48 protein-coding genes (2 of these 48 running past the window's edge) are annotated in these 57,671 nt (G+C 72.1%); 21 read left to right on the top strand and 27 right to left on the bottom strand.

Annotated features, from left to right (window positions below; all coding sequences use genetic code 11):
- The 5 genes from ACXJKA_RS15245 to rfbD all read right to left on the bottom strand — a co-directional run.
- Positions 1–573, bottom strand: partial view of a hypothetical protein gene (locus tag ACXJKA_RS15245; protein ID WP_456826061.1) — the beginning only. 792 nt of this gene lie to the left of the window's left edge; only the first 573 of its 1,365 coding nucleotides appear in the window; its start codon is at positions 571–573; the stop codon falls past the left edge of the window.
- Entirely contained in the window at positions 537–1,562 is a 1,026-nt protein-coding gene (locus ACXJKA_RS15240) for an NAD-dependent epimerase/dehydratase family protein (protein ID WP_456826060.1), read from the bottom strand. The genes ACXJKA_RS15245 and ACXJKA_RS15240 overlap by 37 nt, the downstream gene beginning before the upstream one ends.
- A gap of 3 nt (positions 1,563–1,565) precedes the next feature.
- Positions 1,566–2,348: a glycosyltransferase family 2 protein gene (locus ACXJKA_RS15235; RefSeq protein WP_456826059.1), complete on the bottom strand. Its 783-nt coding sequence runs from the start codon at positions 2,346–2,348 to the stop codon at positions 1,566–1,568.
- Positions 2,345–3,565: a nucleotide sugar dehydrogenase gene (locus ACXJKA_RS15230; protein WP_456826058.1), complete on the bottom strand. Its 1,221-nt coding sequence runs from the start codon at positions 3,563–3,565 to the stop codon at positions 2,345–2,347. The genes ACXJKA_RS15235 and ACXJKA_RS15230 overlap by 4 nt, the downstream gene beginning before the upstream one ends.
- An 88-nt stretch (positions 3,566–3,653) precedes the next feature.
- Positions 3,654–4,499 carry a dTDP-4-dehydrorhamnose reductase gene (rfbD, locus tag ACXJKA_RS15225; protein ID WP_456826057.1) on the bottom strand — a complete coding sequence of 282 codons (846 nt, stop codon included), beginning with the start codon at positions 4,497–4,499 and terminating at the stop codon, positions 3,654–3,656.
- A 112-nt stretch (positions 4,500–4,611) separates the two neighbouring features.
- Here rfbD and ACXJKA_RS15220 point away from each other — a divergent pair, with 112 nt between their 5' ends.
- The gene (locus ACXJKA_RS15220; RefSeq protein ID WP_456826056.1) at positions 4,612–5,229 is read left to right on the top strand and encodes a dTDP-4-dehydrorhamnose 3,5-epimerase family protein; all 618 of its coding nucleotides are present in this window, start codon (positions 4,612–4,614) and stop codon (positions 5,227–5,229) included.
- Between the two features lie 6 nt (positions 5,230–5,235).
- On the opposite strand, the gene ACXJKA_RS15215 is transcribed toward ACXJKA_RS15220, so the two are convergent.
- A complete protein-coding gene (locus ACXJKA_RS15215) occupies positions 5,236–6,381 on the bottom strand; it encodes a glycosyltransferase family 4 protein (RefSeq protein ID WP_456826055.1) in 1,146 nt (381 codons plus the stop codon).
- A 57-nt stretch (positions 6,382–6,438) separates the two neighbouring features.
- Between ACXJKA_RS15215 and ACXJKA_RS15210 the strand changes: the two genes are divergently transcribed.
- Positions 6,439–7,557, top strand: a complete 1,119-nt coding sequence (locus ACXJKA_RS15210) for a glycosyltransferase family 4 protein (RefSeq protein WP_456826054.1) — start codon at positions 6,439–6,441, stop codon at positions 7,555–7,557.
- Here the strand turns inward: ACXJKA_RS15210 and ACXJKA_RS15205 are convergent.
- The 4 genes from ACXJKA_RS15205 to ACXJKA_RS15190 are packed head-to-tail and all read right to left on the bottom strand — an operon-like array spanning position 7,538 to position 13,114.
- Positions 7,538–10,030 (bottom strand): glycosyltransferase, encoded by a 2,493-nt coding sequence (locus ACXJKA_RS15205; RefSeq protein WP_456826053.1) that lies wholly within the window; start codon positions 10,028–10,030, stop codon positions 7,538–7,540. The two genes, ACXJKA_RS15210 and ACXJKA_RS15205, sit on opposite strands and share 20 nt — an antisense overlap.
- A gap of 2 nt (positions 10,031–10,032) precedes the next feature.
- Positions 10,033–11,112 carry a class I SAM-dependent methyltransferase gene (locus ACXJKA_RS15200; RefSeq protein WP_456826052.1) on the bottom strand — a complete coding sequence of 360 codons (1,080 nt, stop codon included), beginning with the start codon at positions 11,110–11,112 and terminating at the stop codon, positions 10,033–10,035.
- The gene (locus tag ACXJKA_RS15195; protein WP_456826051.1) at positions 11,109–12,311 is read right to left on the bottom strand and encodes an ABC transporter ATP-binding protein; all 1,203 of its coding nucleotides are present in this window, start codon (positions 12,309–12,311) and stop codon (positions 11,109–11,111) included. Before ACXJKA_RS15195 ends, ACXJKA_RS15200 begins: the two co-directional genes overlap by 4 nt.
- Positions 12,308–13,114: an ABC transporter permease gene (locus ACXJKA_RS15190; RefSeq protein ID WP_456826050.1), complete on the bottom strand. Its 807-nt coding sequence runs from the start codon at positions 13,112–13,114 to the stop codon at positions 12,308–12,310. Before ACXJKA_RS15190 ends, ACXJKA_RS15195 begins: the two co-directional genes overlap by 4 nt.
- A 201-nt stretch (positions 13,115–13,315) precedes the next feature.
- Here ACXJKA_RS15190 and ACXJKA_RS15185 point away from each other — a divergent pair, with 201 nt between their 5' ends.
- Positions 13,316–14,407, top strand: coding sequence for a glycosyltransferase family 4 protein (locus ACXJKA_RS15185; protein ID WP_456826049.1), 1,092 nt, complete (start codon positions 13,316–13,318; stop codon positions 14,405–14,407).
- On the top strand, positions 14,404–15,483 hold the full coding sequence (locus ACXJKA_RS15180; protein ID WP_456826048.1) for a glycosyltransferase family 2 protein: 1,080 nt from the start codon (positions 14,404–14,406) through the stop codon (positions 15,481–15,483). The genes ACXJKA_RS15185 and ACXJKA_RS15180 overlap by 4 nt, the downstream gene beginning before the upstream one ends.
- 13 nt (positions 15,484–15,496) lie before the next feature.
- Here the strand turns inward: ACXJKA_RS15180 and ACXJKA_RS15175 are convergent, their stop codons facing one another.
- Positions 15,497–15,952 carry a GtrA family protein gene (locus ACXJKA_RS15175; protein WP_456826047.1) on the bottom strand — a complete coding sequence of 152 codons (456 nt, stop codon included), beginning with the start codon at positions 15,950–15,952 and terminating at the stop codon, positions 15,497–15,499.
- A 259-nt stretch (positions 15,953–16,211) separates the two neighbouring features.
- Here ACXJKA_RS15175 and rfbB point away from each other — a divergent pair, with 259 nt between their 5' ends.
- From rfbB to ACXJKA_RS15160, 3 genes are all read left to right on the top strand, one after another.
- Positions 16,212–17,207, top strand: a complete 996-nt coding sequence (gene rfbB / locus ACXJKA_RS15170; protein ID WP_456826046.1) for a dTDP-glucose 4,6-dehydratase — start codon at positions 16,212–16,214, stop codon at positions 17,205–17,207.
- A 115-nt stretch (positions 17,208–17,322) separates the two neighbouring features.
- Positions 17,323–18,570 carry an LCP family protein gene (locus tag ACXJKA_RS15165; RefSeq protein ID WP_456826045.1) on the top strand — a complete coding sequence of 416 codons (1,248 nt, stop codon included), beginning with the start codon at positions 17,323–17,325 and terminating at the stop codon, positions 18,568–18,570.
- Positions 18,571–19,092: 522 nt separating this feature from the next.
- Positions 19,093–20,001: an LCP family protein gene (locus ACXJKA_RS15160; protein ID WP_456826044.1), complete on the top strand. Its 909-nt coding sequence runs from the start codon at positions 19,093–19,095 to the stop codon at positions 19,999–20,001.
- A 4-nt stretch (positions 20,002–20,005) separates the two neighbouring features.
- On the opposite strand, the gene ACXJKA_RS15155 is transcribed toward ACXJKA_RS15160, so the two are convergent.
- The 3 genes from ACXJKA_RS15155 to ACXJKA_RS15145 form a co-directional block, all read right to left on the bottom strand.
- Entirely contained in the window at positions 20,006–21,133 is a 1,128-nt protein-coding gene (locus ACXJKA_RS15155) for an acyltransferase family protein (protein ID WP_456826043.1), read from the bottom strand.
- Positions 21,134–21,204: 71 nt separating this feature from the next.
- Positions 21,205–21,744, bottom strand: coding sequence for a 5-(carboxyamino)imidazole ribonucleotide mutase (gene purE / locus ACXJKA_RS15150; RefSeq protein WP_456826042.1), 540 nt, complete (start codon positions 21,742–21,744; stop codon positions 21,205–21,207).
- 85 nt (positions 21,745–21,829) lie between these two features.
- A complete protein-coding gene (locus ACXJKA_RS15145; RefSeq protein ID WP_456826041.1) occupies positions 21,830–22,996 on the bottom strand; it encodes a 5-(carboxyamino)imidazole ribonucleotide synthase in 1,167 nt (388 codons plus the stop codon).
- 126 nt (positions 22,997–23,122) lie between these two features.
- On the opposite strand from ACXJKA_RS15145, the gene ACXJKA_RS15140 reads away from it, so the two are divergent.
- Positions 23,123–23,617 carry a GtrA family protein gene (locus ACXJKA_RS15140; RefSeq protein WP_456826040.1) on the top strand — a complete coding sequence of 165 codons (495 nt, stop codon included), beginning with the start codon at positions 23,123–23,125 and terminating at the stop codon, positions 23,615–23,617.
- A gap of 11 nt (positions 23,618–23,628) precedes the next feature.
- Here ACXJKA_RS15140 and manA read toward each other — a convergent pair whose 3' ends face one another.
- From manA to ACXJKA_RS15125, 3 genes are all read right to left on the bottom strand, one after another.
- Positions 23,629–24,822, bottom strand: a complete 1,194-nt coding sequence (gene manA / locus ACXJKA_RS15135) for a mannose-6-phosphate isomerase, class I (RefSeq protein ID WP_456826039.1) — start codon at positions 24,820–24,822, stop codon at positions 23,629–23,631.
- Between the two features lie 98 nt (positions 24,823–24,920).
- Entirely contained in the window at positions 24,921–26,243 is a 1,323-nt protein-coding gene (locus ACXJKA_RS15130) for an ATP-binding protein (RefSeq protein ID WP_456826038.1), read from the bottom strand.
- Between the two features lie 3 nt (positions 26,244–26,246).
- Positions 26,247–26,945, bottom strand: a complete 699-nt coding sequence (locus ACXJKA_RS15125; RefSeq protein ID WP_456826037.1) for a response regulator transcription factor — start codon at positions 26,943–26,945, stop codon at positions 26,247–26,249.
- 60 nt (positions 26,946–27,005) lie between these two features.
- On the opposite strand from ACXJKA_RS15125, the gene ACXJKA_RS15120 reads away from it, so the two are divergent.
- The 5 genes from ACXJKA_RS15120 to ACXJKA_RS15100 all read left to right on the top strand — a co-directional run bounded on the left by ACXJKA_RS15120 (position 27,006) and on the right by ACXJKA_RS15100 (position 36,322).
- Positions 27,006–28,388: a sensor histidine kinase gene (locus ACXJKA_RS15120; RefSeq protein WP_456826036.1), complete on the top strand. Its 1,383-nt coding sequence runs from the start codon at positions 27,006–27,008 to the stop codon at positions 28,386–28,388.
- A complete protein-coding gene (locus ACXJKA_RS15115; RefSeq protein WP_456826035.1) occupies positions 28,385–29,101 on the top strand; it encodes a response regulator in 717 nt (238 codons plus the stop codon). Before ACXJKA_RS15120 ends, ACXJKA_RS15115 begins: the two co-directional genes overlap by 4 nt.
- Before the next feature lie 105 nt (positions 29,102–29,206).
- Positions 29,207–30,001 (top strand): ABC transporter ATP-binding protein, encoded by a 795-nt coding sequence (locus ACXJKA_RS15110; RefSeq protein WP_456826034.1) that lies wholly within the window; start codon positions 29,207–29,209, stop codon positions 29,999–30,001.
- Positions 30,001–32,565: an ABC transporter permease gene (locus ACXJKA_RS15105; RefSeq protein WP_456826033.1), complete on the top strand. Its 2,565-nt coding sequence runs from the start codon at positions 30,001–30,003 to the stop codon at positions 32,563–32,565. The genes ACXJKA_RS15110 and ACXJKA_RS15105 overlap by 1 nt, the downstream gene beginning before the upstream one ends.
- 112 nt (positions 32,566–32,677) lie before the next feature.
- Positions 32,678–36,322 (top strand): FtsK/SpoIIIE domain-containing protein, encoded by a 3,645-nt coding sequence (locus ACXJKA_RS15100; RefSeq protein ID WP_456826032.1) that lies wholly within the window; start codon positions 32,678–32,680, stop codon positions 36,320–36,322.
- Here the strand turns inward: ACXJKA_RS15100 and ACXJKA_RS15095 are convergent.
- The gene (locus ACXJKA_RS15095; protein WP_456826031.1) at positions 36,291–36,686 is read right to left on the bottom strand and encodes a hypothetical protein; all 396 of its coding nucleotides are present in this window, start codon (positions 36,684–36,686) and stop codon (positions 36,291–36,293) included. The two genes, ACXJKA_RS15100 and ACXJKA_RS15095, sit on opposite strands and share 32 nt — an antisense overlap.
- A gap of 418 nt (positions 36,687–37,104) precedes the next feature.
- Here ACXJKA_RS15095 and ACXJKA_RS15090 point away from each other — a divergent pair, with 418 nt between their 5' ends.
- Complete coding sequence (locus ACXJKA_RS15090) at positions 37,105–37,353, top strand: WhiB family transcriptional regulator (RefSeq protein ID WP_118768014.1); 249 nt, start codon at positions 37,105–37,107, stop codon at positions 37,351–37,353.
- 72 nt (positions 37,354–37,425) lie between these two features.
- On the opposite strand, the gene ACXJKA_RS15085 is transcribed toward ACXJKA_RS15090, so the two are convergent.
- On the bottom strand, positions 37,426–38,907 hold the full coding sequence (locus ACXJKA_RS15085; protein ID WP_456826030.1) for a sensor histidine kinase: 1,482 nt from the start codon (positions 38,905–38,907) through the stop codon (positions 37,426–37,428).
- 115 nt (positions 38,908–39,022) lie between these two features.
- Here ACXJKA_RS15085 and ACXJKA_RS15080 point away from each other — a divergent pair, with 115 nt between their 5' ends.
- From ACXJKA_RS15080 to ACXJKA_RS15060, 5 genes are all read left to right on the top strand, one after another.
- Positions 39,023–39,541: a DUF2505 domain-containing protein gene (locus tag ACXJKA_RS15080; RefSeq protein ID WP_456826029.1), complete on the top strand. Its 519-nt coding sequence runs from the start codon at positions 39,023–39,025 to the stop codon at positions 39,539–39,541.
- 287 nt (positions 39,542–39,828) lie between these two features.
- Complete coding sequence (locus tag ACXJKA_RS15075; RefSeq protein ID WP_456826028.1) at positions 39,829–41,067, top strand: ABC transporter substrate-binding protein; 1,239 nt, start codon at positions 39,829–39,831, stop codon at positions 41,065–41,067.
- Complete coding sequence (locus tag ACXJKA_RS15070) at positions 41,067–42,071, top strand: carbohydrate ABC transporter permease (protein ID WP_456826027.1); 1,005 nt, start codon at positions 41,067–41,069, stop codon at positions 42,069–42,071. Before ACXJKA_RS15075 ends, ACXJKA_RS15070 begins: the two co-directional genes overlap by 1 nt.
- Entirely contained in the window at positions 42,068–42,982 is a 915-nt protein-coding gene (locus tag ACXJKA_RS15065; protein ID WP_456826026.1) for a carbohydrate ABC transporter permease, read from the top strand. Before ACXJKA_RS15070 ends, ACXJKA_RS15065 begins: the two co-directional genes overlap by 4 nt.
- A gap of 153 nt (positions 42,983–43,135) precedes the next feature.
- Complete coding sequence (locus ACXJKA_RS15060; RefSeq protein ID WP_456826025.1) at positions 43,136–44,176, top strand: LacI family DNA-binding transcriptional regulator; 1,041 nt, start codon at positions 43,136–43,138, stop codon at positions 44,174–44,176.
- 121 nt (positions 44,177–44,297) lie between these two features.
- Here the strand turns inward: ACXJKA_RS15060 and ACXJKA_RS15055 are convergent, their stop codons facing one another.
- On the bottom strand, positions 44,298–47,585 hold the full coding sequence (locus ACXJKA_RS15055) for a proline dehydrogenase family protein (protein ID WP_456826024.1): 3,288 nt from the start codon (positions 47,583–47,585) through the stop codon (positions 44,298–44,300).
- A 253-nt stretch (positions 47,586–47,838) separates the two neighbouring features.
- Between ACXJKA_RS15055 and ACXJKA_RS15050 the strand changes: the two genes are divergently transcribed.
- Both ACXJKA_RS15050 and ACXJKA_RS15045 read left to right on the top strand, forming a co-directional pair.
- Positions 47,839–49,110: a Glu/Leu/Phe/Val family dehydrogenase gene (locus ACXJKA_RS15050; RefSeq protein ID WP_456826023.1), complete on the top strand. Its 1,272-nt coding sequence runs from the start codon at positions 47,839–47,841 to the stop codon at positions 49,108–49,110.
- A gap of 58 nt (positions 49,111–49,168) precedes the next feature.
- Complete coding sequence (locus ACXJKA_RS15045; protein ID WP_456826022.1) at positions 49,169–50,221, top strand: MsnO8 family LLM class oxidoreductase; 1,053 nt, start codon at positions 49,169–49,171, stop codon at positions 50,219–50,221.
- Positions 50,222–50,227: 6 nt separating this feature from the next.
- Here ACXJKA_RS15045 and ACXJKA_RS15040 read toward each other — a convergent pair whose 3' ends face one another.
- The 7 genes from ACXJKA_RS15040 to ACXJKA_RS15010 all read right to left on the bottom strand — a co-directional run.
- Positions 50,228–50,584, bottom strand: a complete 357-nt coding sequence (locus ACXJKA_RS15040; RefSeq protein WP_456826021.1) for an META domain-containing protein — start codon at positions 50,582–50,584, stop codon at positions 50,228–50,230.
- A 23-nt stretch (positions 50,585–50,607) separates the two neighbouring features.
- Positions 50,608–51,300 carry a hydrogen peroxide-dependent heme synthase gene (gene hemQ, locus ACXJKA_RS15035; protein ID WP_456826020.1) on the bottom strand — a complete coding sequence of 231 codons (693 nt, stop codon included), beginning with the start codon at positions 51,298–51,300 and terminating at the stop codon, positions 50,608–50,610.
- A gap of 25 nt (positions 51,301–51,325) precedes the next feature.
- On the bottom strand, positions 51,326–52,543 hold the full coding sequence (locus ACXJKA_RS15030; protein ID WP_456826019.1) for a ferrochelatase: 1,218 nt from the start codon (positions 52,541–52,543) through the stop codon (positions 51,326–51,328).
- Between the two features lie 149 nt (positions 52,544–52,692).
- Positions 52,693–53,661, bottom strand: a complete 969-nt coding sequence (locus ACXJKA_RS15025; RefSeq protein WP_456826018.1) for a carbohydrate ABC transporter permease — start codon at positions 53,659–53,661, stop codon at positions 52,693–52,695.
- Entirely contained in the window at positions 53,658–54,587 is a 930-nt protein-coding gene (locus ACXJKA_RS15020; RefSeq protein WP_456826017.1) for a carbohydrate ABC transporter permease, read from the bottom strand. Before ACXJKA_RS15020 ends, ACXJKA_RS15025 begins: the two co-directional genes overlap by 4 nt.
- A 98-nt stretch (positions 54,588–54,685) precedes the next feature.
- Complete coding sequence (locus tag ACXJKA_RS15015; RefSeq protein WP_456826016.1) at positions 54,686–56,080, bottom strand: ABC transporter substrate-binding protein; 1,395 nt, start codon at positions 56,078–56,080, stop codon at positions 54,686–54,688.
- Positions 56,081–56,179: 99 nt separating this feature from the next.
- Positions 56,180–57,671, bottom strand: partial view of a glycoside hydrolase family 13 protein gene (locus ACXJKA_RS15010; protein ID WP_456826015.1) — the 3' portion only. 152 nt of this gene lie beyond the right edge of the window; only the last 1,492 of its 1,644 coding nucleotides appear in the window; its start codon lies beyond the right edge, outside the window; it ends in the stop codon at positions 56,180–56,182.

Below are 57,671 nucleotides of genomic sequence, written 5' to 3'. Positions count from 1 at the left end.
CCGACGCGGACTCCAGGCCGCGCAGACGACACCGGCAACGATAAGGAACCAGTGCAGGTTTGCCAGGTTGTTGAGAACTTCCATACCCGCCACGGGCATCAGCACGACGACAGCCGCCATCACCCATCGGTAGGCGCGACTCGGGATGTGATCCGCCAGTGCGTACCACAGCAGCACCGCGATGGAGGCTCGCGCCAACGCGCTGACGACCGCTGTGGCGGGTGCCCAGACTCCGAAAGGGAAGACCGCGATGACGGCAGCCAGGGTGCGCGGCACGACGTGGGCATAGCCCGCGTACGGCGTGAGGACGGTCGCCCACAATGATCCGCTCGCCGCACCGTGCAGAAAGACCTTTCCATCTTCTGCCCAGATGCGGTTCATGGACCGGATGCCATCTCCGATGACCAGCAGGAGACCGGTCGAGACGACGAGGAACGCCGTCGCGAGTAGGGCGTCCCGTCGCCGTGCTCGACGGCTCTCCCCGGTCAGCTCGGAACGGTCTCCTACCGGGGCGATCGAACGCTCAACAACCTCGCTCAGATCGTCCCGTCCTTCATCGCCTGCGCGATCCACGGGATGACCTCGTCGAGCATGTCCTCGAGTTTGGTCGTCGCCTCGAAGCCGAGCACGCGCTTGGCCTTCTCGGTGGCGGGGACGCGGCGCTGGACGTCGTACTCGAAGGCCGGGTCGTGGGTGAGCGTCAGCGGGACGTCGTCGCCCTTGATCTTGTGCCAGATGATCTCGGCGAGCTCGGTCACCGTGTGGCCGTCCGGCGTCGACAGGTTGAAGTCGTCGTTCAGCGCGTCCGGGTGAGCCATCGCGTCGACGATGCCGCGGGCGAGGTCGCCGCCGTACGTGTAGTGCCGGATCTGGTTGCCCTCACCCAGGATGTGCACGGGGTCCTGGCCCTTGAGGATCTTCTGGACGAGGTCGGGCACGACGTGGCTCATGGCGAGCTTCACGTTGCCGGAGTCGATCTCGACGTCACCGAGCGCGCGGGACTCGCCGATGCCGACGCAGTTGAACGGCCGCAGGATCGTGTACGGCAGCTTGTACTGGTCCCAGGCCGCGCGCGCGAAGTACTCGACGGCGAGCTTCTGGAAGCCGTAGGACGACAGCGGCGGCGGGACGATGCGCTCGTCACCCTCCTTGGAGGGCCACGACGTCGTCGACTCGAACACCATCGAGGACGACATGTAGGTCACCTTCTTGAGGCGACCCTCCTTGTGCGCGGCGATGGCGGCGTCGGTCGACGAGGCGATGATGCGCTCGTTTTCGGCCAGCAGGTCGTACGCGTAGGTGTGGAAGTAGGAGATCCCTCCGATCAGGGCGGCGCCGGCGATGAAGTGGTCGCAGTCGGAGAGCAGCTGGGTCATCAGCTTCGTCTCGCGCACGTCCCCGACGGTCAGGTGGTAGTTCGGGTTGTCGTCGTACGACTTGGTGACCTTGCCGTACTTCGAGTAGTTGTCGATGCCGACGACCTCGTAGCCGCGGCTGAGGAGCTCCTCCACGACATACCCACCGATGAAGCCAGCGGAACCGCTGACCAGAACCTTCTCCATGCTTTATCCGTCCTTCACGTCGTCGTTCGTTGACTCGACCAGACGGGCCGCTTGGGCCCGGACCTGCTCGGGGGTGGCACTGTGCCCGAAGGCGAAGCGGTACCAGCGCAGGTAGTGCGGGATCCACTGCGCCAGCTTGAAGTTGGACTCGCCGAAGGTGCGGTCGAGCCAGATGGTCGGCAGCTCGGCCACGGGCCGACCGAGCCGGCGCGCCTTGGCCGTCAGCTCGAGCCCGATCTCGAAGCCGTCCCGCGAGTGGATGCCGACGGAGCGGACGAACTCCGCGTCGTAGGCCTTGAACGAGTTCGTCGCGTCGCGGGTGCCGATGCGGGCGAACGTGTGCAGCGACCGCCCGGCCGAGCGCGAGAGGAACGACTTGAGGAACGGACCGCCCACCTGTGCGCCGCCAGGCATGTAGCGGGAGGCCGCCGCGACGACGACTCCGCGCTCGACGAGCCGGACCAGGTCGTCGATCTGCCGGGGGTCGTCGCACCCGTCGGCCATCGTCACGACGACGGTCGGCGCCTGGGCGTCGTCGATGCCGAACCGGATCGCGTTGGCGGGGCCCCGACCGTAGGTGCTGATCGCGACCCGTAGCCGAGGCTCGTCCACCCGGTACTGCTCCACCACCGGGACGGTGGTGTCCTCGGCGAAGTCCACGACGACGACGACCTCGCAGGGCAGCTGGACGGCCTCGAAGATCCGGTCCAGCGCGGGGACGATGTGCTCGCCCTCGTTGTAGGCCGGGATGATGACCGAGACGCGGGGGGATGCGCCGTGGGTCACACGAGCACCCCGTTGCCGAGCAGGTTCCAGACGTCGGCGACCGGGAGGTCGGTCTGGAGATCGCGGTACTCGGCGTGCGGGGTCGCGACGATCAGCAGGTCGGCCTCGGCGAGCACCTGCTCGAGCGGAACCAGCTCCGGGTCGACGGTCACGTGAGGATCGGTGGCGAGCACCTTGCCGGCCTTGAAGTCGAGCACGCGGCGCAGCTTGTACGAGAGGCTGGAGCGGATGTCGTCCGACCCACCCTTGAATGCCATGCCGAGGATCCCGACGGTCATCGTCGACAGGTCGAAGCGCTCCTCGAGGCGGCTCACGAGGTAGAGCGGGAGCCCCTCGTTCACCAGCATCGCCGAGTGACCGAGCGCGAACTGGTTGTCGCTGAAAGCGGCCAGCTGCATGGTGTCCTTGAACAGGCACGGACCCGCCGCGAAGCCGGCCCCGGGCATGTCCGCGGCGCGGGGGTAGTCCTGCGCGAGACCCTTGCGGATGCGGTCGAAGTCCAGGCCGCGGTCGTTCGCCATCATGTAGAACTGGTTCGCCGCGGCGAACTTGATGTAGCGCCACGTGTTGGTGAACAGCTTGGCCAGCTCGGCCTCCTCGGGCTCCAGCTGCACAAGCTGGTCCGTGAGCTTGCCGAACAAGGCGCCGGCCCGCACCCGGCCGGACTCCGTGCGGGCCGAGATGATCTGCGGGAGGTCGAACAGCTCCTCCATCGCCTTGTGCTCGGCGATGCGCTCCGGGCAGAAGGCGACCTCGACATCGACGCCGAGGGCGGCGACCATCTTCTCGACGAGCGCCGTCACGCCCGGGTAGACGGTGCTGCGCAGGACCAGGAGCTGGCCGTCGCGGAACGAGTCGGCGCAGGCCGACAGGGCCTTCGGTATCGCGGTCGGGTCGGGGTTGAGGTGCTCGTCGACCGGTGTGCCGATGACGACGACCACGTTCTCCGCCGAGGCGACGACGGACGAGTCGGTGGTGGCCGTCAGCAGCCCGTCGGCGAGCGCCTTCTCGAGGAGCTCCTGCGCGCCCGGCTCGATGAACGGCATGACACCGTTCATGACCCGGTCCACGGCGGACTGGCTGAGGTCGTAGATCGCGACGCTGGCTCCGCGGCTCGCGAGAGCGATCGCGAGCGGCAGCCCGACGTGACCACCGCCGCCGACGACGACGACGTCACGCTCGAAGGCGGTGACTGCCTGGGGCTGGTTGTGCGACATGCAGAAGGACCTCCACAGACGGGGGAGCCGGGGCGGGCGGGCGACAGCCTACCCTCCCGGTCCACGCCGCCGTGGCGCGGCCTGCAGCTCAGACCATGGCCGGCGCAGCGACCCTCCAGCGCTCGTCCCATCGCCCGATCGGCGCGACGTCCGTCTCTCGGAACGCGTCGTGGCCGAGCACCGAGTACGAAGGCCGCGGCGCAGGGCGGACAAAGGCGTCGCTCGGCGTGGTCCGCACCAGCTCGGGGTCGAGGCCTGCGGCGGCCACGACCTCTCGCGCGAAGCCCCACCACGACACGCTCCCGGACGACGTGCCGTGGTAGGTCCCCGGCGTGGCGTCCCCGTCGACGAGCCGGACCACCAGGTCGGCGAGGTCGGCGGTCCACGTCGGCTGGCCGATCTGGTCGTCGACCACGTCGATGCCACCGCGCTCGCGGACGACGCGCAGCACGGTCTTGGGGAAGCACGGCCCGTGCTCGCCGTACAACCAGGCCGTCCGGACGACGAGGTGGTTCGCGGCGAGAGACCGTACGGCCCACTCCCCCGCCACCTTGGTGCGCCCGTACGCGGACCGCGGTCCCACCGGCGCGTCCTCCCGGTACGGGGACGAGGCCCGACCGTCGAACACGTAGTCCGTCGACACCTGCACGATCCGTGCGCCGTGCCGGTCCGCGGCCCGGGCGAGGTGAGCCGCGCCCGTGCCGTTGACGTCGAACGCCCGTCCCTCGGAGGTCTCGGCATCGTCGACCGCTGTCCACGCGGCGCAGTTGACGACGACGCCGTGACCGGCGACCAGCGTGTCCACGGCCACGGGGTCGGTGACGTCGAGCGTCGCACGGTCGGCGGCGGTCACCTCGTCGTCCGAGCGCGCACCGAGCAGAGCCACGAGGTCCTTGCCGAGCATGCCGTTCGAACCGGTCACCAACCAGCGCACGATCTCTCCTTGAGCTCCGCCGGGGACGATTCCTCCCCTGGGCACGACGAGGACCCAGCGTAGGCGTCCGGCTACGCTGGAGCGCCCAACCCCTAAGCAGAAGGAGTGCGTCGTGCGCGTCCGCGAGCTCGAGGTACCCGGCGCGTGGGAGTTCACCCCGCGTCAGTTCGGCGATCCTCGTGGAGTCTTCCTCGAGTGGTTCAAGGCCGACCCCTTCATCGAGGCGCTCGGTCACCCGCTCGCACTGAGCCAGGCGAACTGCTCGGTGTCGGAGGCTGGAGTGCTGCGCGGGGTGCATTTCGCGGACGTGCCTCCTGGGCAGGCCAAGTACGTCACGTGCGCGAAGGGCGCGATCCTCGACGTGGCTGTGGACATCCGCGTGGGTTCACCCACGTTCGGCCGGTGGGACGCGGTCGTCCTGGACGACGTCGACCGCCGCGCGCTGTATCTGTCCGAGGGCCTCGGGCACGCGTTCATCGCGTTGGAGGACGACTCGACGGTGCTGTACCTGTGCTCGACGGGCTACGACCCGGGTCGCGAGCACGGCATCCACCCGCTCGATCCCGAGATCGGCATCGATTGGCCGACCACCGACCGTCAGGGGCGCCCCATCACGCCCAAGCTGTCGGACAAGGACCTCGGGGCGCCGAGCCTGTCGGAGGCACGCGCGTCCGGCCTGCTGCCCACCTTGGAACAGGTCGAGGAGTACGTCGCCAGCCTGCGAGAGTAAGCCGGGTCAGCGTCGCGCGGACCGGTTCTTGCGCCGCGAAAGCGCGGCCTCGTAAGCCTCGACGTGCGCCGTGGCGGACCGGTCCCACGTGAAGCTGGCGCTGCGCGCGAGCGCGGCGCGGCCGAGCGCATCGCGTCGTGTCGTGTCCACCAGCAGGGCGGCTAGCTCCGTGGCAATGGACGCGCTCGTCGTGTCGCTGTAGGCAACCGCGTCGCCGCCCACCTCGGGCAGCGAGAGCTCGCGGGTCGTCAGGACGCAGGCCCCACACGCGAGGGCCTCGAGCACGGGCAACCCGAACCCCTCGCCCAGGGACGGGTACGCGACGACCTGCGCGCCGCCCAGCAATGGAGCCAGGTCCTCGAGGGGCAGGTAGCCAGAGACGACCAGGCGGAGCCCGTCGGGGACCTGTGCGCGCACAGCGTCGATCTCGTCGTCCCAGCCCTTCGCCCCGGCCAGGACGAGAGCCGGCGGGTCGTCAAACGCCCCGGCGACCTGCACCCACGCGCGCACGAGCGCCGGCACGTTCTTGCGGGGTTCCAGCGTGCCCAGGAAGGCGATGTACGGGGTCGTGCCGAGCCCGAGCGAGGCTGCCACCCGCTGACGCTCGGACGCCGCCACCGGCCGGAACACCTGGGGGTCCACGCCGTGGTACGCCACGTGGAAGCGGTCGGCGTCCCCGCCGACGTAGCGGAGCACCTCGTCGCGCGTGGCGGCCGAGGGGACCACGAGCGCGTCGGCAGTGCGCACGGCCGTCCGGGTCGACGCCGTGAACAGACGGGCCTTCGCCCGGTCGTGCAGCTCCGGGTGGCTGAAGAAGGTGGCGTCGTGCAGCGTGACGACCGACGCCGCGCCGAGCACGCGCGGCCGCGTGTAGTGAGGACTGTGCAGCACGTCCGCACGCACCCGTCCTGCCAGCCGCGGCAGACCTGTCTGCTCCCACGCGAACCGGACCGCCCGACGCTCGACGGCAGTGGGTACCGCCACCACCTCCGCACCCGAGGCCGCGAAGTGCTCGGCGTCCCGGCGCTGCACCGCCACCACGACCTCGAGCCCGGTGGCGACCAGCGCGGGCACGATGCCGTCGACGTAGCGACCGACACCGCCTCGGTTGGCGGGGACGGCAGTGGCATCGATCAGCACGCGGAGGCTCACGGGCCACCATCCTTCCATCGACGCCGGGCGTGCCCGACAGCGCCCTAGGCTGTCGGGATGCCCGTTCTCGAACCGTTGCGCGCGGGGCTGGTCGTCGAGCAGCTCTGGCAGCCCGCCCCGGGAGGGTCCGGCACGTACATCGTGGAGCTCCTGCGGGCGCTGGCCACACGCGATGACGTCCGGGCCGTCGGCCTGGCCGCACGTCACCGGGCCGGACCTCACGACGACTGGGCGATCGACGTGCCGGTCGTCCGGTCGCGACTCCCCCGGACCGCGCTCTACCAGTCATGGCAGAGCCTGCACCGACCGCGGGTGGAGGGAAGGGTGCCCTCCCTCGATGTCGTGCACGCCACCACCTGGGCGCTTCCCGCCACCCGGCGGCCGCTCGTGGTGACCGTGCACGACCTCGCGTTCCTCGAGCGGCCTCAGCTGTTCACCGACCGCGGCAACGCGTTCTTCCGCAGGGCGCTTCAGGAGGTCCTCGACCGAGCGGCTGCCGTCATCGTCCCCTCACAGGCGACCGCCGACGAGTGCCGCGAGGCCGGGATCGACGACGACCGTCTGACTGTCGTCCCGCACGGCGTCACCGTGGTGCGACCGGACGCGACGCAGATCGCAGCGGCGCGTCGGCGGTACGCCGACGACCGTCCCTACGTCATGTGGGCCGGGACGACCGAGCCACGCAAGAACGTCCGAACGCTGCTGGCGGCGTACGCCGAGCTGGCACGCGATCCGGAGGCACCCGACCTGCTCCTCGTCGGGCCCCCGGGATGGGGCGAGCCTCCCGCCGTCCCCGACGCCGTCCGGGCGCGGGTTCGAGTCACGGGTCGGGTCGACCGGGTCGACCTCCACGCGCTGTACGCCGGTGCCCGTGCGTTTGCCTTCCCGTCGCTGTCCGAAGGGTTCGGGCTCCCGGTCCTGGAGGCCATGTCCCACGGGACGCCGGTGGTGACGTCCTTCGGCACGGCGTGTGCTGAGGTAGTCGGAGACGCGGGCCTGACCGTCGGGGCGACCGACGCGGGCGCCCTCGCGGACGCGCTGCGCGAGGCGATCGGTCCCCGGCACGACGAGCTCGCGGCTCGCGGGCTGCAGCGCGCCGCCAGGTTCAGCTGGGCCCGCAGCGCCGAAGAGACGCTGCGGGCCTACCGGTCGGTGGTCAGGACGGGTCGCGCCTGAGCACGACGCGGCTGAGCCGACTCTTGACCTTGGACGCGACAAGGCGCGCCCCGCCGTCATTGAAGTACTCGCGGAACAGGCCCACATCGCCCTTCACGCCACCCCACGTCGGCTCCGCCACCCGCACGAACGAGCCGAGCATCGCGGGGGCGTCGGGACCGACGAGGTCAGGGGCTCGGCGCGGGCGCCGGCAGAACTGCACGAGCGGGTCGAGCGCGAGCGACCAGATGTACTCCGGTGCGACCGTGGCGACGTTCGCCCGGACCTCCCGGGCGCGCTCCTCGTCGGTCAGCAGGTCGACGAGGGCGTCCGCCAGAGCGTCGACGTCTCCCGGCGGCACCACCGTGCCCATGTCCCGGTCGTGCACGAGCTGCGCGAGCGAGTCGCCGGCGGTGCAGACGATCGGCAACGACGCCCACATGTAGTCGAGCATCCGGGTCCGGAAGGAGAACGCCGTCTCGATGTGGTCGAGGTGCGTGCTCACACCGATGTCCGACTCGAGCAGGAAGTTCTGCCGCAGGTCGTAAGGTACCCACTCCTCGTTGAAGATGACCTCTTTGCCCAGGAGCCCGAGGTCCTCGGCGAGCCTGTGCGCGGCCACACCCATCCGCATCTCGGGTACGGCGGGGTTGGGGTGCTTGACGCCCATGAACAGCAGACGGATCTCCGGGACCCGCTCCTTGGCCTTGCCGATGGCCCGGATGAGGGTGAGCGGGTCGAACCAGTTGTAGATCCCGCCGCCCCACAGGACGACCTTGTCATCCTTGCCGATCCCGGGGATGACACCCTTGACCATGGGCGTGGTCGCCACCGGCGCCGTCTCGCTCACGCCGAACGGCACCACCGAGATCAGCGAGCCGAGCGTCTCGTCCTCGTCGTACACGATCGGGTTGAGCCGACCGAGAGCCGCCATCTGGCCGAGCCAGAAGTCACGCTGCTTCTCTGATGCACACATGAAGAAGTCGCCACGCGCGAGCTGCTCGTTCAGGACGCCGGTCGACGAGCTGACGACCTCACGACGCCCGGCCTCGCCGAGGTCGCGCGCCTGCTCGAGCTGCTCGAGGTGGAACGGGTCGTAGATGTCGACGACGATCACCTTGGAGCTGTTACGCAGCACCGGGTGCTCGTGCATCAGGAAGCCCTGGAAGACGATGACATCTGCCCAGGCCTCCATCTCGACCATGTCGAGGGCGTTCACATGCCGGATCTCGAACTCCGCGCTCTTCAGGCTGCTCGCAGCCGTCGTGACGAGTCGGACCTCGTGCTCGGTGGACAGCTGGCGGGCGATGTTCCACGCTCGGATGGCGGGGCCGGCCATGCGGGTGGCCAACGTGTCGCCCGTCGCGACGAGGATCCGGCGTCGCCGGTCGAACGCCTCCCGGATCGAGAACCGTTCGACCACCTCGTCGTACGCGCCGACGAAGCCGGCGTCGCTGATGTTCGGCTGCAGCGCGTCGCCGAACAGGCGCAGGATGTCGACGTCGTCCCGGCGACGCTGCCCCTGCAGCCGAGCGCGCTCGGCGGCCAGCTCGGGCAGCCGGCGCACGAACTCGTCGACGGCGTAGGTCGACGCGAGGGCCGTCCGCGACACCGTGGTCGAGGGTCCCTCCGCGGCGTCGTGTCCGAACGCGAGGTCCAGCTCGGTGGGGTCGTCCCCGCCGAGGACCACGCCGCGGCGGATCGCCAGGGCGATCGCCCCCGGCAGGAACTGCTGGAGGTTCTCGTCGTCGTAGTTCTTGTAGATCGTGTAGAGCGCGTTCCGCTCGAGCAGGAACTTCTCCCGCCACGAGCCGATCGAGGACATCGACGCATGGTGCCGGTGGAACGAGATGGACGTCGGCACGTACCGCACGCGGTAGCCGAGCAACCAGAGGCGCCACCCCAGGTCGACGTCCTCGAAGAACATGAAGTAGCTCTCGTCGAACCCGCCGACCTTCTCGAACACCTCGGCCCGCATGATCAGCGAGGAGCCCGTGCCGAACAGGACGTCGGTCTCGTGGTCCGGACCCGACTCTGCCGGCCCCCCGACGCCCTTCTTGAACGCCTGCCCGTACCAGGACATGCCGGCGCCCGCGAAGTCGATCGAGTTGCCCTCCCAGTCGAGGACCTTGGTGGCCACGGCCCCGACGTCCGACGACCGCCGGAGGACCGGGATCGCCTCACTGAGGAACGCGCTGTCAGGGCGGGCGTCGTTGTTGATGAAGACGACGTACTCGCCGGTGCTCTTCTTGACCGCGAGGTTGCACCCGCCCGCGAAGCCGAGATTGGTCTCCGAGACGACGACGACCGCCTCGGGCACTGCCCGGCGGATCCGCTCGACGTCATCGCCGCCGCTCGCGTTGTCGACCACGACCAGCTCGAGGTCCTTCGCCGGCCAATCCACGTCGGCGAACGACTTCAAGCAGGTGATCGTGTCCTCGGCGCCCTTGTAGTTGACGACGATGACCGAGACGACGCCCTGTCTGCGACTCACTGTCACGTGCTCTCCCCCTGCTGATTTCGGGATTCCTTGGAACGTCCACGCAAGCCGCGCCGGGGCGCGGGCTCGCGCAGCCGAGCGATCTCGGCCTCGGCCGTCTCGAGCTGCTGGCGCAATGACACAGCGTGCGCCTCGCGGTCGGCGATCACGGTCCGTGCCGTGGTCAGCTCGTCCCGCAGGCGGCCGGCCTCCTGCTCCGCCTCCGCGACCGCTCCCGTCGTCCGCAGGCGCGCACCGAGGACCGCGGCGCCGATCGCACCAAGGGTGACCTGCGAGTCCACGCTTGCGCCGGGGCTCCGCAGGCTCTCCACCAGGGCATCCAGCTCCGCCGGGGTCCGCGTCGCGGACGCGACGACCACCTGCCGGTAGGAAGGCTCGGCGTTGTCCAGCAGCGACTGACGCTCGTTGTAGAAGCGGTGCAGCTGCGGGAGCTCGGGCATCCCGACGGCCAGCAGCTCGTGGTGGAAGAGCATGCCGAGGAGCCACCGCGGGAGGTAGCCGCTCGGCAGCCGCGCCGCGTGCCAGTCGTCCGCACCGAGGGCGGCCAGGGTCTCCTCGATGCGGGGCAGCCCGTTGTCGGAGTGCTCCTGCAGCGTGCCGAACACCTCACCGAACCGTGCGGTCACGAAGCTCTGCAGCGCCGCCTCGGCCATCTCCACGCCGTCTGTGGCGTGCGGTGCGCTCAGGACGACGTAGTCGCGGGCCACGCGGCGCAGCTCGGACAAGAATGGCGCCCTGAAGGGCGGAAGAATGTGCTCGAGCACGTCGAGCGTGAGGACGACGTCGAACGCGTCGTCGTCGAAGGGCAGGCGAGCCCCGTCCGCGACGATGAAGTTCCCGCTGTGCGAGCCGTACCGGTCGACGATCGCGACCTGGGCCCCCGGAAAGAAGACCTCCATGAACCCGGGCGCACCGCCGACGTCGAGCACGGTCCTGCCGTCGACGCCGCCCAGAGCCTCGACGACGCGTGCCGCCGTCGCGTACCGCTGGTACTGGTCGAAGGGCAGCTCGAGCGCCTCAGGCGAGCGGTAGGTCTTTCCGCCGACAGTGGGCGCCTGCGGGGGGTTCTCGCTCACGCGACACCTTCCTTGACGTTCCAGGTACCGCCGAGACTCACCACGCCGAAACGCTCCGCCGGCTCTCCGGGGAGGACATCGAAGCGGAGCGCGCGAGTCTGGTGGTCGAATGTGTGGACGAGCATGGAGTCTGCCACCCCGGTCGACACGTCGTAGGTGCCTGGCAGGAGCATCAACCGGTCGATGTCCAGGTCCACCGTTCCCGTGCCACGTCGCACGTCGACCAGCAGCCCGGCGTCCTTGGTGTTCGGCCCGGTGACGTGCTGACCTGTCATCGTGTGCAACCCGATGCCGAAAACGACGCCGGAGACGTCGGCGCTCGCCGCGTAGTGGAGCCGGAGCGTCACCTTGTCCCCCGTGTGGGGCTGCGCGCTCTCGCGGCCGTGCAAGAGCTCGACCCCCTCGACGCGAATCTCCCCCGAGCCGTGGCGGGCGTTGCCCTCCGGACCCGACGGCTGCACCTCGCGGTCTACGTGCGAGCTGTCCACGTACTCGTCGACGACGTCGTTCGGCTTGCCCAGGCCGAGGAGCCGGCCGTGGTCGAGCCAGGCGACCTCGTCGCACAGGTCACGCATCGTTCCTAGCGCGTGGCTCACCACGACGATCGTGCGGCCCTGGTCCTTGAAGTCCTTGAACTTCTCCATGCACTTGCGCTGGAACTCCTCGTCACCCACCGCGAGGACCTCGTCGATCATGAGGATGTCCGGGTCGACGTTGATGGCGACCGAGAATCCCAGCCGCACGTACATGCCCGACGAGTAGTTCTTGACCGGGGTGTCGATGAAGTTCTCGAGGCCCGCGAACCCGACGATGTCGTCGAACCGCCTCGTGATCTCCTCCTTGCGGAGGCCGAGGATCGACCCGTTGAGGTAGACGTTGTCTCGGCCCGACAGCTCGGGGTGGAAGCCGGCACCGAGCTCCAGCAGCGCCGAGACCTTGCCGGTCACGGCGACGCGTCCGCGGTCGGGCACGAGGATCTTGGCGAGAACCTTCAGCATCGTCGACTTGCCGGACCCGTTGTGCCCGACCAGCCCGAAGGTGGTGCCCTCCTTGACGGCGAACGAGACGTCATGCAGCGCCCAGAACTCGTCGAACTTCGCACGCCGCTGGCGCATCATCGCAATTTTCAGCGACTGGTTGCGCTCGTGGTAGATCCGGAACCGCTTCGCGATGTCCGTCGCCTGGATGACCTCAGTCACAGTTCCTCCGCCAGTCTGGACTCGAGCTTCGCGAACACCCGGTTGCCGAGCCAGAGGAGCACCACGGTCACGAGCAGGCAGTACACGAGCGGCTGCCACGACGGCAGGTGCCCCGAGTAGAGCATGTCCCGCACGGACTCCACGAAGCCCACCATCGGGTTGAGCGAGTAGATCGTCTCGAGCGGCAGCTTCGACGCCCAGCTCGACCCGTCCTGGATCCCCTCGATGAGGCTGATCGGGTAGATGATCGGCGTGGCATAGAACCAGATCTGCATGAACAGCGCCACGAAGTGGGCCACGTCCCGGAAGTAGACGTTCACCACGGAGAGCGCCAGCGCCAGGCCCAGCGAGAAGAAGCCCACCAGGATCATCACCAGGAGCACTGGCACGATCCACGGCAACACGTTGACGCGGGCGACCAGGAAGATCACCGCGAGGACACCCATCTCGATCAGGTAGGTCACGAACGCGGAGATCACGGTGGCGAGCACGAGGAGCCGGCGGGGGAAGTACGTCTTCTTGATCAGGTTGCCGTTGGCGACGAGCGCTCCTTGGCCTCCCTGGACAGCTCCGGCCATGAAGTTCCAGGTGAGCAGGCCGCAGAGGAGGAAGAGCGGGTAGCTGTGCAGCCCATTGACCCCGACCGGCGGGACCACCCGCATGATCGTCGAGAAGACGAGCGTGAAGATGATCGTGGTAGCCAGCGGGTTGAGGAGCGACCAGCCCCACCCGAGCGCGGTGCCCTTGTATTTGCTGCGGAGCTCTCGCTGTACGAGATTGACGAGGAGCTCGCGAGAGTGCACGACCTCTCGCGTGTCCGTAAGGATGCCCAAGGCCGATGTCCGTTCAGAGAGTGGATGCGCTCGCAGAGAGTGTGTGCGCAGCGATCGAGAATACACATCGCCGCTCAGCGGACCTCACCCACGAGGCGTGGGCCTCGTCACCCAGGGCGCCCGTCTGGACGCAACGGAGCGCACCGGACGAGCCGTGAGACGATCGCGGCCGTGAGGATCACCGTGGACGGCACACCCCTGCTCGGGACGCCGACGGGTATCGGGCGTTACGTCCGAGAGCTCCTCCGCACCCTGCCCCGGGCGCTCGACGAGCGGCTTCCCGGCTCGAGCGCCCAGCTCACCACGTGGTCCGCGCGGCACCACCGGGTGGACCCGGTGCTGCGGGTGCCGCAGGTCGGGCCGCGGGTCCCAGCCCGGGTCTTGCGGACCAGCTGGATGCACCGCGACGTGCCGCCGATCGAGTGGTTGGTCGGCCGTACGGATGTCTTCCACGGCACCAACTTCGTCTCGCCGCCCACGCGCCGGGCCCGTGAGGTGGTGACCATCCACGACCTGACGTACGAGCTGCACGCCGACACCGTGAGCGAGGCGTCGCTCGCCTACCGCGAGCTGGTGCCGCGGGCGCTGGCTCGGGGTGCGCACGTCGTCACGCCCACTCGCACCGTGGCGGACGCCGTCGCCGACCGCTACGACCTGCCGACGGAGCGTCTGACCGTGACGCCGCTCGGTGTCGACGCCTCGTGGTTCGCCGCGCAACCCCTCACGGGCAAAGCTCGCGCCGACCTCGGGGTACCTGAGCGGTACTTCGTCTTTGTCGGCTCGCTCGACCCTCGCAAGAACCTGCCCCGCCTGCTCGCATCGCATGCCGCGCTGCGCGACGACGACCCGGAGGCTCCCGAGCTTGTGCTGGCAGGGCCGGCGGGTCGCGAAGCAAGCCTCACCGCGGTACCGGGCGTCACCCTGACCGGGTGGCTGGCGGACGCCACGCTGCAGTCGCTCGTGGCCGGCGCCGTCGCCCTGGTGCTGCCGTCGATCGACGAGGGCTTCGGCTTGCCGGCTCTCGAGGCGCTCGCGGTCGGGCGGCCCGTCGTCGCGGCGGACATCCCCGTGCTGCGCGAGGTCGTCGGCGGGTACGCCGAGTACGCCGACCCGTACGACGTCTCCGCTCTGGCGGCCGCCCTGGGGCGCGCCGCCCGCCTCCCCGGAGAGGCGGCGGGCCGCCGCGAGCGAGCAGGGCAGTTCACGTGGCTCGACTGCGCGCGCGCGACCTGTGACGCCTATGTAGCGGTCACTCAGCCGTGAACGATCCCTACGCCTCGGGCACGCCCGACGTCACCGTGGTCACCGTCACCTATCAAGGAGCGGACCTGGTCGCCAGCTGTCTCAGGTCTCTGACCGAGCAGGAGCTGGGCGGGGTCCGGATGGAGGTCGTGGTCGTCGACAACGCCTCGACCGACGGCACCGCCGACATCATCGCGCGCGACTTCCCCGACGTCCGGCTGCTCCGCAACGAGCGGAACCTGGGCTTCGCCGGTGGCAACGACGTCGCGCTCGCGACCGTGCGCTCGCGGTACGTGATCCTCCTGAACAACGACGCGACGGCCGACCTCCACTTTGTGCGTGAGCTGGTCGAGGGTATGGACGCCGCTGACCCGGACGTCGCGGCGATGGCAGCCACCGTGCTCCTGGAAGCCCGCTTCCGACCCGCGCGACCGGAGGACGGCGATGTCCTGGAAGGCCCCGACGGCCGGTGGGTGACCGACCCCGCGGGCACCGTGCGTCTGGTGAACTCCACGGGCAACGAGGTGCGATCCGACGGTTTTGGCGTCGACCGGGGTTGGTTGGCCGACGCGCGGAGCCACTCCCCGGCGCGAGCCGTCTTCGGCATCAGTGGGGCCGCGGCAATCCTGCGGATGTCGGCTCTCGAACGCACCGGCACGTTCGACGAGCGGTTCTTCATGTACTACGAGGATACGGACCTGTCGTGGCGGCTGCGACTCGCCGGCTACCGCATCGAGCACCGCGCGACTGCTGTCGTGTCGCACCTGCACGCCGCCTCGTCACGTGAGGGAAGCGACTTCTTCCGGTTCCACGACCAACGCAACCGGTTGGCCATGCTCACCAAGGTGGCGTCGGCCGGCATGGCGACGCGGTGCGTCCTGCGGTTCGTGGTGACCACCGCCTCGATCGGCCTGCGCCGACGGCAACCGTGGCCGGCCGTGCGCACCCGGCTGCGTGCCCTCGTCTCCTACCTGGGCATGCTCCCGTACCTGCTCCGGGAGCGGCGGCGCATCGGCCGCGACGCGAACGTCTCCCGCGGAACCGTGCAGCAGCTGCTGACCAGGGGTCAGGGGACGGCGGGGTCCTACCGAGCCTGAGCCCGGTCGTCGATCAGTGCGTCGGCACCGAGGCGTCGAGAGCCACGGCGGGCGCGGGGACGCGGACCGCCGCCGCGGGGACCGGCACGTGCCGGAAGACGATCGTCCGGTAGGTGACGAACCGGAACGCGCTGGCCAGGCCGAGCCCGAGGACGTTCGCGCTGATGTTGTCCGCCAGCGGAGAGGTGAGGCCGAGCACGTAGTGCGAGAACCACAGCGTCCCCACTGAGATGAGCATGCCGGTCAGCGAGAAGAGCGCGAAGAGCGCCGCCTCGCGGCCCGCGGCACGTCCGCGACGATGCCGGAAAACGAAGTACCTGTTGCCGAGCCACGTCACCGCGGTCGCCACGGCGACGGAGATGACCTTGGCGACGAGCGGCGAGTCGTGCAGCTGCGTGCCATACGCGAGGAGGTTGAACAGGCCGACGTCGACGATGAACCCCACGACGCCGACGGCACCGAACTTCACCGCGTCCCGGAAGACGTGGACAGCCGTAGCACGCCATTCTGCTCGCGTCCGACCTCGCAACGGATCTCCCTCACGTCCTGGCGCGCCTGGAGGCGCGACGCGACGAGGGTAGCGCCTGAGCATCCCTCCGCGCGTCTTGCCGCGCTGTGAGACCGCCCACGCCGGCGCGCGACCGGACGCGCGTGACCCTGGGAGCAGTGCTCGTCAATTCGGGCGCTACGCTCATGGGTCGGAACCTGACCAAGGAGGCATTCCTTCCATGCACCTGCTCGTCACCGGCGGAGCCGGCTTCATCGGCTCCAACTTCGTCCACCAGACCGTGCGCGAGCGCCCTGACGTGCGCGTCACCGTGCTCGACGCCCTGACGTACGCCGGCGACGAGCGCAGCCTGGACCCGGTGGACGGCAAGGTCGTCTTCGCCAAGGGTGACATCGCCGACCCGGACATCGTCGACACCCTGGTCAAGGACGTCGACCTGGTGGTCCACTTCGCGGCCGAGTCGCACAACGACAACTCGCTGCACGACCCGTGGCCGTTCGTGCGCACGAACGTCATCGGCACGTACCAGCTGCTCGAGGCGGTCCGCCGGCACGACGTGCGGTACCACCACATCTCGACGGACGAGGTCTACGGCGACCTCGAGCTGGACGACCCGGCCAAGTTCACGCCTGACACCCCGTACAACCCCTCGAGCCCCTACTCGTCGACCAAGGCGGCCTCCGACCTCCTGGTCCGCGCGTGGGCCCGCAGCTTTGGTGTCCGCGCCACGATCTCCAACTGCTCGAACAACTACGGTCCGTACCAGCACGTCGAGAAGTTCATCCCGCGCCAGATCACCAATGTGATCGACGGGGTGCGGCCCAAGCTCTACGGCTCGGGCGAGAACGTGCGCGACTGGATCCACGTCGAGGACCACAACAGCGCGGTCTGGGCAATCATCGAGCGGGGCCGCCTCGGCGAGACCTACCTGATCGGTGCAGACGGCGAGGAGAACAACAAGACGGTCGTCGAGGACATCCTCGAGATCATGGGCCAGTCCCCCGATGCGTACGACCTCGTGAGCGACCGCCCGGGCCACGACCTCCGCTACGCGATCGACTCCACGAAGCTTCGCGACGAGCTGGGGTGGGCCCCGAAGTACGAGAACTTCCGCGCGGGGCTCGAGGCCACGGTGGCCTGGTACCAGGCCAACGAGTCGTGGTGGCGGCCGCAGAAGGACGCGACCGAGGCGAAGTACGCGCAGCTGGGGCGGTAGTCGTCGGCTCAGCCGGCAGCGTCGCGGTGATCGGTCGCTGATCTGCACAGATCCTCCACCGCGTCGCTGCGCGCGCTCCGCCCCAGAGGGGAAGTGCTCTCCTACGATCGTCGACGTGACCAACCGCCACGCCGCTGTCCCACGCCCCCGTGCTGCCCGGCACGCGCGATCCCTGCACACCCACCGGGTGTTCCGTGGGATCGCGCTCACCCTGGCCGCGGTCGTGGTGTTCGGGGCCAGTGGGGTCGCCGCGGTCGCCGCCAAGCTCAACGGCAACATGGACAAGGTCGACGTCTCCGCCCTCGTGCAGCCGATCCCGTCGCAGTCGAAGGCGCCGGACCCGGACGACCCGAACGCCGGGCAGGCCGTCAACATCTTGATCCTCGGCTCGGACCAGCGGGACGGTGAGAACGGCGAGATCGGCGGCAAGGTCGAGGGCATGCGCTCCGACACGACCATGGTGCTGCACATCTCTGCCGACCGGTCACGCGTCGAGCTCGTCTCGATCCCCCGCGACTCGCTGGTGGACATCCCCTCCTGCACCATGACCAACGGCAAGACCACCCGCGCCACACGGGGCATGTTCAACTCGGCGTTCGCGACCGGGTGGGACAACGGCGGCGACATGGAGTCCGCCGCGGCGTGCACCATCAACACGGTGCAGCAGAACACCGGCCTGCCGATCAACCACTTCATCGTCGTGGACTTCGCCGGTTTCCAGCAGATGGTGAACGCGATCGGCGGCGTCCCCATGTGCATCCCCAACGACATGACATCGAAGGACGCCGGGCTCTACCTGACGGCGGGATACCAGACCCTCGACGGTCCCACCGCGCTGGCGTACGCCCGGGCGCGCAAGGGCCAGGGCGTCGGCGACGGCTCGGACACGAACCGCATCGGCAACCAGCAGAAGCTCATCGCGGCGATGGTCCGCGAGGTCCTGTCCCGCGACGTGATCACCAACCCGCAGAAGCTCATCTCGTTCCTGAGCGCTGCCACGAGCTCGCTGACGACCGACAACACGATGTCGATCAGCAACATGACCGGCCTCGCCTACAACCTCCGCAACATCAACAGTGGCAACATCACCTTCATGACGATCCCGTTCGCGCCCGCGAAGTCGGACCCCAACCGGGTCGAGTGGACCGCCGCCGCCGACACGGTGTGGTCGAACATGGCGAACGACGTGCCCGCGCTCGGCGAGGCCACGCCCGCCCCCACCGCGGCTCCGACGACGCCGGCCGCGCCGACGACGCCCGGCGCCACCGAGGCACCGGTTCCGGCCGACACCCCGACGCCGGCCGAGACCAAGAAGGCCGGCCACGAGGCGTTCACGGTCGACGACACGACCGACGTCTGCTGACGGATGAGCTCCGACGAGCGCACCACCCGCACGCCGCCTCCCAGCTTCGCGCCTGGCGCCTCGCGACGACCGGCCGACCCGGCACCCGACGTGGCGCCGATCGTGGTCGGGCGGCCCGCACGCCCGTCGGCGCCGAGCCGCACGCCACGACCGGACGCCGCTGAGCCGACCCGTCCCCCACTGGCTCAGGCCCGGCCCGCGACCGCAACGCCCGCGCAAAGCAGGACCGACAAGCCCGCGTCCATCTCACCGACTGCGCCGTCCAGCCGCCCCCAGCGTCCCGCGGCCATCGAGGTGTCCGGCCACTCCCGGACCCCGTCGACTGCCCGGCCCACATCCGCACCAGCCTCGCTCCCCCGGAGCACGTCGTCGCGACCTGCTGTGGCTCGCGGGTCGGCCGCCCCGCCGTCGCGGCCCGCCGGTCCCCGTCCGGCATCGACCCCCCGAGACCGACCAACGGCACCCGACGGCGCGTCGGCCGGTCGCCGCCACCGCGGCCCGATCATCGCCGTCGTCACCGTCGTGGTGCTCGCCGCCCTGCTCGCCTGGCCCATCGGCCTGGCCGTGTGGGCGAACGGCAAGATCCAGCACACCGCGGCGCTGAGCGGCGCCGCGAACACGCCGGGCACGACGTACCTGCTCACGGGCTCCGACTCGCGTGCCGACGGCTCGGTCGGCGAGGACGGGACCGAGGGCGCGCGCACAGACACGATCCTGCTGCTGCACGTGCCCGAGCACGGCCCGACGGCTCTCATCTCCCTGCCGCGGGACACGTACGTGGAGATCCCCGGCCACGACCCCTCGAAGCTCAACGCGGCCTTCTCCTGGGGTGGCGCTCCGTTGCTCGTGCAGACCGTCGAGGGCCTCACCGGCATGACGGTCGACCACTATGCCGAGATCGGCATGGCCGGCGTAGAGCAGATCGTGGACGGCGTCGGTGGCGTCAACCTCTGCTACGACGCCGACGTGAACGACGCCGACTCGGGAATGGTCTGGGCCGCAGGCTGCCACGACGTCGACGGGACCGCGGCGCTCGCCTTCTCCCGGATGCGCAAGTCCGACCCGAGCGGCGACGTGGGCCGCGCCGAACGCCAGCGCCAGCTGATCGGCGCCGTCATGGCGAAGGTCAAGCCCACCACGCTGCTGGTGCACCCGGGGCAGCAGGTCGCACTGATCGACGCCGGCACGGCGGCGCTCACGGTAGACGAGGGCACGGGGATCACCGGCATGGCCAAGCTCGCCCTCGCGTTCAAGGCGGCCAACGGCGCGGGCGGTATCACGGGCACCCCGCCGATCTCGGACGTCGACTACCGACCGGGCGGCGTCGGCTCCACGGTCAGGCTCGACCCCGACGCGGCGCCCGCGTTCTTCGCCGCGATCCGCGACGGCTCTCTGCCGGCCGGGCCGGTGGGCGGGATGCCCGGCGCCTGAACGGTCAGGCCATCGCCTCGACGAGCCGTGGCCCGCGCATGACGCGATCGAGCAAGGCGGACCGTGGGCGCTCCAGCGCGGCCAGGGTCGCGCGGCGCAGCCACGGGCCGCACGGCACCTCGACGAACCGGTGCACCGCCCAGGCGAGAGCGGTCACGACGACGAGGGCCGCGGTCAGCGCCACCGCGGCGGGCACCCGGTCCGCCAGGGCGCGGATGACGGCGAGACCCCAGTACTGGTGCATGAGGTACAGCGGGTAGGTGAGCGCGCCGAGCGTCACGAGGCCCGGATGCTGCCAGCGTGACACCCGGGTCAGGACGGCCACCGCAACGGCGGCGACACAACCGACGACCGCGAGTCCGAGCAGGGTCGGTGAGGGCGTGTACCCGGTGGTCCGCTCGAGCACCGCCACCCGCGATGGGACGACGAGCGCGACGGCGAGCCCGGTGCTCGTCGCGACGGCGACCCACGGCACGATCGTCCGGTTCTCTGCAGCGCGGTCCTGCAGCAGCACGAACAGGGCCATGCCCGCCGCGAAGAGTGGCGCGTAGTCACTGATCAGGAGCGTGGCGAGCGCATCGGAACCGGAGCGCTCCGCGAGCAGCGCGACCCAGGGCCACGCGAGCGCGACGCCGAGCACGCGGCGCCGGGTGATGCCCACCAGTGAGAAGACGCCGAGCAGGAGGTAGAAGCGCAGCTCGGTCCAGAGCGTCCAGTAGACGCCGTCGACGTGCTCGACGCCGAGGGCCGGCTGGAGCATCGTGAGGTTCGCGAGGACCTGGTGCGGTGTGATCGCCTTGCCCTGCGGCCACATGACCAGAAGGAGCAGCCCGGCGGACAGCACCGCGACCCAGTACGCCGGGTAGAGGCGGCCGACGCGGGACGCGACGACCTGCGCGGTGGGTCGGCCCCACGCCGTCATGAGGATGACGAAGCCGCTGATGACGAAGAACAGCTCCGGGCCGAGCGACCCGTAGGACGTCCACCGTCCGACGCCGCCCAGCTGCTCCGCCTGGTCCGGGCCCCACGCGCTGCTGGTGCGTCCCGTGAAGTGGTAGAGAACCACCGCCGCGGCGGCGAGGAACCGCAGGGCGTCGAGAGCGGCGAGTCGCGGCCGGGGGGCGGAGGTCATCCGCTCGACGGTAGGCAGGCGTCCAGGACCTCGCACCTCGAGCGAGGCGTCCCCACGGACCCTTCACACGGTCAGACGCTGAAGCCCACGGTGGGTCGGGACGTCGTCTGCGCCCGGAGGCGCTCACCCTTGCCGTCCGCCTGCCCCTGCAGGTCCTCCTGGAACGCGGCCATCGCGGCCCGCAAGCGGGAGGCCTGCTCGCCCTCGCCGGACGCCAGGATCCGCACGGCGAGCAACCCGGCGTTGCGCGCACCGCCGATCGACACGGTCGCCACGGGAACGCCCGCCGGCATCTGGACGATGGAGAGCAGCGAGTCCATGCCGTCGAGGTAGGCCAACGGGACCGGCACACCGACCACGGGGAGCGTGGTGACCGCCGCAAGCATGCCGGGCAGGTGCGCGGCTCCCCCGGCGCCCGCGATGAGCACCCGCAGGCCACGGTCGGCCGCTGTCCGGCCGTACGCGATCATCTTGTCGGGCTGGCGGTGCGCAGAGACCACGTCGATCTCGACGGCCACGTCGAACTCGGCGAGCGCCTCCGCCGCGGCCTTCATCACTGGCCAGTCGGAGTCGGAACCCATGACGATCCCTACCTGGGCCTGCGCTGCCATCGTGGTCTCCGTCCAGCCGTCCGCGCCCCGGTGGCGCCGCGCCCATCATGTCCCAGCGGGCGGGGCGATCGGCGATCTGTTCGCGTCAGGCGGACGCGTCCCCGCGCAGGAGCGCCGCCGCCGCGACGGCCCGCCGACGGACGTCGTCGAGGTCGTCGCCGCTCACGTTCACGTGCCCGAGCTTGCGGCCGGCGCGCACCTCCTTGCCGTACAGGTGCACCTTGGCGCCGGGGTCGGCGCGGGCGACGTCGGCCAACGCGTCGGTCGGGTCCTCCAGCGCGCTGCCCAGCACGTTGGCCATGACGGTCCACGCCGAGCGGGGCGCGGTGTCGCCCAGGGGCAGGTCGAGAACCGCGCGCAGGTGCTGCTCGAACTGGCTGGTCACGGCGCCGTCGATGGTCCAGTGGCCGGAGTTGTGGGGGCGCATGGCGAGCTCGTTGACGAGGACGCGCGGCGGCCCGCCCGCCGTGCCGGGCACCTCAAAGAGCTCGACGGCCAGCACGCCCGTCACGCCCAGCCCGGCGGCGATCCGAGTGGCGACGTCGAGGGCTTCGGCCTGCGTGGCGGCGTCCAGGTCCGGGGCGGGGGCGACGACCTCGGAGCACACCCCGTCCCGCTGCACCGACTCGACCACGGGCCAGGTCCGGAGCTCGCCGGAGGGCCGCCGGGCCACGAGCACGGCGAGCTCGCGGGTGAAGGGGACCTTCTCCTCGGCGAGCAGGGGCGCGCCGGTTCCGTCGTCGGCGGCGGCGAACCAGTCCGTCACCTCGTCCGCGCCGCGCACCACGCGGACGCCCTTGCCGTCGTACCCACCGCGCGCGGTCTTCACCACGGCGACACCGCCGTGGTCGGCGAGGAACGCGTCGAGGTCCGTCCGGGACGGCAGCTCCGCCCACGCCGGGACCGGTACGCCGAGCGCCGTGAGCCGGGTCCGCATCACGATCTTGTCCTGCGCGTGCACCAGGGCGGCCGCGTCGGGGTGGACCGCGACACCGGCGGCCTCCAGGCGGTCCAGCAGCGCGTTCGGCACGTGCTCGTGCTCGAAGGTCAGCGCGTCGGCGCCGTCGGCGAGGCGGACGATCGCGGACTCGTCGGACGCGGCGCCGACCGGGGCGTCGACCACCACCTGGGCGGCCGAGGACGTCGGGCTCTCGACCAGGACCCGCAGGTGCAGCCCGAGCGCCGTCGCCGCCGGTGCCATCATGCGGGCCAGCTGCCCGCCGCCCACCACTGCCACCACGGGTGCCGTCACGGGCGACGACACTAGCCGAGCACCGGTGCGCTCGCCGAAACGCTTCGTCCCGACGCCTGACAGGTGACGTCCAGCAACGCGGGCTATCCTCGCGGGACGTCCGACACCGAGATGCCGAGGAACTCCATGAGCGCGAGCGACGAGCTGACCGCCCGCCCGGTCGTGACCGCGGCGCCGATCGCTCCCGCTTCCCGGGCAGCCGCGTTGCGGGCACGCGCGTACGAGCTTGCCCGCTTCCTGTCGGTCGGTGGCATCGCCTTCGTCGTCGACCTCGGCCTGTTCAACCTGCTGCGCTTCGGGCCGGGCCACCTGCTCGAGCACAAGCCGCTCACCGCCAAGATCATCTCGCTGCTCGCCGCCACTCTCGTGTCGTGGGTGGGCAACCGCCACTGGACGTTTTCCCAGCAGCGCACCACGCAGCGCACGCGCGAGCTCGTCATCTTCAGCGGCATCAACCTGGTCGGGGCGATCGTCCCGGTGCTCACCCTGGCGTTCTCGCACTACGTCCTGGACCTGACGAACGCCTTCGCCGACAACGCCGCCACCGTCGTCGGCATCGCGATCGGGACAGCGCTGCGCTACGTCGGCTACAAGAAGTGGGTCTTCACCGGCTCGGTATGACCCAGCCGCCGTCAGGGCACGTCGGCCTGGACAATGACGCCGTCGCCGTTCGCGGTGAGTCCGCCGTCCGCCGCGGAGACGAAGACGGATTGCCCCCGCGTGAGGACAAACGTCCCGTCGCGCTCGGTCGAGACGGCGACCTCGCCCTCCAGGCACAGCACCACACGCGGGCCCCGACCAGGGATCCGCGTGGGTCCGTCGTCGGAGAGCCGCGAGACGGAGAGCTCGAAGTCGTCGACGGGTGCGTAGAAGATCCGCGTCGAGGTGAACACCCGCTCGGGGGCGATCCTGATCGGCGGAGCCGCGACGTAGTCGACGTTGCTCAGCAGCTCGTCGGTGTCCACGTGCTTGCTGGTCAACCCCGCGCGCAGGACGTTGTCGGAGTTGGCCATGATCTCGATCCCGACGCCCCGCAGGTACGCGTGCACAGCACCGGCGGGCACGAACAGCGCCTCCCCGGGCCGCAGCGTCACCGGGTTGAGAAGCACCGAGGTCACCGCGCCGGGGTCACCGGGATAGGCCGCCGCGAGGCGCATGACCGTCCGGTCCGTCCGCGGCGACGGCGACCCGTCGGCGAGGCGCCGCGTGCACGCCTCCGCGAACTTGGCCACGTCGGCCTCGCTCGGCCGGGTGGCGGGCGTCAGCAGCCACTCGAACGCCTTCCGGACCCCCTCTGACGTCGGGTCGTCCACGAGCAGCGCGTGCAGGTCCGCCGCGAGCGGCGTGTCGAGGTCCGCCAGCAGCTCGGCGGCCCGACGCGGTGCACGGAACCCGACCATGGCGTCGAGCCTGGTCAGCGCGTAGACCAGCTCCGGCTTGTGGTTCTGGTCGCGGTAGCTGCGCTCGGGCGCGTCGACGGGGATCCCTGCCGCTTCCTCGCGTGCGAAGCCCTTGCGGGCGCGCTCGAGGCTCGGGTGCACCTGGAGCGAGAGCGGCGCGTCCGCGGCGATGATCTTGAGCAGGTACGGCAGCGCACCGAACCTCGAGGCGATCGCCGCACCGAGGTGGTGGGCGGGATCCTCGGCGATGAGCTCGTCCAGCCGACGGTCGCCATCGGCACAGTGGACCGTCGAGGGTGCACTCGTGTGGGCGCCGAACCACGCCTCGGCCACCGGCCCTCCGTCCGGGACCGTCGCGAGGACGTCGGGGATGGCGGTCGTCGAACCCCACGCGTAGCTCTGCGTGCGGGGCGTGATCCGGTACACGGTGGCGCTCTCCTGCGGCTCGTCATCGGCAATGACGTCCCAGCGTACGTGGGCGTCGGTCGACCACGCCTCGACCCGGCGGGTCGTGGTCCAATTCCTCAGCGCCGACGGCGGTCCGGCCGCGCCGACACGACCGCACCCAGCGGCAGCACGACGTCGGGCCGCATGGACGCGGGCACGCCGGACAGGAACAGCGCGAACACTGCGGGCCGGCGCTGGGCCAGCTCGAGCCGCCCCCCGTCGGCGGAGGCCAGGTCGCGGGCGAGCGCGAGCCCAAGCCCCGTGCCCTTGCCGGACGTCACCTCGCGCTCAAAGATCCGGGGGGCCAGGTCGTCGGGCACCCCGGCACCCTCGTCGGCGACCTCGACGACGACGGCGCCCGACGGTCCGCCGGGTCGCGACCGCACGGTCGTGGTGCCGGCCCCGTGCCGCAGGGAGTTCTCGATGAGCGTGGCGATGACCTGGGCGAGCGCGCCGGGCGTCGCGAGCACCTGGGTGGCCCGGTCGACCTCCACCACGAGTCGCCGACCGTGCGCCTGGAAGGTCGGCTGCCACTCCTCCTCCTGCTGGTGCACGATCTCGAGCAGCCTGACCGCCTCGGTGGTGCCGCCCTGGAGCCGCCGCGAGCTGGCCAGCAGGTCGTCGACCACCCGCACCAGGCGTTCCACCTGCTCGAGCGAGATGCGCGCCTCCTCGCTGACCGCGGGCTCGTCGGTCGCCAGCATGATCTCCTCGAGCCGCATCGACAGGGCGGTCAGCGGCGTGCGGAGCTGGTGGGAGGCGTCGGAGGCGAACTGCCGCTCGGCGGCCAGCCGGCCGGCCATCCGGTCGGCGCTGCGGGCGAGCTCGGCGGCGACGAGGTCGATCTCCTCGACCCCCGAGGGCTCGAGGCGCGGGCGCACCTGGCCGGCACCCAGCTGCTCGGCGGACGCAGCGAGGTACAGGAGCGGGGCCGTGAGCCGGTTGGCCTGCCAGATCGCCATCGCGATGCCGGCCGCGAAGGCCACGACGGCCGCGACCACGACGAGGGCGATGACCCGGGCGCTGAGCCAGAAGACGTCCCACCAGGACACGTAGAGCAGCACGGTCGCGCCGGTGTCCGAGTCGACCTTCACCGAGAGGGTGCGGCCGCGGATCCGGTCGCCGGCCTGGTAGACCCGGCCGTCCGGCGCCTGCACGACGACCGACGCCGGGATGTCGCCGGGGCCGCCCGCCGCGTTCTCGAACATGCGGTCGGACAGCGCGATGTCCTGCTCGACGCGGAAGTCGACCGCGCGCGCCGCGTCCGTGGCCCGCGACTGCAGGGCCTGCATCTCGTTCTCGCGGACAAGCTGAGCACCCAGGAACGCCAGGGGGAAGCCGAGCAGGACCACCGCGACGGTGACCGCCGCGATCGTCGCCTGCAGGACGCGACGACGCAAAGGTCAGGCCCGCTCGGCGCTGGCGCCGCCCGTCTCGAACCGGAAGCCCATGCCGCGCACCGTCGTGACGTACCGGGGCGCGTTGGCGTCGTCGCCGAGCTTGCGGCGCAGCCAGGACACGTGCATGTCGAGGGTCTTCGTCGAGCCCGTCGGGTCCGAGCCCCAGACCTCGCGCATCAGGGTCTCGCGCGCCACGACCGTACCTGCGGCACCGACCAGCACGCGCAGGAGGTCGAACTCCTTGGCCGTGAGGTGCAGCTCACGCTCGCCCTGGAACGCCCGGTGCGCGGCGACGTCGACGCGCACGTTCTGCGCGTGCAGCTCGTCCTCGTCGCCCGGGTCGCCGACGCTGCGCCGCAGCAGCGCCCGGACGCGGGCGAGCAGCTCCGCCAGCCGGAACGGCTTCGTCACGTAGTCGTCGGCGCCCGCGTCGAGCCCGACCACGAGGTCGACCTCGTCGGCGCGCGCGGTGAGGACCAGCAGGGGCGTCGTGAGGCCGAGGTTGCGGATGGCGCGGGCGACGTCGAGGCCGTCCATGTCCGGCAGCCCGAGGTCGAGCACGACCAGGTCGGCAGCTGCGGCGCCGTCGATCGCACCTTGACCCGTACCTTGCACGCGCACGTCATAACCTTCACGCCCGAGGGCGCGGGCCAAAGGTTCGGCAATCGCGGGATCGTCCTCGGCCAGCAGCACCTGGGTCATTCGCCCATGCTAGGTCATGGGACGGTCTTGACCGCCAGAGGGGCGCGCCTACAGGTCCCCGTGAACCGCCTGCGCCTGGGGTCGGACGCCGCGACGGTCCAGGTCGTCCCCGAGGAGCACGCCGTCGTCGTGCGCCGCACCTACCCTCGTGGGGTGACCAGGTGGGAACGGCTGCTGCGGTGGGAGGATGCGCACCGGTTCGCCGTTGACGCCACCGGCACCGGGTTCCTGCTGCTCCTCATGGTCGTGACGGCGACCGACATCACGAGCTCGACGTCCGGCGCGACCCGCACGCTCGCGAGCGCGCTCCTGTCCGTCGCGATCGTCGCGCCGCTCGCCTGGCGCCGCGTGCGGCCCACCGCCTCGGCGGCGGCCGTCTACACCGCGGCGCTGCTGCAGGTGCTCTTCTTCACCCCGCTGGTGATGCCGGCCGACTTCGCGGTCCTCGTGGCGCTCTACTCGGTCACCGTGCACGGCCCGCGGTGGGCGCACCGCGTCGCGATCGTCGGGGCGCTCGTCGGCTCGGTCGTGCTCGGGGTCTCGATGAACGGCTGGTTCGACGCGCCGGGGGCCGCGTCCACCGCGATCTTCTCCGGGGTCGTCGCGCTGTCGGTCTGGGCGTTCGGCCTGGTCCGGCGCTCGCGGCGCGAGACGATCGAGGCGCTCGTGGACCGGGCGCAGCGCCTGGAGGTCGAGCGCGACCAGCAGTCCCAGATCGCGACCGCCGCCGAGCGCGCGCGCATCGCGCGCGAGATGCACGACATCGTCGCCCACTCCCTGACCGTGATGATCGCCCAGGCCGACGGCGGCCGGTACGCCGCCGACGCCGACCCGGCGGCGGCCACGCGGGCGCTCGGCACGATCGCCGAGACGGGCCGCGCCGCGCTGACCGACATGCGGCGCCTGCTCGGGGTGCTGCGCGGCGGAACCGAGACGAGCGCCGTCCCCGGACCGGGCGGCCTCACCCACCCGGCGACCCAGGGGTTCGCCCCGCAACCTGCCGAGTCGGACGTCGGCGCCCTGGTCGACCAGGTGCGGGCGAGCGGACTGCGCGCGTCGCTGGTCCGGATGGGCGAGCCCCGGACGCTGCCGCCCGGCGCCGGGCTCACGGTCTACCGGATCGCGCAGGAGGCACTCACGAACGTGCTCAAGCACGCCGGCCCGGACCCCACGGTGACCGTGCTCGTCCAGTGGCTGCCCGACGCCATCGTCGTCGAGGTCAGCGACGACGGTCGCGGCGCCGCGGCCGACTCCGACGGCCTCGGGCAGGGCCTGCTGGGGATGCGCGAGCGCGCCACGATGTTCGGGGGCACGGTCGCCGCCGGCCCCCGGCCCGGCGGGGGCTTCCGGGTCCGCGCCCAGCTGCCGACGCCCGGCGACCACACCACCCCACCCGAGAGGACCGCACCCGTGCCGACCAGTCAGGACGAGAACGCCCGATGAGCGAGAACCACATCCGCGTCGGCCTCGTCGACGACCAGCAGCTGGTGCGCGCCGGCTTCCGCATGGTCATCGACTCGCAGCCCGACCTCGAGGTCGTGCTGGAGGCCGGCGACGGCGCCCAGGCGGTGCGCGCGCTCGACCCCGCGGCGCTGACAGCCACAGGACTGGTGGACGTCGTGCTCATGGACGTGCGTATGCCGACGATGGACGGGCTGACCGCGACCGCGCAGATCACCGCGCGCGGGACCGAGGCCCACCCGGCGCCCCGCGTGATCGTGCTGACCACGTTCGACCTCGACGAGTACGTCCTGGCCGCCATCCGGGCCGGCGCCAGCGGGTTCCTGCTCAAGGACGCCCCGCCGGAGGAGATGCTGGGCGCCATCCGCACCGTGCACCGCGGCGACGCGGTGATCGCCCCGTCGAGCACCAAGCGGCTCCTCGAGCACCTCGTGACGGCGCTGCCGCCCGACGAGCCGGGGGCGCCGACCGACCCCGCGCGGCTCGCGGTCGCCGATCTCACCGACCGCGAGCGCGAGGTCCTCGTGCTCATGGCGCGCGGCCGCTCGAACACGGAGATCGGCTCCGACCTGTTCGTCGCCGAGGCCACGGTCAAGACGCACGTCGGCCGGATCCTGGCCAAGCTGCACGCGCGCGACCGCGTGCAGGCCGTCGTCGTCGCGTACGAGACGGGACTGGTCCGGCCGGGCTCCTGATGGGCCCGCAGGATGACGCACGACCAGTCCCGGGCCTGATGTGCGGGTGATAGCCCGCTCCGTAGCGTCGGGAGCGTCATCACCGCCCGTCGAAGGAGCCCTCCCGTGGACACCACCGTCTTCCGCCCCCTGGAGACAGACCCGCCCCAGCCGGACGCCACGGTCGCCGTCAGCGCCCGGTCGCTCACCAAGGTCTACGGGCAGGGCGCCGCCGAGGTCCGGGCGCTGGACGGTGTCGACGTCGACTTCGCGGCGGGCGCCTTCACCGCCATCATGGGCCCGTCCGGCTCGGGCAAGTCGACGCTCATGCACGTGCTGGCCGGCCTCGACCAGGCGACGTCGGGCACGGCTCGGCTGGGCGCGACGGAGATCACGTCGCTCGACGACGGCGCGCTGACCCGCCTGCGCCGCGACCGCATCGGCTTCGTGTTCCAGAGCTTCAACCTGCTGCCCATGTTCACGGCCGAGCAGAACATCCTGCTGCCGCTCGAGCTGGCCRGTGCCGACGTCGACCGCGAGTGGCTCGACACCCTCGTCGGCACCCTCGGCCTMGGTCAGCGCCTCACGCACCGACCGGCGGAGCTGTCCGGCGGTCAGCAGCAGCGGGTCGCGATCGCGCGGGCGCTCATCGCGAAGCCGGAGGTCGTGTTCGCCGACGAGCCGACGGGGAACCTCGACTCGCGCTCCGGCGCCGAGGTGCTCAGCTTCCTGCGGCGCTCGGTGCGGGAGCTCGGCCGCACGATCATCATGGTCACGCACGACCCGACGGCCGCGGCGTACGCGGACCGGGTGGTGCTGCTGGCCGACGGGCGGATCGCGGGCGACATCGCCGACCCGACGCCCGAGTCGGTGCTCACCGGCCTCGAGGCCCTCCGCACGCTGGATCAGGTGGCGCTCTGATGCTTCGCCTGACCTTGGCGCAGATGCGCCGCAGCCTCGGCCGGCTCACGGCCGCCGCCGTCGCCATCGCGATCGGCACCGCGTTCCTGGCCACGACGCTCCTCGCCGGCAACATCATGACCCGCACGGGGTACGACGCCGTGACGGCGACCTACGCCGGCGCGGACATCGTCGTGCAGGGCGACGTGCACGACGACCAGCTCGCCGCCCTGCGCGCGCTCCCCGGCGTCGAGGCCGCCGAGGTGCTCGCGCCGACGGGCTTCGAGGTCCGCCGCGGCGGCGCGAGCCGCTACCAGCTGATGCTGCCGACCTCGACCGACGCCCGGCTCAGCTCGCTGGTCGTCGAGGACGGCTCGGCGCCCACCCGGAGCGGCCAGATAGCGCTGCCGGCGGCGACCGCGACGGCCCTGGGGGTCGGCGTCGGGGACCACGTGCAGGTCCGGTACGGGGTCTCGGAACCGGCCGACGACGGGACGACCGACGAGGTGTGGCGCGCGGTCGACGAGGACGTCGTCGTGACCGGCATCGCGACCGACCCGGCCGACGCGTGGTCGCAGTCCGGCGGCGCGGGTCTGGTCACTCCCGACGACGCGATCCGCTGGAGCGGGGTCGACTCGCTCACGGAGCTGGGCGCCGACACCCTGGTCGCCGCGCGGCCCGACGCCGACGTGCAGGCACTCCAGGACGCCATCGTCCCGCTGGTGCCCGGCGCCGAGGCGCTGACCAAGGACGAGGCCGCGGCGAAGTCCGTCGAGGAGTTCTCCGACGGCGGCAACGTGCTGGTCACCGTGGTGCTCGGGTTCGCCTCCGTGGCGCTGCTGGTCGCCGCGCTCGTCATCGGCAACACGTTCCAGGTGCTGGTGGCCCAGCGGACCCGCACGCTCGCGCTGCTGCGCTGCGTCGGTGCGGGCAAGGGACAGCTGCGCCGGTCCGTGCTGCTGGAGGCGGCGATCCTCGGGTCCGCCGCCTCGGTGGCGGGGCTCGTGCTCGGCGCCGCGCTCGCGCAGCTCGCGCTGGTGGTCCTCGGCCGCCTCGACCTCGGCGTCCCCCTGCCCGACACCATCCAGGTGACCCTCCCGGTCATCGTGTTCCCGCTGCTGGTGGGCACGGTCGTCACCGAGCTCGCGTCGCTGGTGCCGGCCCGCGAGGCCACCCGGGTGTCTCCGATGGCCGCGCTGCGTCCCGCCGACGCGCCGGCCGTGGGCGCCCGCGCCGGTCGGTTGCGGCTCGGGCTGGCGCTGCTGCTCATGCTGGGCGGTCTGGCGGTCATGCTCATGGCCACCGTCCTGTCCCGGACGGGCCGCGCCGATGCGACGCTGCTGCTCAGCGTCGGGGCGCTCGCCGGTGCCCTGTCGTTCGTCGGCGTGCTCGTCGGCGCCGTGTTCTGGGTGCCGAAGGTCGTGTCGTGGGCGGGGCGCGCGCTTGCCMGCACCGGCACCAGCGCCCGGCTCGCCGCCGCGAACACCGTGCGCAACCCGCGCCGGACCGCGGCCACGAGCGCCGCCCTGCTCATCGGCGTCACGCTCGTCGCCATGATGAGCACGGGGGCCGCGAGCGCACGCGTGTCGCTGGCCCGGGAGCTCGACGAGCACTACCCGGTCGACCTCACGATCGACAGCGGGGTCCCCGATGGTGACGCGACGCTGACGCCGGACGTGGCCGAGGCCGTCGCCGGGGTCAACGGCGTCGAGACGGTGCTCGAGATGCGCACGGCTCCGGTCAAGATCGGCGACAGCTGGTTCACCGTGGCCGCGCCGGCCGACGGCTCCGTCGGGGACGTGCTGGTCGACCCGCGCACCGTGGACGGCCTCACGGACGGCACCCTGCTGCTGCCGAAGGCCCAGGGCGAGCCCTCGAGCCGCGAGGTCCAGGACGCCACGGCCTACGCCAGCAACTGGGACGACTCCGTCCCCGCGAACGGCGGCACGACTGTGCCGCTGCGACCGGTGGCCACCGACCTGGGCGGGCTGTACTCGCTGGTCACGCCGGCGACCCTGGACGCCCTGGACCCGCACGCCCCCGTCTCGATGGTGTGGGTCCGCCTCGAGCCCGACGCCGGCGCGGCGCTGGTGCTGCAGGACGTGCGGGCGGCCCTGCCCGACACCGCGGCCGAGGTCAGCAGCGCCGGCGCCCAGCGGGCGACGTACGAGCGCGTGGTCGACACGCTGCTCGCGGTGGTCGTGGGGCTGCTGGGCGTCGCCGTGGTGATCGCGCTGATCGGCGTCGCCAACACGCTGTCCCTCTCGGTCCTCGAGCGGCGCCGCGAGTCCGCGACCCTGCGGGCGATCGGGCTGTCCCGCCGTCAGCTGCGCTGGATGCTGGCGGTCGAGGGCATGCTCATCGCGGGGGTCGGCGCGGTCCTCGGAGCCGGGCTGGGCCTCTTGTACGGGTGGGCCGGCTCGGTCGTGCTGTTCGGCCAGATCGGCGACGTGGTCCTCGTCGTACCGTGGCTGGACCTGGCGATCGTCCTGGTCGTCGCGCTGGGCGCCGGGCTGCTCGCGTCCGTGCTGCCGGGGCGGGCGGCCGCGCGCACCTCCCCGGTGGCCGCGCTCGCCGTCGACTGACGGGAGCCCACGGGCCCGCCGAGCCGACCGGCGGGCCTGTGGGTGGACGGCCCTTCCCCGGGTCGAACGCCTCCGGGCCTCGGGTGGACCGACCACAAGGCAGGGTCAGGCGGTGCGTTTCACCCTGCTCCACCCCGACCCGGTCCGCGGTCCGGGTCTGCACCCCACCGACGTCGAGGCGGACCCGGGCGCCGCGCTGAGCGCCCTGCGGCCCGCGCTGTCCCGCGTCAGCGGCTACGGCGGCTGGGTCGGCACGGGCGTGCGCCTGGCGGTGGCCGACGTGCCGCTGGACGACCACCACATGGTCGGCCAGCCGCCGTTCGTCGAGGGGTGCGCTCTGCGCGTGGGCGTCGGTGCGCGTCCGCCGGCGGAGGTCGCGGCCCTCGCCCCGTGGCACGTGGCCGTCGTCGCGGGACCCGACTGCGGCGGCGTGCTCGCGCTCCCCGACGGGGTCGTCACGACCCTCCGCCCGTGGAGCGGGGGTCCCGGTGGGCTGGGGGTCCGCGACCCCACCCTCGAGCTCGTCCGGGTCCGTCGACGCGGCGAGCGCGTCCGGCTCCGCGTCGGACGCGGCCGGTGGCGTCGCTGGCGGCCCGACGACCCGCGCCGATCGGGAGCGACGACCCTCGTCCTGCGTCGTGCGCACGGCGACGTACCGATCAAGTCGTCCGCCGACGAGCCGAGACCGTTCGGCAGCCTCACCACGTGGCTCACGCCCGTGGTCGGATCGGTGGCGCTCGCGCTCGCGCTGCGGCAGCCGGTGTTGCTGCTGGCCGGCCTCGCCACCCCGGCTGTCGCTCTCGCGGCGGCGGGGCTCCGCGCCTGGCGTCGCCGTCGGKCCGCCCCCGCCGACCCGGCTCTGCGGGACCCCGCCGCGCTCGCCGTCGCCACGACGAGGGCCCGGTACGTCGACGCCGAGCCGGTGGTCGTGGAGCAGCCGTGGGACACGGGCGGCTCGCTCGCCGTCGTCGGTCCGCGCCACCTCGCGCTGCCCGTGGCCCGGGCCGTGGTTCTCAGTGCGCTGGGTACCCACCTCGCCGGGCCGCTCACGGTGCACACCCGGCACCCCGACGACTGGGCGTGGGGAGTCTGGGCATCGGTCGGCCCCGGGCCAGGAACCCTCGTCGTGGCCGACGACCCCGGCGACACCGCGGCCCTGGCCCGCTGGAGGTCCTCGGCTCCCCCGGTCGACCGCCTGGTCCTGCTCGCCGAGACGGTCTCCGACGTCCCCGCGTGGTGCCGCGCCCGCCTGGAGGTGGGTCCTCGGCCGGTTCTCCTGCGAGACGCTGCCGGATCGACCCGTGAGGTGCCCAGGCACGCGGTCACCGCCGCGCACGCAAGCGCGCAGGTCCGCTCCGCGGCTGCCGCCCGCGCGAGCGCCGCCCGACGCGACGGGCCCGGCGCCCTGCCCGACCGGGCGTCGCTCGGGGCCCTCGACGGCATCCCCGCACCCGACCGGGTGGCCTCCGCGTGGGCCGCGCCATGCACGGGGCTCGTCGCCGCGCTCGGCCTCGGCCCTGACGGTCGCACGCTCGGCGTCGACCTCGTCGCCGACGGTCCGCACGTGCTCGTCGCGGGCACCACCGGCGCCGGCAAGTCCGAGCTCCTCACCACGCTCGTCCTCGCGCTCGCGCTGACGCACCCGCCCGACCGGCTGACGATGCTGCTGGTCGACTTCAAGGGCGGCACGGGGCTCGGGCCCGTCGCCGGGCTCCCGCACGTGCTCGAGCACGTCACCGACCTCGATGCGACGCACGCCCGTCGGGTCCTCACCGCGCTGCGCGCCGAGCTGCGTCGCCGCGAGCGGGTCCTCGCCGCGGCGGGCGCGCGTGACCTGGTCKACCTGGACCCCGCGGCCGCCGGCACGCCGCCGCGGCTGCTCGTCGTGGTCGACGAGCTCCGCGCGCTCACCGAGGACGTCCCCGACGCGTCCGGCGCGCTCGCCCGGATCGCGGCACAGGGCCGCGCGCTGGGGGTGCACCTGGTCCTGGCCACGCAGCGGCCCGCGGGCGCGGTCGGTGCGGACCTGCGCGCGAACGTCGCGCTCCGGGTGGCCCTCCGGGTGGCCGACGTCGCCGACTCGACCGACGTCCTCGACGCGCCCGACGCTGCCCGGATCGACCCCGCGACTCCCGGGCGGGCGTGGCTGCGCCGGGGCACGCGGCCGCCCGAACCGGTGCAGGTCGCCCGCGCCGTCGCGACGAGCGCGCTGCCGGTGGTCCGGGCGGCTCGACCGTGGCCCGGCGACGCCAGCTGGACGCCCCGCGGCACCGCGCCCMGGGAGCCGGCGGACGCCATCGCGGCGTGGGTCCGGGCCGCCGACGAGGCCGCACGCGCGGGACCTGCTCGGGAGCGACCGCCCTGGCTCCCCGGGCTGCCCGAGGTGGTCCGCAGCAGCGACATGCCGGACGGTCCCGGCCTCGCGCTCGCCGTCGCGGACCTCCCCGAACAGCTGCGTCGAGCGGGCGTGCGCTGGGACCCGTCGGAGGGGCACCTGCTCGCACTGGGTGGGCCGCGCTCGGGCCGCAGCACGGTGCTGCTGACCCTCGGCATCGAGGCCCTCGAGCACGGCTGGGACGTGCACGCCGTCGGCCTGCCCCCCGACGCCGTCGACCGGCTCCGCGCCGGCGACCGGCACGGCGGCCTCGCGAGCGTCCTCGGCACCGACGACGCCCGCGGCACCGCGCGGCTCCTCGAGCTGCTCGCCGCGGCCACCGGAGGCCGGGCGCTGCTCCTGGTCGACCGCCTCGACMTGGCTCTCGAGTCGCTGGGCCGGCTCGCGCAYGGCGCGGGTGCCGACCGGCTGACCGCCCTGTGGCGGGGAGCGTCCGGCGGGACAGCGGTCGCCGCGAGCGCCGACGCCGGCGCGAGCGCGCTGCAGCACGCGGGCGCCTTCTCCCGCCGCCTGGTGCTGCCGCTGGCCGACCCGACGCTCGACGCGATCGCCGGCGTGCCGGCAGCGCTGGCGGGACCACGGCGCACCCCCGGACGGGCCGTGCACGTCCACCCCGGCGGCGCGGAGCTGTGCCAGGTGGTGCTGCCCGGGMCGCCCACGGGAGAACTCAAACCCGCGACCTCCGCACGCCGGCTCGTCCTCGTCCGCGCCCTGCCAGACCGCGTCGAGCTCCCCTCGGACTTGGTCGCGCGGTCGGGCTCCCTCGTGGTGGCCCTCGGCCGCGGCGGGGATGACGCCGGGCTCGTCGAGGTCGACCTCGCCCACGGGCTGCTCGTGGCCGGGCCGCCCGGATCCGGGCGCACCTCGACGTTGGCGGTGGTCGCGCACTCGCTCGTGCTTGCCGGCGGCGGCGCGCTCCGGGTGGTCGACCCGATGACCGCCCCTCCCGGTATCCCGGGCGTCGAGGACGTGGCGCTCGTCGACCTGGTCGCGGCGTGCCGGGAGGCGAGCGCGCCGCCGGTGGTGCTCGTCGACGACCTGGACGAGCTCGACCGCAGCCAGCCGTCGCTCGACGAGGTCCTCGCCGCCGCGCCGGCCGCGGGCGTCGTCGCGGCGGTCACCTCCGCCGCAGCGGCGCAGGCCTTCCGGGGCGCCCTCCCCGCGCTGCTGCGGCGACGGCGCACACTCGTCCTCGACGTGCACGACCCCGCGTCGGCGGAGCTCGCAGGTCCGCACGCCGCCTTCTGCGTGGACCCGCGCCGACGGCCGCCGGGCCGCGGCGTCCTGCTGACCGGCCGGGACGCCGTGGTGGTGCAGGTCTACGCGGCGCCTACTCGGCCGGACCCTCGCGGCGCCCCGTGACCGCGACGACCGGCGGCAGCAGGAGGCCCACGCCGACCAGCGTGGCGACGACGAGCACGACGACCCCCAGGACGGACGCCTGGGCGCTGAGCCAACCCAGCGAGAGCACGACGAGCAGGACCTGCCACATGATCACCGGCGACCGGGCCCAGCGGCGCCCCCGCCACAGGCCGCGCGCCGCGAGCAGGAGGAGGATCGCGATGCCGACGCCGAAGGCGGCGAGGAACAGGCTCGCGGCCGGCATGGTCGCGGCGCCCCGGACCACGTCGGCGGTCCACGCGACCCCGAGCCCCAGGAAGGCGGCGGCCTCGAGGGTCACGAGGGCGCACACGATCAGCAGCAGGGCGGGACGGCGCTCGGTCACACGCAGGAGCCTAGGCAGGTCGCGGGCAACAGCGGACACGCCACCGACGACCCCGCGGTCCGCTGACCTGGGCGACCCCGAACATAGGCCGTTTGACCTGCGATACCACGTCCGCGACGTGGTCCACGCCACGACGTGACACCGATCACCCCTCCGAAACGGCGTGTTGACCTGGACATTTGTCCGACAATGCCCCTCACCTGCATCAACATGCGGGCTCAGGCCGCACACGGGAGAATCACAGGTGTGACGAACGCCTCAGTCGTTACGGAGATGAAACCTTCCCGTAACCCCTTGTGCAGTCCCCGTACCGGTGCGAGCCTTGTGGAAGCAAGGAAACCCACCCCCGATCTCACGTCTAGATACGCGCGCCCTGACCCCCCGGGCGCTGGCCTGACGTGTGCCTAGGAGATAAATCATGGATTGGCGCCACCGCGCATCGTGTCTCGACGAGGACCCGGAGCTGTTCTTCCCCATCGGGAACACCGGACCCGCGCTGCTCCAGATCGACGAGGCGAAGGCCGTCTGCCGCCGGTGCCCCGTCGTGGACACGTGCCTCAAGTGGGCGATCGAGACCGGTCAGGACGCCGGGGTGTGGGGCGGGCTGTCCGAGGACGAGCGCCGCGCCCTCAAGCGCCGGACCGCGCGCCAGCGCCGCGCCAGCTGATCTCTCGCTCCGCCGTACCGGCCCCGTCACGTCCCACGTGGCGGGGCCGAGTCATGTCCGGTGCGTGCCAGCTCAGATCAGCGAGCCCGCGTCCCGTGGCGCGCGCAGCCGGGCCTCGATGACGACGGACGTCCCGCCGCCCGCGCGGCTCGCCCACTCGATGGTCCCCCGCATCTCGTTGGTCACGAGCGTCGAGACGATCTGCGTGCCGAGGCCGGTGCCGGCGCCCCGCTCGGTCGGCAGGCCCGAGCCGTCGTCGGCCACCTCGACGCGCAGCTGGTCGTCCTGACGGTCGACGATGACCTCGACGGTCCCGGACTCCCGCCCGTCGAACCCGTGCTCGACGGCGTTGGTCACCAGCTCCGTGAGGATCAGGGCGAGCGCGGTCGCGTCCTCGGCGGGGATCGAGCCGAACGAGCCGCGCACGAGCGTGCGGACGTGCGCGCCCTCCGTGGCGACGTCGGCGGCGAGCCGCAGGCTGCGCCCGACCAGGTCGTCGAACGGCACGCTCTCGTCGAGCGTCTGCGACAGGGTCTCGTGCACCAGCGCGATGGTGGCCACCCGCCGCATGGCCTCCCCGAGCGCCTCCTTGGCCTCCGGGGAGTCGACCCGTCGCGACTGCAGCCGCAGCAGGGCGGCCACCGTCTGCAGGTTGTTCTTCACGCGGTGGTGGATCTCGCGGATCGTCGCGTCCTTCGTGATCAGCTCGCGCTCGCGCCGGCGCAGCTCCGACACGTCGCGGCACAGCAGCACGGCACCCACACGCTGGCCGTGCTCGGTGAGCGGGACCGCGCGCAGGGACAGCGCGACGCCGCGCGCCTCGACGTCGACCCGCCACGGCGCCCGGCCCATGAGGACCAGCGGCATCGACTCGTCCACGGTGTCGTGCTGCTCGATGAGCTCGGCGGTCACCTCGACCAGCGAGCGCCCCACGAGGTCGCCCACCACACCGAGGCGGTGGAAGCAGGACAGGGCGTTGGGGCTGGCGTAGAGCACCTCGCCCTCGGAGTTGAGGCGGACGAGCCCGTCGCCGACGCGCGGGGCGCCGCGGCGCGGACCGGTCGGCGCGTCCGGGGCCGGGAACTCGCCGCGGCCCACCATCGCGAAGATGTCGTCGGCCGCCTCGACGTAGTTCAGCTCGAGCCGGCTGGGCGTCCGGGCGCCGCCGAGGTTGGTCTGCCGCGCGAGCACGGCGATCGCCTTGCCACGCCGGACCACGGGCACGGCCTCCTCGCGGACCGCGTACGACCCGAACCAGCGCGGCTCGCGCGACCGCTGGGCCGCCCGCTCGTCGAGCGAGCGCTGCAGCTGGGGCCGCTGGCCCTCCGGCGCGCTCGACCCGACGACGTCGTCGTAGTGCACGGTCGCGCCGGTGGAGGGCCGGCACTGGGCGATCGCGACGAAGTCGCCGTCCGTGGTGGGCAGCCAGAGCACCAGGTCGGCGAAGGCGAGGTCGGACAGCACCTGCCAGTCACCGACGAGCAGGTGCAGCCACTCGAGGTCATGGGCGTCGAGCGCGGCATGACGAGCGGCGAGGGTGCTCAGCGTGGACACGGGGACCAGGGTAGGTGGAACCCGGGCCGCGCCCGGACCGAAGAACCAGCGCGGGACGGCCGGGACGTGGGGCAGATAGCCTCGGACCACCACCTCGACCCTCGAAGGACCCGCCGTGCGACTGAGCGAGACGCTCGACCTGCCGACCGACGCCCGTGCCGCGGCCCGGCTGCTGGCCGACCCCGAGTACGTGCACGACAAGGTGCGCGCGACCGGTGCGCTCGAGCAACACGTGGACGTCACCGGCTCCGCCGACGGGGCGTTCACGGTGACGACCCGCCGCGCCCTGCCCACCGAGCAGATCCCGGCGCACCTGCGCAGCTTCGTCGGGAACCGGATCGACGTGCGCCAGGTCGAGGCCTGGGAGGCGCCGGGAGCGGACGGCGCCCGGGTGGGCACCGTCGTGGTGGAGATCGCGGGTGCTCCCGTGCGGCTCAGTGGGCGCACCTCGCTCACCCCGACGGCGGACGGATCGACGGTCGTCGCGTACGACGGCGACCTGCGCGCGTCGGTGCCGTTGTTCGGCTCCGCGATCGAGCAGGCGACCGCGGGCGCGGTCCGCTCCGCGCTGACGGTCGAGCAGGATGTGGCGCGCCGGTGGATCGCGGGTCACGGACAGGCGCCGCGGCCGTAACGATTCGGTAACACGGACCCGTGTCCAAAACGCTCTGACCTGCGGAAACACTGGTGTGGGATCGCTACCACACCAACTGATCCACCCGCGCTCCTTGACACTGGAGGGGCTGCCGACGACAGTATCCGCAGCGCGTGGGAACGCTCCCGCATCACTGCGGATGGGAGCGCGACCACGCCGGGTCCACACGGCCCAGCCCGACGTCCGTCCGCGCCCCCTGCGGCGAGCGGCCGACGGGTGCCCTAGGGGTACGGCGAGGACGCCGTCCGACTGACAAGGGAGTCACAGTGCGCAAGACCACCAGCAAGATGTGGGCGGCCGCGGCGGGGGTCACGGGCATCGCCCTCCTCGCCACCGCCTGCTCAGGCAACTCGGACACGCCCAGCGACGAGGGTTCTGACGGCGCTGCCGGCGAGAACATCACGCTGACGCTCGGCACGTTCAACGAGCCCGGCTACACGGACGAGATGTTCAAGGCCTACGAGGACGCCAACCCCGGCGTCACCATCGAGAACAAGAAGGCCGCGACCTCGAACGAGGCCCGCGACAACCTGAACACGCGCCTCGCGTCGGGTTCGGGCGCCTCGGACGTCGAGATGATCGAGATCGACTGGCTCCCCGAGCTCATGCAGTACCCGGACAAGTTCGTCGACCTGACGGACTCGGCCCTCGACGGCCGCTGGCTGGACTGGAAGGTCGCGCAGGCCACGACGCCCGACGGCGTCCTGCTCGGCTACGGCACCGACATCGGCCCCGAGGCCATCGCGTACCGCTCCGACCTGTTCGCCGCCGCCGGTCTCCCGACCGACCGCGCGGCCGTCGCCGAGCTGCTCGGTGGCAAGGACGCCACGTGGGACAAGTACTTCGAGGTGGGCAAGCAGTACACCGCCGCCTCGGGCAAGCCGTTCTTCGACGGCGCCGGCGCCATCTACCAGGGCATGATCAACCAGGTCGAGAACGCCTACGAGGACGAGGACGGCACGATCATCGCCGCCTCGAACCCCGAGGTGAAGGACATCTACGACGCCGTCACCACGGCCTCGGTCACCGACAACCTGTCGGCCCACCTCAGCCAGTGGACCGACGACTGGACCGCCTCGTTCCAGAACGACGGCTTCGCGACCATGCTGGCCCCGGGCTGGATGCTCGGCGTCATCGAGGGCAACTCGGCCGGCGTGACCGGCTGGGACATCGCGGACGTCTTCCCCGGCGGCGCCGGCAACTGGGGCGGCTCGTTCATGACGGTCCCCGCCCAGGGCAAGCACACCGAGGAGGCGAAGAAGTTCGCCGCCTGGCTGACGGCTCCGGAGCAGCAGCTCCAGGCCTACAAGAACAAGGGCACGTTCCCGAGCCAGACCGAGGCGCTGTCCTCGGACGAGCTGCTCAGCTCCACGAACGCGTTCTTCAACAACGCCCCGGCCGGCCAGATCCTGGCCAACCGCGCCGTGGGCATCGTCGCCCGGGTCACCCATCGGCCCGGCCCCGCCAGCGTAGGCTCCTTGCCCACCAGCACGAAGGACTCCTGATGGTCACCTCCACCACCCCGCCTCAGCTGGACCGCGGTCCGCAGCCTGGCCCCGAGCGCCTGCCGCGCCGGGTCGGGTTCAGCCAGACCCTCGGTCGCTGGGACGTCAAGGTCTCGCCCTACCTCTACATCTCCCCGTTCTTCCTGCTGTTCGCGCTGACGGGCCTGTTCCCGCTCGCCTACACCGCCGTCGTGTCGCTGCACGACTGGAACCTGATCGGCGGCAAGGGCGACTTCGTCGGGTTCGAGAACTACCTCTTCGTCCTCCAGGAGCCGAACTTCTGGAAGAGCATCCGCAACACGTTCAGCATCTTCTTCCTGTCGACGGTCCCCCAGCTGATCATCGCGATCGTGCTCGCGGCCCTCCTCGACGCGAACCTGCGCGCCCGGACGTTCTGGCGCATGGGCGTGCTCCTGCCGTACGTCGTGGCGCCGGTCGCGGTCAGCCTCATCTTCGGCAAGCTGTTCGCCGACAAGTACGGTCTCGTCAACACGGTGCTCGGCTACGTCGGCATCGACCCGATCCGCTGGCACGCGGACGTCTTCGCCAGCCACGTCGCCATCGCCACGATGGTCGACTTCCGCTGGACCGGGTACAACACCCTCATCCTGCTGGCCGCGATGCAGGCGATCCCGCGCGACCTGTACGAGGCCGCCGTCCTCGACGGTGCCACGCGCGTCCGGCAGTTCTTCTCGGTCACGGTCCCGATGCTGCGGCCGACGCTCATCTTCGTCGTCATCACGTCGACCATCGGCGGACTGCAGATCTTCGACGAGCCGCGCCTGTTCGACCAGACCGGCCAGGGTGGCCCGAGCCGCCAGTGGATGACGACGACCATGTACATCTACGAGCTGGGCTGGGGCAACCAGAAGAGCTTCGGACGAGCGTCCGCGGTCGCCTGGATCCTGTTCCTGATCATCGTGCTGATCGGCATCATCAACTTCTCGATCACGCGGCGGATCTCGTCCGACACCTCGTCAAAGCGGAAGAAGGTCTCCCGATGAGCGCCCCCTCGCTGCCGGTCATCCGGCAGACCGCCGGCCGCGGCGCCGCACGTGCCGCCGGGCGCAGCCGCTCCACGGCCGCCGGTTCCGACCGTCGCCCGGGCTGGGTCACCTACACCCTGCTCGCGCTGGCCATCGTCCTGGCGATCGCGCCGCTGTACTACGCGTTCCTGCTCGCGTCGTCGAACTCGGCGTACATCGCGCAGCACCCGATCCCGTCGCTGATCCCGCAGGGAGAGTTCTTCACCAACGTCGGCAAGGTGCTGAACGGCGACATCCAGTTCTGGAAGGCGCTCACGAACTCGATCGTCGTCGGCACGGTCACCGCGCTCTCCGTGGTGCTGTTCTCGACGCTGGCCGGCTTCTCGTTCTCGAAGCTGCGCTTCAAGGGCCGAAGCGCCCTTCTCGTGTTCGTCATCGCCACCACGGCCGTGCCGACGCAGCTGGGCATCGTCCCGCTGTTCATCCTCATGTCCCAGCTCGGCTGGACCGGCAAGCTCATCGCCGTCATCGTCCCGGGTCTGGTCACCGCGTTCGGTGTCTTCTGGATGACGCAGTACCTCGAGTCGGCGCTGCCCTACGAGCTGGTCGAGGCCGCGCGCGTGGACGGCGCCTCGATGATCCGGACCTTCTGGCACATCGCCCTCCCGGCGGCGCGCCCTGCGGCCGTCATGCTCGGCCTGTTCACGTTCGTCGCCTCGTGGACGAACTTCTTCTGGCCGTTCATCGTCCTCGGACCGCAGAACCCGACGCTCCCGGTGGCCATCCAGCTGCTCCAGGCGTCGTACTTCAAGGACATGTCCCTGATCATGGCGGGCGTCACGGTCTCCACCATCCCGCTGATCATCCTGTTCTTCGTCGCGGGCCGTCAGCTCGTGGCCGGCATCATGCAGGGCGCGGTCAAGGGCTGAGCCCGCAGACTGTCCCCTAGCAGGGACCTGACGTCGCGGTCGTCCCCGACCCGAGGTCCGGCAGACGAGAGGGCGGGGTGCTCCCCCGGCACCCCGTCCTCCGTCACCAGCTCGTCATCGCTGCTCCGGCAGCCACAGGAGGGAAGACCAACGGTGGTCGACAACATCCCGGTCCACGTGGACCCCGCGCGGCCCCCCGCGCCGACGCTCGAGCAGGTCGCCGAGCGTGCAGGTGTCTCACGCTCGACAGCCTCTCGCGCCATCAACGGCGGTCTGCGCGTGTCTCCCGAGGCCCTCGCCTCGGTCGAGGCCGCGGTCGCCGACCTCGGCTACACACCGAACCGCGCCGCGCGCTCGCTCGTCACCAAGCGCACCGACTCCATCGCGCTGGTCGTCCCGGAGCCGGACGAGCGCGTGCTCTCGGACCCGTTCTTCGCGGGCACGCTCAACGGCCTGAGCACCTCGCTCGCCGACTCCGACATGCAGGTGGTCCTCGTGATCGCCCGTCCCGGCGAGAGCGAGCGCACGGTGCGCTACCTGCGCAACGGCCACGTCGACGGGGCGATCGTGGTGTCCCACCACGCCAACGACGAGCTGGACCGGGCGCTGCAGATCTCGCACGTGCCCAACGTCTTCGTCGGCCGGCCGCTGTCCGCCGACGAGCGCGACGTCCAGTACGTCGACACCGACAACGTCGAGGGCGGCCGCCTGGCCACCCAGCACCTCATCGACCGAGGGTGCCGACGCATCGGCACCATCGCCGGTCCGGCCGACATGTCCGCCGGCATCGACCGCCTCACGGGGTGGCGGAACGCCATGCACACGGCCGGGATGGCCGACGACGCGGTCGTGCACGGCGACTTCACGATGGCCTCGGGCACGATCGCGGCGCGTGAGCTGCTGGCGAAGCATCCCGACATCGACGCGATCTTCATCGCCTCCGACCTCATGGCCGCGGGCGCGCTGACCGTGCTGGCGGAGCACGGCAAGGAGGTCCCCGGGGACGTCGCCGTCGTCGGGTACGACAACCTGGGTGTCGCGGCGTCGACCACCCCTCCCCTGACCAGCGTCATCCAGCCCGTCGTCGCGATGGCGCGCGCCGCCGGCGCACGGCTGCTCGACCAGCTCAACGGCGCGCCCCCGTCGCCGCCGCTGATCTTCGCGCCCGAGCTGGTCATCAGGGCCTCGGCGTAGCGGGAGCGACCCGAACGGTCGCGAGGGCCCCCGGTGGGTGATCCCACCGGGCCCTCGCGCGTCCGGGCACGCGGGTCGGCCGCGGCGCTGTCACCGGTGCGGGCGCGCGACCGACCCCCGATCAGGCGCCGCTGGCCCCCGGCGGCACGTGGCCGAAGCGGTGCAGCGTGCGGCTCACGGCCTGCTCCCGGACGACGGTGAGCAGCTCCCGGGCACCGCTGGCCAGCACCGGCCCGTCGAGCACGGTGACCTCGCCGACGCGGGTGGCCGCCGCCTCGCGCAGCCCGGGCGCCGACCCGATCACCCGCACCCGCCCGGTGACRACGCCCGCGCGGACCCGGTCCGCAAAGTCCGCGTGCGACTGCGCGGCGGCGTCGCTCACCGTCACCGGGACCCCGGCCGTCGACGCGGCGTGCCGCACGCGCGCGACGTCCCGGTCGCGGGCGTCCGACCCCACCCGCAGCACGAGGCCGGGGACGGGTCGGTAGCGCAGGATGTTCGCCTCGACGCGCAGGCCGGACGGGTCGTGCTCGACGGCGAGGTCGTCGGCCCACACGCGCGCGTCGTCCCGCGCGGCCCACGCGAGCCAGCCGGCGTCGTCCTGCGGGACCTCGGGCGAGTCCTGCCACCGGCCGATCTGCGCGACGTAGTGCGGTCCCCCGGCCTTGGCGCCGGGGCCCACGGCGGACGCCTTCCAACCGCCGAACGGCTGCCGCCGCACGATCGCCCCGGTGATGTGCCGGTTGACGTAGGCGTTGCCCACCTCGACGCGCTCCAGCCAGTGGTCGATCTCGGCCTCGTCGAGGGAGTGCAGACCGCCCGTGAGGCCGAACGCGACGGCGTTCTGCAGGTCGATGGCCTCGTCGAGGGTCTCCACGCGCATGATGCCGAGCACGGGTCCGAAGCACTCCGTGGTGTGGAACCACGAACCAGGGGCGACGCCGTACTTCACGCCGGGGCTCCACAGCCGGCCCTCGTCGTCGAGCTGCCGCGGCTGCACCAGCCACGCCTCCCCCGCGTCGAGGGTCGTCAGCGCGCGCAGCAGCTTGCCCGACGCCGTCTCGGTGAGGGGCCCGACCGCGGTGCCCAGGTCGGCCGCCGGCCCGACACGCAGCGACGAGACGGCGTCCGCGAGCTGGCGGCGCAGCCGGTCCGACCGCCCCGCGGAGCCGACGAGGATCGCGAGCGACGCTGCGGAGCACTTCTGGCCCGCGTGCCCGAACGCGCTGCGGACCAGGTCGGCGACGGCCAGGTCCACGTCCGCCGACGGGGTGATGACCAGCGCGTTCTTGCCGGACGTCTCGGCGAGGACGTCCAGGTCGGAGCGCCACCCGGCGAACAGCCTGGCGGTCTCGATCGACCCGGTGAGCACGACCCGAGCGACGTCGGGGTGCGTGATCAGGCGCCGCCCGACGTCCCCCTCGGGGCTGAGCACGACGGTGAGGATCCCGGCGGGTGCCCCGGCCGCGTCGAGCCCGCGCTGGATCGCCGCCATCGCAGCCTGCCCGCAGCGCGGCGTCTGCGGGGCCGGCTTGACCAGCACCGGGCTCCCGGCCGCCAGCGAGGCGAGCACCGACCCGACCGGGATGGCCACCGGGAAGTTCCACGGCGGCGTGACCACCGTGAGGCCGTCCGGCCTGTGCACGGCGCCGGGCACGACGCCGTCGGCGAGGTCGGCGGCGCGGTCGGCGTAGTAGCGCGCGAAGTCGACGGCCTCGCTCACCTCGGGGTCGGCCTCGGCGACGGTCTTGCCGGCCTCGTGGACCATCGTGGAGACCAGGTCGGCCCGCGCGTCCTCGAGCGCGACCGCGACGGCGTGCAGGGCGCGGGCGCGCTCCGCCGGCGGCGTCGCGGCCCAGGCGGGCAGGGCGGCTGCGGCTCGTGCGACCACGGCGTCGACCTCGTCGGTCGTCGTGACCTCGATCGCCCCGGCCGGCGTCGGCACGTCGCGGTCCACGACCCCCCGCGCCCACGCGCGGGCCACGCCGACCGCGGGGTCGGTGTCGGGCGTGTTCGCGAAACCGCCCGTGCTCGGGGCGTCGGCGAACGGTCGGGCGACGCGGCGAGCGGCCGTCGACGGTTCGTCGCGGTCGCGGAAGGCCACGCGGAACGCCTCCTCCTGCGCGTCCATGGCCTCGCCCGGGGCGAAGAGCGCGTGCAGGAAGTTCTGGCTGGCCGAGTTCTCCTCGAGTCGGCGCACCAGGTAGGAGATGGCGACGTCGAAGTCGTCGCGCGCGACCACGGGCGTGTAGAGCAGGACCGCGCCGACCTCGTCGCGGACCGCGCGCGCCTGGGCGGGGGCCATGCCCTGCAGCATCTCGATGTCGAGGGCCTCCGCGACGCCGCGCTGCTGGGCGATCAGGTGCGCGGCCGCGACGTGGAAGAGGTTGTGGCTCGCGACGCCGACGCGCAGCGCCGACGTCCGCTCCGGGTCGAGCGCGCGGCCCACCAGGCGCAGGTACGCGGCGTCGACCTCGGCCTTCGAGCCGTACGGCGCCTGCGGCCAGCCGTGCAGCTCCGACTCGACCTGCTCCATCGCCAGGTTGGCGCCCTTGACCAGCCGGACCTTGAGCCGCGCACCGCCCGCCTCCCGGCGCTCCTGCGCGATGGCGGTGAGCTCGTCGAGCGCGTCCGCCGCGTCCGGCAGGTACGCCTGCAGGACGATGCCCGCCTCCGCGTCGAGGAGCGCGGGGTCCGACACCAGCCGCTCGAACACCCGCAGCGTCAGCGTCAGGTCGCGGTACTCCTCCATGTCCAGGTTGAGGAACGTGCCGCGCCGGGCCGCGGTCAGGTAGAGCGGCCGCAGTCGCTCGACCACCCGGCCGACGCTGCCTTCGGTGTCCCACGTGGACAGCTGGCTCGCCACGGCTGACACCTTGACGGAGACGTAGTCGACGTCGGGCCGCTCGACCAGGGCCTGCACGCGCGCCAGGCGGGCGGTCGCCTCCCGCTCCCCGAGGACCGCCTCGCCCAGCAGGTTGAGGTTGAGCCGGAAGCCCTCCGCCCGGGTCGCGGCGAGGTGCCTGGCCAGGCCCGGGCCGTCGTCGGCGACGAGGTGGCCCACGAGGCTGCGGAGCCGCTGCCGGGCGGCGGGGACGACCACGTTCGGCAGCCCCGACGCCACGCGGGCACCGACGCCGAGCATCGCCCGGTCGAGCGGGCCGAGGAAGCCGGCGGCCGCTCCCGACGTCAGACCGGCGAGCTCCCGTGCCGCCACTCGCACGTCCTGCGGGCGCGCCACCCGGTCGACGAACCGCACCGCAAGCTCGAGCCCGGCGGGGTCGGCGACGAGGGCCGCCAGCCGACCGGTGGTCCGGCGCTCCGTGGCTGTCTGGCCCTCCGCCGTCGCCGAGAGCCAGCTGCGGGCCAGTCGGACCGCGTCCTCGGTGACGTCGCCTGTCGTCGACATGGGTTCTCCTCGTCCTGGGGGTGGACCGGGTCTCGGCCCGAGGCCAGTCTCTGCTGTCCGCGACGTCCGTGCGACGTCCGTCGCCCGGTTGCGTGCCGACGCGTCGGTGAGCGCCTCGGCGGCTCCGTCGTCAAGCCCGTCGCAGGCTCGTTCGTCCTGTTCGCGCCACATCGTCCTGCCCGCCCCTCGGACACGCCCGGCTCGCTCCTCGGGCCTGACGTGCGCGCGGGCCTCGCGGTGACAAGGTGGGCACGTGACGGACCTCACAGCGGAGACCCCGCAGCAGACCACGCCCCTCGCCACCGCCCAGGCACAGCTCGCCGGGGCCGTCGAGATCCTCGGCTACCCCGAGGGGCTCCACCGCATGCTCGCCACACCCCGGCGCGAGATGAACGTCGCTGTCCCCCTGCGTCGGGACAACGGCGAGATCGAGCTCTTCACCGGGTACCGCGTGCAGCACAACATCTCCCGCGGCCCGGGCAAGGGCGGGCTGCGCTACTCGTCCTCCGTCGACGTCGACGAGGTACGGGCGCTCGCCATGTGGATGACCTGGAAGTGCGCCGTCGTCGACGTCCCCTACGGCGGGGCCAAGGGCGGCGTCACCATCGACCCCCGGCTGTACTCGCAGGCCGAGCTCGAGCGCGTGACGCGGCGCTACACCAGCGAGATCATGCCGATCATCGGCCCGGAGCGGGACATCATGGCCCCGGACATCGGCACCAACGAGCAGACCATGGCGTGGGTCATGGACACGTACTCGGTGAACCTCGGCTACACCATCCCCGCCGTGACCACCGGCAAGCCCCTGGCGGTCGGCGGCTCGCTCGGACGCGCGACCGCCACCTCGCGCGGCGTCGTGCACTCGGCCGCGGCCGCGCTCGGCGACGCCGGCGTCCGGCTCGACGAGGTCAGCGCGGCGGTGCAGGGCTTCGGCAAGGTCGGGTCGCACGCCGCCCGGTTCCTGCACGACGCCGGTACGCGCGTGGTCGCGGTGAGCGACGAGCAGGGCGGCGTGATGAACAGCGACGGCCTCGACATCGTCGCGTTGGTGCGGCACGTGGAGGCCACCGGGACGGTCACCGGCTACGAGGGCGGCTCCCCCATCGACAACACGGAGCTCCTCGCGCTCGACGTCGACGTGCTCATCCCCGCGGCCGTCGAGGGCGTGCTCGACGCCGAGGCCGCCGGACGGGTCAAGGCCCGTTGGGTGGTCGAGGCCGCCAACGGGCCGACGACGCACGAGGGCGACCGGGTGCTCGCCGAGCGCGGCGTCGTCGTCGTGCCCGACATCCTGGCCAACGCCGGCGGCGTCGTCGTGTCGTACTTCGAGTGGGTGCAGGCCAACCAGGCCTACTGGTGGACCGAGCAGGAGATCGAGGACCGCCTCGAGCACCGCATGGTGTCGGCGCACCGGGCGGTCGCGGCACTCGCCGGGGCGGAGGGCATCTCGCTGCGCGACGCTGCCCTGACCATCGGGGTGCGCCGCGTCGCCGAGGCGCACCAGATCCGGGGCCTCTACCCCTGATCTCCCCCTGATCCCGAGCACGGGGAGTACGGACGGGCGCGCGGGTGTTGCTGACGAGGTGACTCGTCCGAACCCCGTGCCCCTGTCCGTGCTCKACACCTCGCCCGTCGCCGTCGGACAGTCGTCCGCCGACGCGCTCGCCGCGACGAGGACCCTGGCCCGCGCCGCCGACGCCGCGGGGTACGCACGGTTCTGGGTCGCGGAGCACCATGCGATGCCCGCGGTCGCCTCCACGTCGCCCGGCGTCCTGCTCGCCCACCTCGCCGCCGCGACGAGGCGCATCCGCGTCGGCTCCGGCGGCGTCATGCTGCCCAACCACCCGACGCTCGTGGTGGCCGAGCAGTTCGCGATGCTCGAGGCGCTGCACCCGGGTCGCATCGACCTCGGCATCGGCCGCGCCCCCGGCGCCGACCCCATGACGGCGGCCGCCCTGCGACGCACCGTCGAGGGCCTGGGTGCCGAGGACTTCCCGGCCGAGGTGATCGACGTCCTCGCCCTGCTCGGCCAGCAGCTGCCGGGCCGTCCGCCGTCCCTGCGGGCGACCCGGCTGTCCGCCACGCCGGCCGCGACGTCGACGCCGCAGGTCTGGCTGCTGGGCTCGAGCTCGTTCAGCGCCGAGCTGGCCGGTTCGCTGGGCCTCCCGTTCAGCTACGCGCACCACTTCAACACCGGGCACACCCTCGAGGCCGCTGCCGCGTACCGCCGCGCCTTCCGCCCGTCGCCCGTGCTCGACGCGCCCCACCTCATGGTCTCCGCGTCGGTCCTGGTGGCCGACTCCGACGACGAGGCCGCCTACCTGTCCGGTCCCAGCCGCGTCATGGCCCTCTCGCTGCGCACGGGTCGGCCGCTCGGGCCGATCGTGTCCCCCGAGGCCGCCGCTCGTGAGCTCGCCGCGCTCGATCCCGCCGCCGCCGCCGACTTCTTCGCCCGGGTCCCCGGCACCCAGGTCGCCACGACCGCCGACCGGGCCGTCGAGGAGCTCGCCGCACTGGTCGAGCGCACCGGCGCCGACGAGCTCATGATCACCGGGACCGCCTACGACGTGGCCACCCGCGTGCACACCCTGACGCAGGTCGCCGAGCGCTGGCCCGGGCTCGCGGCCGCCGCCTGACGGCGGTCAGACCGGCCGGTCGCCCGCGGTCGGGTCCTTGACCAGGCGGGCGGACCCCGCGCCCGCCAGCGCGAGGGTCTGGTCGTCGGGCGTCGTCACCGTGACGGGTTCGCCCAGCAGCCGGAACACCTGCTGCTCGCAGGCCATGGCGTCCGGCGGACCGGCCATGAGCGTCGAGACCACCGGCCCGAAGGTCAGCGTGTCCCCGTCCAGCACCCAGGTGCCGCGCACCCGGTTGATGCCGGCCATGCCGAACACCACACCGTCACCGTCGAACGTCAGCCACGGCGTCGCGCGTCGCGGCCCCTCGACCTCGGCACCCTCGAGCGCCGTGAACCGCCAGGTACCCGCCAGATCGACCATCCCTCGATGATGTCACCGCAGGCTCAGCCTCGGGGCTGGCGGTCCGCCCAGGTCTCGAGCGTCACGCGCGGGCCGGTGTAGAACGGCACCTCCTCGCGCACGTGCAGGCGGGCGTCGGTGGCGCGCAGGTCGCGCATGAGGTCGACGATCCGGTGCAGCTCCGGCGCCTCGAACGCGAGGATCCACTCGTAGTCGCCGAGCGCGAACGCCGAGACGGTGTTGGCGCGGACGTCGGCGTACCCGCGGGCGGCCTGGCCGTGCTCGACGAGCATGCGCCGCCGGTCGTCCTCGGGCAGCACGTACCAGTCGTACGACCGGACGAACGGGTACACGGTCATGTAGTCGCCGGCCGGCTCACCCGCGAGGAACGCAGGGACGTGCGACCGGTTGAACTCGGCGGGCCGGTGCAGGCCCACCACCGACCACACGGGCAGCAGGTGGCGACCGAGGTCGCTGGCGCGCAGCCGCTGGTAGGCGCCCTGTACCTCCTCGATCGTCTCGGCGTGCCACCACACCATGAGGTCGGCGTCCGCGCGCAGCCCGGCGACGTCGTACCAGCCGCGGATCACGAGCCCGTCGTCGGCGACCGCCGCCTGCGCAGCGGCGATGAGCTCGGCGCGCTCGTCGTCGTCCTCGGGCAGCACCTCCTCGAGCGCGAAGACGGTCCACATCGTGTACCGGACGGTGGCATTGAGGGTCTCGGCGTCGTGCGTCATCGCGGGTGCTCCAAGGGTGTGGTGGTCAGGACCGGGGGTCGGTCGAGCAGGCGGCGGGGATGCCGGTGGGCTGGCCGGCGCGCATCTGGCAGCAGCCCGGGCGGCACACGGACCGCCACGGCGGCAGGTCGCCGACCGTCGCCTCGTTCACGGGCCGGGCGGCGGCGTCGGCCGCGACGTCGTCCGTGACGGGCGCCGCGCCGGACGCGTCGTCGTGGCGGGCCAGCGCGGCCCGCTCGACCACGAGGTCGACGAGCCCGCGGACGAACGGCTCACGCGTCCCGACCGTGTCGGCGCGGACCGCCGCGATCCCGAGCTCGGCCGCCGTGGCCAGCGCCTCGGTGTCGAGGTCGAACGCGACCTCCATGTGGTCGGAGATGAACCCGATCGGCGACAGCACCACCGCCTGCACGCCGTCGGCCGCGAGGGCGCCGAGGTGGTCGTTGACGTCGGGCTCGAGCCAGGGCTGGCTCGGCGGCCCCGAGCGCGAGCAGTACGTGAGGTCCCAGGTCACCGGGCGACCCAGCCGCTCCTGCACCGCCGCGGCGACCGTCGCGGCGACGTCGAGGTGCTGGGCGCTGTAGGACGCGCCGCTGACCGTCGACGCCTCCTCCATCGTGTCCGGGATGGAGTGCGTGACGAACACCAGGCGGGCGTCGCGGCCCAACGACTCGAACGCCTCGGTCACCGCGTCGACGTTCGCCTGCACGAAGCCGGGGTGGTTGAAGTAGGAGCGCACCTTGTCGACGACCAGCGGGTGCTCGCCCTCGCCGAGCCCCACGTCGAGGCCGAGCTCGTCGAGCGAGGCCCAGAGGTTCTCCCGGTACTGGCGGCAGCCGGAGTACGACGAATAGGCGCTGGTCACCAGCGCGACCATTCGCCGGGCGCCGTCCGCGTATGCCGCTGCCAGGGCGTCGCGGGTGTACGGCTCCCAGTTGCGGTTGCCCCACAGCACCGGCAGGTCGATCCCCCGGCGGGCCAGCTCGTCGGCGAGCGCCTTCTGCAGCGCGAGGTTCTGCCCGTTGATCGGGCTGGCGCCCCCGAAGTGGTGGTAGTGCTCGGCGACGACCGCGAGGCGCTCGTCGGGGATGTTCTTGCCGGCGGTGACGTTGCGCAGGAACGGCAGCACGTCGTCGGGACCGTCCGGACCGCCGAAGGAGAAGAGCAGCAGCGCGTCGTACGGCGCGGCGGGGCTGGCTTCGGACGAGGGCGTACGGGTGCTCACAGCGGTGTCAGGGGCCACCGTCCGATCATCGCACCGGCCGCGCGGCGCCCCCGTGGCGAGCGACCCGACCGGCCCGTGAGATTGTCGAGACGCGGTGTCAGAAAGCGCACCGACGCCCGGCGGCGACGTGCACCACCGGGCGTCGGACGGGCGAACAGTGCGGACGCTCAGCCCTTGACGGCTCCTCCGAGCCCGGCTCCGCGCAGGAACATGCGCTGGAAGACCAGGAACATGAGGATCGGGATGACGGTCGCGATCGCGTAGGCGGCCATCAGCGTCCCCTTGTCGGTGGTCGCCTCCAGCGACGGCAGGCGCACGGACAGCGGCTGCAGGTCCGGGTTGCGCAGGACCAGCAGCGGCCAGAGGAAGTCCTTCCACGACGCGATGACCGCGAATACGGACACCACGCCGAGGATCGGCTTGCTCATGGGCAGCACGATCGACCAGAAGAGCCGGAAGGGCCCGGCGCCGTCCACCCGCGCGGCCTCGAAGATCTCGCGCGGCAGGTTGTCGAAGAACCGGGCGACCAGGACGACGTTGAACGCGCTGGCGCCTGCCGGGAGCCACACCGCCCAGTACGAGTTGACCAGCGAGTGATCGATCAGGGGCGGGTGCAGGATGATCAGGTAGAGCGGCACCAGGAGGACGACCGCCGGCACGAACAGGGTCGCGAGGACGAGACCCTGGGCGTAGCGGGCCCACCGCGGCCGCAGCACCGAGAGCACGAACCCGCCGGTCGTCGCGACCAGCATCTGCGAGGCCCACGACCCCGCCGCCAGCACGACGGTGTTGACGAAGTACTTGCTGATGTTGATGTCGTACCACGCCTCGTGGAGGTTCGACCACTTGACGCCGTTCGGGAAGATCGCGAGCGGGGTGCGCAGGATGTCCTGCGTCGGCGTGATGGCGAACTTGCCGAGCAGCAGGAGCGGCCCGACGCACCAGACGATCAGCAGGATCAGCAGGAGCACGTGCATCGTGTTCCAGGTGCGCCGCACGCGGGGGCGCCGCCAGTCGGAGGTGGAGACCGCGGTGCGGTCCTCCTCGGGAGGCGGCGTCTTCACGCCCTCGGCGGGTCCGGTCGGGACCTCGTCGGGGAGCACCGCCTCCGGCAGGGACGGGGTGGTCGTCGTCACGAGGTGCTCCAGCTGCGCGTGAGGCGGAAGTAGATCAGGGACATCACCGCGAGGAACACGGCGAGCATGAGCGACAGCGCCGTCGCCATGCCGTAGTTCCCGCCGAGGCTGTTCTGGAACGCGTACCGGTACACCAGCAGGAGCACGGAGATCGTCGCGTTCGCGGGACCACCGCCGGTGAACAGGTACGGCTCGAGGAACACCTGCGCCGTCCCGATGATCTGCAGGATGAAGGTGATGAGCAGGACGCCGCGCAGCTGCGGCATCGTGACGTGCCAGATCTTGCCCCAGACCGAGGCGCCGTCGACCTCGGCGGCGTCGTACAGCTCGGTGGGCACGGAGGTCAGCGCGGCGAGGTAGATGATCACCGTGCCGCCGGCCGCGGCCCAGGTGGCCTCCAGCACGAGGGACGGCATGGCCGACGTCGCGCTCTGCAACCAGGGTTGGGGGGGTATCCCGACGTAGCCGATGATCGTGTTGAACACGCCCTCGGGCCGCGGGTCGTAGAAGAACTTCCACAGCAGGACGGCGACCACCGGCGGGACGACGACGGGCAGGTAGGCCAGGGCCGAGTAGAGGCCCTTGGCGCGGCGCACCTCGCTCATGAGGACCGCGGCGACGAGCGGCACGGGGTAGCCGAAGAGGAGCGCCAGCAGCGCGAAGTAGGCGGTGTTGCGGACGGCCATCGGCAGCACGGGGTCGGCGAACACCCGCTGGAAGTTCTCGAGCCCGACCCACGACGTCACGATGAGGTTCGTCTTCTGGAAGCTCATCACGACGGCCTTGACGATGGGCGCCCAGGAGAACACCCCGAAGATCACCAGCATCGGCAGCGCGAACACGAGGGTGCTCAGCCCGCCGCCACGGACCCAGGTGGCCGGAGAGCGTCTCCTCGTCGGTCGCTCGACGACGGTGTCGGTGGTCATGCGGTCCTTCTCTCGGTACAGATCGTCAGGAACGTGCCAGCGGGAGACGGCGGGGTGCCCGGTCCGGGGACGGACCCGGACCGGGCACCCCCACGACGTCAGCCCGCCTGGTCGATCAGGGCCTGCGACTGCGTGTTAGCGTCAGCGAGGAGCTGGTCCAGGTCGACGCTGGGGTCGGTCATCACGGCCTGCACGATCGGGAACAGCAGTCCGTAGGTCTCCTGCGTCGCGCGAGCGGCCTCAGGGATGACCGGCTGGGTGAACATGACGTCGGTGTAGCCCGTCATGTGGTCGAGCGGGACGTTGACGTAGTCCTTGATCCAGCCGAGCGACGTCTCGTACTGCTCCTTGCTGAAGATCGGGAGCGTCGGGGTGCCCACGGCCTGCGGGGGCGTCTGCTCCGCGAGGATCTTGGCGTCCGCCACGGCCTGGTCCTGGTCGACCAGCTTGGACAGGTACCAGAAGTCGATCCACTTGACGGCGGCGTCCTTCTCCTCGTCCGACGCCTGCGGCGCGACGGCGGCGTAGGTGCCACCGCCGAGCGTGCCCGAGTCGTCCCCCTCGTTGGGGAGCGCGGTCAGCCCGTAGTCCAGGTTGTCCGCGGTGACCCCGTTGTTCTGCACCAGCGCGGTGTAGATGTCGGAGCCCGAGGTGTACATGGCGAACTGGCCGGCCGCGAAGCCCTCGTTGATGTCGCCCCAGCCCAGCTGGGAGTTCTCCAGCAGCGAGCCGTCCGTCTTCAGGTCGCCGAGGAACTCCAGCGACTCCTTGACGGCGGGGTCCGTCAGCGTGGCCTTGTACTGGTCGCCGTCCAGCACCTGGGTGCGACCGCCGCGCGAGTACGCCGCGGCCGTCAGCTGCCAGCCACCCGCGTTGTCGAGCGCCATCATGGCGTAGCCCGGCACGCCGGTCTTGTCGTGGATGGTCTTGGCGTCGGCGCGGACCTCGTCCCACGTCGTCGGCGGCTTGTCGGGGTCGAGCCCGGCGTCCGTGAACAGCTTGCGGTTGTAGTGCAGCGCGACCGCGTAGATCGACTTGGCGGGGACGGCGTAGACCTTGCCGTCGTCGCTGAGGCCCGCCGCGAGGACCTCCTTGTTGAAGTCGTTCGCGTACGAGAGCTCCTTGACCTGCTCGTCGATGTCGGCGATCTGGCCGTTCTGGATGAGCACCTTGGTGTCCGTGGCCGGCACCTCGAAGACGTCGGGCAGGGTGCCACCGGCGAGGTCGGCCGCAAAGGTCGACGCCAGCCAGTTGTACTCCTGCGTCTCGATCTTGATGTCGGGGTACTTCTCCTCGAACTGCTTGACGCGCTCGTTCAGCGCGTCCACAGCCGTCTGCTCGGCGCCGGGCTGCAGGCCGGCGACCGTGATGGTGACCTGGTCGCCGCCGGCGGACGACGAGTCGCCCGAGGGCGTGTCGTCGCTGCACGCGGCCAGCAGGCCGATCGAGAGCACACCGGCCATGGTGAGCGCGGTGGTGCGTGAGGACCTCATCGTCACTCCTTCGTGAGGGAACGCCCCTGACAGAGTGCCAGGTCGCGATCGTGTTCTGCGGTCGGGATCACTGCGGGTCTAGCGGATGGTGCGGTCGGGTCAGGCGGGGGTGCGCAGCCACGCGGCGGTGTCGCGCGGCAGCAGACCTGCGACGAGCGGGGAGCTCGCGAGCAGGACGTCGGTGTGGGCGGGCAGGACGGCGGGTTCGTCGCCCAGGTTGACGATGCACACGAGGTCGCCACGGGCGAACGCGAGCACGTCGTCGGCGGAGTCGATCCACGTCATCGGTCCGTCGCCCAGGGCGGGCTCGGACCGACGGATCGCCAGCAGGTCGCGGTAGAGGTGCAGGGTCGACGCGGGGTCGGCCTCCTGCGCCGCGACGGTCAGGTCCGCCCAAGCGGCCGGCTGCGGCAGCCAGGGCTGCGCGGTGGTGCCGTCGGGGCTGAATCCGTAGGGGGCCGACGAGCCGGCCCAGGGCATCGGCACGCGACAGCCGTCGCGGCCGGGGTCGACACCCTCGGACCGGAAGTGCATCGGGTCCTGGAGCACGTCGAGCGGGAGGTCCTCGACCTCAGGCAGCCCGAGCTCGTCCCCCTGGTAGAGGTACAGCGAGCCCGGCAGGGCCGCCGTGAGCAGGGCGGCGGCGCGAGCCCGGCGCAGGCCGACGGTCAGGTCGGTCGGCGTACCGAACCGCTTGGCCGTGAACGCGAACGACGTGTCGTCGCGCCCGTACCGTGTCACGGGTCGCGTCACGTCGTGGTTCGAGAGCACCCAGGTGGCCGGTGCCCCGACGGGGCCGTGCGCGGCCAGCGTGATGTCGATCGACTCCCGCATCTCCTTGGCGTCCCAGGGACGGGCCATGAAGTCGAAGTTGAAGGCGGTGTGCATCTCGTCGGGACGCAGGTACTGCGCGAAGCGCACCTTGTCCTGCAGCCAGACCTCGCCGACGAGAACGCGCGTGCCCTCGTACGAGTCGGCCACGGCGCGCCAGCCCCGGTAGACGTCGTGCAGCTCGTCGCGGTCGACGTGCGGGTGCGCACCCGGTCCCGGCTGCGGCGGGACCTCGGGCAGGGAGGCGTCCTTGACCAGCAGCGCGGCCGAGTCGATGCGGATCCCGGCGACGCCCCGGTCGAACCAGAACCGGAGCACCGACTCGAACTCCTCGACGACCTCCGGGTGCGACCAGTTCAGGTCGGGCTGCTGCGGCGCGAAGAGGTGCAGGTACCACTCGCCCGGAGTGCCGTCGGGGTTCGTCGTGCGCGTCCACGTGCTGCCCTGGAAGTCGGAGACCCAGTGCGTCGGGATCTGCTCGCCCTGCTCGCCCTTGCCGGGGTGGAACCAGAACCGCTGTCGCTCCGGCGAGCCGGGCCCGGCGGCCAGGGCCGCCTGGAACCACTCGTGCTGGTCGGACACGTGGTTGGGGACGACGTCGATGATGGTCCGGATCCCGAGGGCCAGCGCCTCCTCGATGACCTGCTCGGCCTCCTCCAGCGTGCCGAACGCCGGGTCGATGGCGCGGTAGTCGGCCACGTCGTACCCGCCGTCCGCGAGCGGGGACACGTACCAGGGCGTCACCCAGATCGCGTCGACG

It is taken from the genome of Cellulomonas sp. P5_E12 (genome assembly GCF_054049315.1).
Note: the sequence above shows the minus strand (reverse complement) of the source record. Positions and strands in the feature narration are given on the sequence as shown.

Excerpts from the sequence above, each read along its gene's own strand:
- ACXJKA_RS15240 (WP_456826060.1), bottom strand. The coding sequence starts at position 1,562 with ATGGAGAAGGTTCTGGTCAGCGGTTCCGCTGGCTTCATCGGTGGGTAT.
- ACXJKA_RS15230 (WP_456826058.1), bottom strand. The coding sequence starts at position 3,565 with ATGTCGCACAACCAGCCCCAGGCAGTCACCGCCTTCGAGCGTGACGTC.
- ACXJKA_RS15210 (WP_456826054.1), top strand. The coding sequence starts at position 6,439 with ATGCCCGTTCTCGAACCGTTGCGCGCGGGGCTGGTCGTCGAGCAGCTC.
- rfbB (WP_456826046.1), top strand. The coding sequence starts at position 16,212 with ATGCACCTGCTCGTCACCGGCGGAGCCGGCTTCATCGGCTCCAACTTC.
- ACXJKA_RS15155 (WP_456826043.1), bottom strand. The coding sequence starts at position 21,133 with ATGACCTCCGCCCCCCGGCCGCGACTCGCCGCTCTCGACGCCCTGCGG.
- purE (WP_456826042.1), bottom strand. The coding sequence starts at position 21,744 with ATGGCAGCGCAGGCCCAGGTAGGGATCGTCATGGGTTCCGACTCCGAC.
- ACXJKA_RS15140 (WP_456826040.1), top strand. The coding sequence starts at position 23,123 with ATGAGCGCGAGCGACGAGCTGACCGCCCGCCCGGTCGTGACCGCGGCG.
- ACXJKA_RS15125 (WP_456826037.1), bottom strand. The coding sequence starts at position 26,945 with ATGACCCAGGTGCTGCTGGCCGAGGACGATCCCGCGATTGCCGAACCT.
- ACXJKA_RS15115 (WP_456826035.1), top strand. The coding sequence starts at position 28,385 with ATGAGCGAGAACCACATCCGCGTCGGCCTCGTCGACGACCAGCAGCTG.
- ACXJKA_RS15090 (WP_118768014.1), top strand. The coding sequence starts at position 37,105 with ATGGATTGGCGCCACCGCGCATCGTGTCTCGACGAGGACCCGGAGCTG.
- ACXJKA_RS15070 (WP_456826027.1), top strand. The coding sequence starts at position 41,067 with ATGGTCACCTCCACCACCCCGCCTCAGCTGGACCGCGGTCCGCAGCCT.
- ACXJKA_RS15065 (WP_456826026.1), top strand. The coding sequence starts at position 42,068 with ATGAGCGCCCCCTCGCTGCCGGTCATCCGGCAGACCGCCGGCCGCGGC.
- ACXJKA_RS15040 (WP_456826021.1), bottom strand. The coding sequence starts at position 50,584 with ATGGTCGATCTGGCGGGTACCTGGCGGTTCACGGCGCTCGAGGGTGCC.
- hemQ (WP_456826020.1), bottom strand. The coding sequence starts at position 51,300 with ATGACGCACGACGCCGAGACCCTCAATGCCACCGTCCGGTACACGATG.
- ACXJKA_RS15020 (WP_456826017.1), bottom strand. The coding sequence starts at position 54,587 with ATGACCACCGACACCGTCGTCGAGCGACCGACGAGGAGACGCTCTCCG.
- ACXJKA_RS15015 (WP_456826016.1), bottom strand. The coding sequence starts at position 56,080 with ATGAGGTCCTCACGCACCACCGCGCTCACCATGGCCGGTGTGCTCTCG.